Source organism: Sphingobacterium sp. NPDC055346, from assembly GCF_053645235.1.
In genome coordinates, this window is the sequence record NZ_JBSHMI010000010.1 from 1 (window position 1) to 57,671 (window position 57,671).

The window sequence follows — 57,671 nt, forward strand, 5'->3', positions numbered from 1 at the left end:
AGGATATAATTTGATTTTTTAACAAAAGCTTTCCTAATTAATAGAAGAAGGTAAATTTTATACGCTCAAAAATTTATTTAGGACAGATGTGATAATTTGTAGGTATGACCGCCACTTTTAAGAAAAGGTTTAATTGTATAATTATTTTGTCAAACTTTTTTGCTCTTACTGATGTTTCTGCTAATATTGGATAGACTTTCCGAATGGATATTAAGAAATTTTGTACATTTGCCACAAAATATTTCCGAATTAGCAATTGGAAAAACACGTTAATCACATAGTTAATGGCTAAAAAAATTGAGTCCTTATTACTAGAGTTTGCGAAGATTCACCGCTTCCTGATGCGTTTTTTTCGCGAAGTGGTAAGTCCACCTTACGAGTTTAAAGAGATCATTAGACAATGTTATGAAATTGGGTGGAAATCATTTCCATTAATAAGTTTAACGGGTTTTATTGTAGGATTTGTTTTTACAAAACAATCTCGACCTTCCCTGGAGGAATTTGGTGCCGCCTCATGGTTGCCAGCCTTAATTTCCATCGCTATCGTAAGGGCCTTGGCCCCATTGGTTACTGCGCTTATTGCATCCGGTAAGGTAGGGTCGCAGATAGGTGCAGAATTAAGCTCCATGAATGTTACCGAGCAGATCGATGCCATGGAGGTATCAGGTACCAATCCGTTCAAGTTCCTGATTGTGAGTCGAATATTGGCCACAACTTTTATGATTCCTGTCCTCTGTTTTTATGTTGCCGGAATTGGATTAGCAGGTGGTTATTTGAGTATTATTTCCAAAGATCAGTTGAGTATTCTAAGCTTTATTACCCAGGTATTTGAAGCTATCGCTCCTAAAGATATTTTCGCCATGGTATTCCGCGCCATTGTTTTCGGTTTTACCATTGGTTTTGTTAGTACCTATGTAGGTTATTATTCTTCAAAAGGTACCGAGGGTGTGGGTAAAGCAGCAAACAGTGCCGTTGTGGCATCCATGTTTATAGTGTTCATCGAGGAACTCTTGATCGTTCAAGTTCTAGCTTTAATGGGATAATGGATTATGGAACAGAAAAAGCCAGTAAATATTAATTACGACGATGTAGTGATCAATGTGCAAGGGGTAAGTAAGTCCTTTGGGGATTTACATGTCTTGAGAAACGTTGACCTGCAACTCTATAATGGCGAGAACTTGGTGGTGCTAGGGAGGTCTGGTACTGGTAAATCAGTTTTGATTAAACTGATTTCCGGTTTATTAAAGCCAGATAAAGGTGATATTACCGTGTTGGGCGAAGTGGTAAACCAATTGAACGAGAAGGAATTGAGAGATCTGCGTTTGAAAATTGGGTTCTCCTTCCAAAACAGTGCGCTCTATGATAGTATGACCGTGCGTGAAAATCTAGAGTTTCCCTTGGTTAGAAATAAAAGAAACCTAACTAGAGCAGAAATTGACCGTGAAGTCGAAGATGTATTAGATGGAGTAGGCCTTTTAAGGACGATCAATCAAATGCCATCAGAGCTTTCCGGAGGTCAGAGAAAACGTATCGGTATCGCTCGCACCCTGATCTTAAGACCTGATATCATGATGTATGATGAGCCAACAGCCGGATTGGACCCCTTGACCTGTTTGGATATCAATACCTTGATCAATGAGGTCCAAGAACGATATAAAACCTCTTCCATTATCATTACACACGATTTGGCTTGTGCAAAAATGGTAGGCGATAGGGTAGCCATGCTTTTGGATGGCAAATTTGAACGAGTAGGTAAATTCTCTGAAATCTTTGATACGGATGATGAGAGAGTGAAACCTTTTTATGATTATAATTTTATAGTATAGCAAGATATATGGCAACATCAGAGAGAAAACGATCAATAATAGTAGGATTGTTTACCTTCATCGGATTAATCATTTTGGTTGCAGGGATTTTGGTCATTGGAACACAACAGAACAAATTCTCTAAAAACCTGACCGTGACGACTTACTTTAAAGATGTTAAAGGCTTGAAAGTTGGAAATAACGTTTGGTTTTCAGGTGTTAAGGTAGGGATTATCAAAGAAATTAGCTTTGAAAGTGTGGAGAATGTTCGTGTGGTCATGAACGTTGAAGAGAAATCCAGCAAATTTATCCGTAAAGACGTCATCGCTACATTGAGTTCCGATGGTTTGATCGGTAATGCTATTATCAGTCTTGTGGGCGGTACAGAAACTTTTCCTCAGATTGAGAATGGTGATGAAATCAAGTCCGGTGTTTCTGGAGGTATGGATGCCATGTTGGCAACCCTGCAGGTCAACAATGAAAACCTGGTGGAGATCACTAAAAACTTTGCTGCGCTTTCCAAGAATATGCTCGAAGGAAAAGGTGCGGTGGGCGCCATGATGACCGATGAAACAATTGCCAATAATTTAAGGCAATCTGTTACTTCATTGAATGGTACCATGTCGCAGGCCAATCATGCTGTCAATAATTTGGTGGAATTGACCAAAAAGCTAAACAGCAACCAAGGCCTGATCCATGAGCTATCTACGGATACAGCAGTGTTTGCAAGTCTGAGAGAATCAGCAGCACAATTGCAAGGGGTGACCCAAACAGCGACTGCTTTGATGGCAAACTTAAATAAAACCTCAGAACGCTTAAATGACAAGGATAACGCCATTGGTGTGTTGACCAATGACCCTGAAGCAGCTAATGAAATCAAACAGATCCTTAGAAACCTTAATTTGAGCACAGAGAAATTGGATGAAAACATGGAAGCATTGCAGAGCAACTTCCTGTTAAGAGGTTTCTTTAAGAAAAAAGCGAAGGAAGAAGCAGAGGCAGCTCAGGATTCAATTAAATAATTAAAGAATTTGATCGTCAAAAAAGTATAGAAAAGCGTCTGCTAAAGACGCTTTTTATATTTGATAATGGATATGGGAATTACAGAGAAAGATGTTCTTTTCGAGGACAATCATTTTATCGCCATCAATAAACGTGGAGGTGATATCGTTCAGGTAGATGTATCTGGAGATACTTCCATGGAGGATATGGTCAAGCAGTTTTTGGCTAAGAAATACAATAAACCAAACGAAGCTTTTCTAGGGGTTATCCATCGTTTGGATAGGCCAGTGAGTGGAATGATCCTTTTTGCGAAAACCAGTAAAGGATTAGATCGCATGAACCGTCTTTTCCATGATCGCAAGGTGGAAAAAACCTACCTTGCTTTGGTTCGTGAAAAGCCGCCACATCCAAAAGGGACCCTGAAAAATTGGTTGCTGCGTGATCGAAAAAAGATGGTCACCAAAGCTTATGACCGCGAGGTTAAGAATGGAAGTTATGCCGAGCTTAATTATGAGGTCGTAGGTACCCTAGATGGTTATTATTTGCTAAAAGTCAACCCATTGACGGGCCGTACCCATCAGATCCGAAGCCAACTCGCATATATGGGCTGTCCCATCGTAGGAGACAATAAATATGGATATCAACGTGGTAGCCATAGAAGGACCATTTGTTTGCATTCCAGGTCCTTGAGTTTCGTACATCCCATCAAAGATGAGCAAATGATCATTAAGGCTCCTTTGCCGGAAGATGGCTTCTGGGAGAAATTTAATGTCCTGATTAAGGGAAACATATAAGAAAATTGGGATAATAACGTTAACTTTGCAATATGAGTTTCATGCAAAAGTTCAGAATAGGTCTAATTGCTAGTTTGCTAAGTATTACACTGTTGGCTGTTCCTACTGCAGGTTCAGCACAATGTGCTATGTGTACATTGAATGCTGAAAACAGCACACAGGAAGGTAATACCCAAGGTAAGGGCCTAAATGATGGGATTTTGTTTTTATTAGCAATGCCATTTATGATTGCTGCTGGTGTAGGGTTCCTTTGGTATAAGAAATTCAGGAATACCGGCTCAGCCAATTCATTGAATATGGTTAAACAGGTGGAAGAATAAGGAATGATCTCTAAATTTCAAGCTGTTTGCCAAAGTAAGTGCCCGAAGTGTAGAACGGGAAACATGTATAGTGGATCAGCCTATGGTCTATCTAAACAAAAAATGCACGAGTTTTGTCCGCACTGTGGATTTAAATTCGAGATAGAACCCGGCTATTTCTATGCTGCCATGTATGTTAGCTATGCTTTTTCCGTAGGCGAGGTGTTAATGTTAGCCTTAATTACGGCTTACTTAACGGGCAGTGAGTCTCCTTGGACCTATATCATTGTCCTTTTCAGTGCGATCGTTATTTTCGCACCTTTCAATTATCGTTATTCACGTTTGGTTTTATTGCACTATCTTTCGCCGAAGGTATCCTTCGACCCCAAATTATACGGGGACCCAAAAAATAGTGCAAACCTAAAGGGCTAATTATGGGGGATGTATTGCATGATACTATCAAACAGAAAAGCCTTTTCTACATGATGCGTGCTAATATATTCCTGAAGCCTCTGAATAACCTGCTCTCTAATTCTCTCAATATCTTCTTCATTGTTTAATACCACCTGAAGGCAATAGGTTTGCCCTTCGTGTGGAGAATGGAGCATTTTGAGTAGTTTAATGGCAAATCCAGGATGCTCATTCAATAGACCTTTGGTCCAAGTAATGACTTCCTGATGAATGGAATCTTCAATGATGATCGAAACGTTGTATAAAAACATAGATATCTATAGCTTGATTGAAGCTGTAAAATTAAGGTTGCAAAAGGAACTTTACGGTATTTTTTTATAATATTTGATTAGAGGCTAAAAAAATAGAATGAATTTAAATTACTTGTTCTCTGTTCTACTTATGATGATGGTTTTGGTTTCATGTAAGCAAGAGCAGGGCGGTCAGTTACATGTGCCAATAGAGGACTTTTTCGTTAAGCCAGAAAGGACCTCTTTTAAACTGTCTCCCGATGGAAGCAAGGTAGCTTATCTGGGGGTGCATGACCATTGCAAAAATATCTTCATTCTCGACCTCGAAGAACCCGATTCTTCCAAACAACTTACTTATCAGGTCAACCTGAATGTCCAAAGCTTTTTCTGGCTTGACAACAAACGCATTGTCTTTTCCAATACGCAATCTCCAACGGATAGTTTGAGGATGTTCCAGATTGATGTGAAGACCGAAAAAAGAAAAGCTCTATTTTCACCTGAAAAATCAAGATTGCGCTGGGTCTATCCCATTGTTGAGAAAGACAATAGCCTAATGGCTGGGATGAACTTACGTGATTCCTCGCTGTTTGACCTGTATAGGATTTACCTAGACGGTAGAAAGCCCCAATTGGTGCAGCATAACCCAGGAAATGTGGTGAGCTGGATCGGAGCTCCTGATGGAGTGGTAAGGATGGCATTGACCAGTGATAGTGTACAGGAGTCATTATTGTACCGAAAGCATGAAGGACAGCCTTTCAAAGAGGTCATGAAGAATGATTTCGAAACCATTTTTGTACCCCTTGGCTTTGTAAAGGATTCCGATAAAAATGTCTATGCGCTTTCTAATCAGAACCGAGATAAGATGGCTTTGGTGGAGTTTGATGCCGAAAATGGCAAAGAAATCCGAAATATCTATGAGAACAAACTTGGTGACCTTGGCGTAGAGGGCTATTCTGCCAACCTACAGGAAATGCTGTATGCGACTTCCTTCATCGATAAGTTCAAAAAGAACATCTTCAACGAAAAATATGAGCAGGTCTATAAAAAGCTGAAAAAGAAATTCAAAGGTTCCGAAATCGGTTTCTTGGATAGCGACAGCAGCTTAACTGGATTTGTCGTACGTGTGTATAGCGATATCCATCCTGGAGAAACCTATTATTACAATCAGAAAAAGGATGATATCCAACTGTTGAACGAAGAGAATCCTAAACTCAAGGATTTGGAGTTCAATCCGATGGAGGAAGTGGAATTCCTGTCTCGGGACAATAAGAATATACATGCCTATATTACGTATCCTAAAAATAAAAGAAAGAACAGCCCTGTTGTGGTATTGGTCCATGATGGTCCTAACAGAAGATCAGAATGGGGGTTTGATCCGGAAGTTCAGTTCCTTGCCAATCGTGGCTACACCGTGTTCCAGGTGAACTATCGTGGTTCAGTGGGCTATGGTAAGGACTTTTGGACCTCAGGTTTCAAGGAATGGGGCGGTAAGATCCAATCTGATATTACGGATGGTGTCGCTTGGTTGATCCATCAGGGGATAGCCGATAAGGATAAGATTGCCATTATGGGCACCGGTTTCGGCGGTTATTCTGCCCTGTATGCTGCTGCATTTAATCCTTCCCTTTATAAATGTGCCATATCCTCATCGGGATATAGCAACCTATTCACTTATTTCAGGGAAATTCCCCCTCACCTAAAACATTACGTACAGTTATTCTATAGAATCATTGGAAATCCAGAGACTGAACCAGAATTGTTTCAAGCGATTTCCCCAATTTTCCATGCTGATAAGGTTCGAATCCCTATCCTATTTTTCCAAGGTGGAAAAGATAAATACAGTTCGGTAACCGATGCTAATCAATTTGTTGGTAAATTGAAGGGCAATGAAGTTCCAGTGCGTTATATCTTTAAGAAAGAAGAAGGCAAAAGATTTAGGAACGAAGAGAATATCGTAGAATATTATCAGGAGATAGAGAAGTTTCTTGCAGTGTACCTGAAGTAATCACACATGGTGAAAAGAGCAAGTAAATACCGGAAAAACATTGGGTTGTTGATCGCCTTTTTGGCTTTTTTGACAGTCCTGTATATCATCTCAGTTTTCTTGGCCAGGACAATGATGTCCAACTTTGTAGAATCTGAGTTTTATAACAGAAAGGTCGATGTCTTTGATGCGACCCTAAAACCCTTTAATAGCTTTTTCAATAACGATATTTCCGAAGTATCCAATTATCAGGGGTACCTCGATTCCACACATGCCAGCAATTATTCTGAAAAGGTCTTGCGAAAGAATCCATTCGTTGACGAATTGGTGTTTTATGACGTACTGTTCACCAATCAGAACCCCACCGTTCGCGGTGTACGCTTTCAAAACCTCCTGATTTATCCCCGATCGATCTTTTCCTATAAATTGGACAAGGAAAATAAATTGATCAAGGCCAGCCTTTCTTCGGTAGATAACAGACCTAATGCCGATGACTTCAACAGCATGGCCATTAAAATGGTGAACTTCTTGGATGTCCTGGATGATTCTACTTCCTTGAGCGAAAATGATATCTATCGGATCTTCTATAATACGGTTCCGGGAAAAATAACCTATCTGAACATCCCACGGGTCAATACCCTTCGCGCCTATAAGTCCATGATGGATGATACGACGGCAATGACGGCGCCTGTAGCGTTTGACCAAGATTTATTCGTCTATAAGGTTAATCCTCAGAAGATAAAAATAGTCAATAACCAAAAGAGGTTGTATGAAACCATTCGGATCAAGGCCATAGCTGACCCTAATGTGATGGAAGAAAAAGCCTTTCTTTCCACAGATATGCCGTTGCCAGGTGCATTATCCGACTATAAACTGCAATTTGATTCCTCAGAACATTTTTTGAGAGGAGAGATCAATAGAAGATTTTTTCCTGTAGTGTTGGGCGTTTCCCTATTATATTTAATTTTGTTATTGATTATTTATTTGATTTATAGGAATATCTCCATTAATAGTAGGTTGTTCCAATTGCAGTATGATTTTATCAATAACCTGACCCATGAGTTTAAAACGCCGGTCAGTGTGATCAAGATAGCGGGTAACAATATCCGGAGTGCTGAGAAGATAAGTGATCAAGAGCGCGCGATGTACGGAAAGATCCTAGATCAGGAAGCTGATAAGTTAAATAATTTGATGAATAAGTTGCTGTCTTTCACGCAGATAGAAAATAAATCATTAAAATTTAAAGGAGAATACATTGATTTGAACAGTTTTTGCGAGGAAGTATTTGCGGGTACACGGATTAAATATCCTGATCTGAACCTGAGCTATCACATCGATGTGGACAGCAAAATGCATACAGATCCGGTTTTATTGAATTCCGTGTTCCAGAATTTAATTGATAATGCGTACAAATATTCAGAAGTTTCAAGAAAATTTATTGATATTAGTGTACAACAATCTAAAAAGCACTTTATCATGAAGTTTAGTGATAAAGGAATTGGGATAAACAGAAATGAACTTAAAAACATATTCAAGAAATTTTATAGAGTAAAGAATCAGTTCAATCAAGGTGGGAGTGTTGGGCTTGGATTGGCATTTTGTAAAGAGATTACCGAATTTATGGGTGGAGAGATCAAAGTCAGTAGTGTGGAAGGAGAGGGAACGACCTTTACTTTGACTTTTCCTAAATAATGTTTAGAATACTATGAATAAAGATATAACTATTGCCGTTGTAGAGGATGATGATAACTTAAGGTTCTTGGTTAGTCACCGTCTACAGACCGAAAATTTTCAAGTAATTCAATGCAGTGATGGCTTGGAAGCTGAGAAAATCATCTTAGACCAAAAGCCAGATATCGTTCTATTGGATTGGATGCTGCCAGGTAAAGAAGGGATAGATGTATGTGAGTCCGTAAGAAAGTCTGGATTTGAGAACATCATTATTATGATGACTGCCAAATCCCAAGATATCGATAAAATTGATGCATATAGCTACGGCGTGACCGATTATATCACCAAACCATTCAATATGGATGTTTTAGTGGCCATGATCGAGAATAAAGTACGCTTTTTTGTGCCTAAAACCCAGAACGAGGTTTACCATTTCGGTGATACCGAACATCACCCCAATGTACATTCACTGATCAGGGATGGCAAGAAAATCGAACTTACAATCCTTGAAAACCGAATCCTCTTGCACTTCTTACAGAACAAAGGTAGAGACATCACCCGCGAAGAATTGATGGAGGTGGTATGGGGCTATAGTTCCAACGTGAATACCCGTACTTTGGACATGCACGTTGTTCGCTTAAGAAAGAAAATCGAAACCAATCCTGACAAGCCTCATTACTTGCAAACCGTTCGAGGATTGGGCTATAGATTCATCAATGAAGAAACTGATGATGTAAGTTAGATATTTGTTTTATTAAATTTAATTATATAACTTCGTCAGAAGAGCAAGACCATGTTGTCCTATTAGCGGATAGTGTGGTCTTGTCTTTTTTTTGTTTATTAAAATATTAGAAAACTATAAAAAGAGGGTAAAAGGTACATATTATGGCAGAAGTAACTTATTACACAGAAGAAGGATTAACTAAGCTTAGAGAAGAGCTTCAATATCTAAAAACAGAAGGTCGTTCCAACATCGCTAAAGCGATTGCTGAAGCAAGAGATAAAGGAGACCTTTCCGAGAATGCAGAATACGATGCCGCGAAAGAAGCTCAAGGACTTCATGAAGCTAAGATTGCGAAACTAGAAGAAGTTTTGGCATCAGCAAGGATTATCGATGAGTCGAGTCTAGATACCTCAAAGGTATTGGCACTGTCTTACGTAAAGATAAAGAATAAGAAAAATGGAGCAGTCATGTCTTACCAATTGGTTTCTGAAACAGAAGCTGATCTGAAGGCAGGAAAGATATCCGTTAAATCACCGATTGCGCAGGGTCTATTAGGACTGCAGGTTGGCGATATCGCAACGGTAGAAGTTCCAGCAGGACAACTTGAACTAGAAGTTCTGGAGATTTCAAGATAATGAAATAGAGGTTATGTGCGGTGATGCCATAACCGCACTTTTCTTACAATTTACAGCCCCGATATTTCGGGGCTTTTTTTTGCTCCAAGGTTCCACGTAGCGTTTTTTCTAACCTTTAATTCAGATTATTATCCATTTGAGTTTTGGCAGTTGCTTCGAGAATGGCTTTACTCTTATTCGAGGCATATTCGGAATTTTCAATATATGTCTCGAATGAGGGTAAGCTGATGTAGCCATTAAACTTACTATGCAGAAAAATTGGCTGGGGATTTTGATAGAATAATGACTTCGACAAACAGGGGTAATTTAGGGTGATGAAACCGGTAATAAATCCTATTTGTCATTATTTTATTGTTAAGAAATCAATAAATGTCACATTGAAGTTAAATCTTATGCTTCTAGGGGGCTGAATGTCTGTTCATATGTGCACAAAATTATTATCTTTGTTACTCACGAAATTGAACTATAGTTTATGTCAACCATATTCGCTAAAATCGTTGCAGGAGAGATTCCTGCTTATAAAGTTGCTGAGAGCAATGATTACTTAGCTTTTTTAGATGTAAATCCACTAACTGAAGGACATGTTTTAGTCATCCCGAAGAAAGAAACAGACTATATCTTTGACATCAACGATGAGGAATATATGGGGATGTGGGTTTTTGCCAAGATTGTTGCCCAAGGCATCAAGCAGGCATTTCCATGTCAAAAAGTTGGTGTAGCGGTAGTTGGTCTAGAAGTAGCACATGCGCATATTCATTTGATTCCATTGAACCATGTGCATGATATGAACTTTGAAAAACCAAAGCTGAAGCTTTCGGAAGACACCATGAACACGATTGCTGACCAGATTCGGGATGCAATTTCAACGATAACAAACCCAGCTTAATCCGATAGCGGGAAATATAATTTACTATGCAAGAATACTTGTTGTCTTTTCAACAATTGCTAGATGCTGAATATCTTTTAAGTCACGGTGGTTTCTACATCGTTTGTCTTATAGTTTTTGCCGAAACCGGTCTCTTCTTTGGATTTTTTCTCCCAGGGGATTATTTGTTGTTTTTAGCGGGGCTGTTTTGTGCGCTGGATAAAATCGATGTGGACATTGTTACATTGTATTTCGGGATTTTATCGGCCGGGATACTCGGTAATTTTGCGGGCTATTGGTTTGGGCATCGAACGGGTCCCATGCTCTTTAAACGGAAAGATTCCATACTTTTCAAACGGAAATATGTGATCATGGCCGAGGAGTTTTTCCAGAAATATGGTGGAACAGCATTAATAATTGGACGATTTGTACCTATTATTCGTACATTTGCACCCATCTTTGCAGGTGTAGTACAGCTGAACTTCAGGAAGTTCGTGCTGTTCAATGTGCTGGGAGCGCTGTTGTGGGTGTCTTTATTGACCCTGACAGGCTATTATTTAGGTATAGAATTCCCATGGATCATCGACTATGTTGAATATATCATCGTAGCCTTGATCGTCATCGCATTCCTACCTATCGCGATTGCACTCCTGAAAAAGTGGCTTAAGAATAGAAAAACGAAAAACGAAATAAACAAACAGTAATTATTTAATGAGTACACAACATCCTTGGCATCAAGTGTCTCCTGGTGAGGACTTGCCTAACTCCGTAAATGCCATTATCGAAATTCCTAAAGGTTCTAAAGCGAAATATGAAATCGACAAAGACAGTGGTTTGATCAAATTAGACCGTGTATTGTTTTCTTCTGTGATGTATCCGGCTAACTACGGATTCATTCCGCAGACATATTGCGATGATAAGGATCCTTTGGATATTTTAGTTTTATGCTCAGTTGATGTTTACCCGATGTGTATGATCGAAGCGAAAGTTGTAGGTGTGATGCACATGATCGACAATGGTGAACAAGACGACAAAATCATTGCCGTTGCGAAACACGATATGTCGGTAAACTACATTAACGACCTATCTGAACTTCCTCCTCACACGATGAAGGAAATCGTTCGTTTCTTCCAAGATTATAAAACCCTTGAGGGCAAGAATGTGACCATCGAGAATCTTTATGGTCGTGCCTATGCACAGAACATCATCATGGAAAGTATCGAACTTTACAATAAAGAAATTAGGACTAAGTAACCATTTTCATGGACCTCTCAATTTTATTGTCGCTGTTCTTGTTGTTTTCAAGCCTTGTTGGGCTAGGACAGGAGCAGCACCCATGGCATCAGGTTTCCCCTGGGAAGGATGTCCCAAATACTGTTACAGCAGTAATTGAAATCCCCAAAGGCAGCCGTGGCAAATATGAAATTGATAAAGCTTCTGGAATGATCAAGTTGGATAGGGTATTGCATTCTTCAATGGTATACCCGAGCAACTATGGATTTATTCCACAAAGTTACTGTGGCGACAAAGATCCACTGGATATACTTGTGTTATGTTCAGTGGATCTTGTTCCTGCATCCCTCGTGGATGCAAAAGTAATCGGTGTGATGAGCATGACGGACTCTGGAGATCAGGATGATAAGGTTATCGCCGTAGCGAAAAACGATATGGCCTATAACTATATCAATGATATCTCGGAGCTTCCGCCGCACACTATGAAAGAAATCGTGCAGTTTTTTCTGGAGTATAAAAACCTAGAAGGAAAAAAAGTTATTATTAACAAAATAAGTGGAAGAGCTATCGCTCAAAATGTTATATTAGAGAGTTTAGAATTGTACAAGAAAGAATTCGCTAATAAAAACCTAAATCATGGCAATTGATATTTTTTGGACTATCTTTTTAGTGCTGGCAAATGGTTTTTTCGTTGCAGCTGAATTCGCTATTGTGAAGGTTCGAGCCTCTCAGATAGAGCTCCAGGCCAAATCGGGCAGTAAAGTTGCCAAGATGGCCAAGAGCATTACCGATCATTTGGACGGTTACCTTGCGGCTACCCAATTGGGTATTACCTTGGCTTCCCTAGCCTTAGGTTGGGTGGGTGAGGCCGTAATGACGCAAATCGTACACCAGATCTTCGGATTTTTCAACGTTGAACTTACCGGTAAATTAGCGACGAACCTAGGCCATGTCCTTGCGTTCAGTATCATTACTTTTTTACATATTGTTTTTGGAGAGTTGGCACCTAAGTCCATTGCGATCCAAAAACCTGTAGCAACGACCATGAAAGTGGCAGTGCCGCTTCAATTCTTTTATTACGTCTTCCGTCCTATCATTTGGTTGTTGAATGGTTTCGCCAATTTCTTGTTGAAATTGATCGGTATCCAGGTGAGTGCCCATGAAGCCAGCCATTCATCCGAAGAACTTCAATATCTATTGGAGAAAGGAAAGGAGAGTGGTGCCTTGAACAATGCAGAACATGAATTGATCAAGAATGTCTTCGATTTCAATGAGCGCATCGTCAAGAACATTATGGTGCCCCGAACCAAGATCGTAGCAGTAGACAAGGATGATACGGCAGAGGAGTTCATCAATACCGTAACGGAAGAGGGCTATTCCCGTATTCCGATCTATGATGACAATATTGACCAGATCATTGGTGTTGTCCATACCAAAGATATCTTACCACTTATTGTTAAGGGTAAGGATGTGGTATTGAAGAACATCATGCGTAAGCCATATTTTATTCCTGAAACCAAAAAGATCAACGACCTGATGACGGAGTTCCAATTGAAGCGGATCCAGATTGCTTTTGTCCTAGATGAATTTGGAGGAACGGCTGGTATGGTAACGCTGGAAGATATCGTGGAAGAATTGGTAGGGGAGATCCAGGATGAGTATGATGAGGAAACTCCAGTAGTTGAGCAGATTTCGGAAACGGAATTTATGGTGGATGCTGGTGCCAGTGTACATGATGCCAATGGATATTTGCCATTGGAACTGCCTGAAAGTTCAGATTATGATACGATAGCTGGTTTGGTTTCACATCTCTTTGAAAAGATCCCAGATGTTGGCGATAGTACGGAACAATTGGGTTACCGTTTTACCATCATCAAGAAGACGCAACAAAACATTGAATTTGTAAAATTGGACCTTGTCGAAACTCCAAACGATGAGGACGAAGAATAATCCATAATATTGTGCATTTATTCTATACAGCGGATTTAAAGCCCGATCAAAGCTTATTTCAACTTTCTGAGGAAGAAAGCAAGCATGCCGTGCGTGTATTGCGATTGAACGTGGGCGACCAGGTTCAGTTGATTGATGGGGTAGGTGGTTTCTATGTAGCTGAGATAGCGGATGCACATCCCAAAAGGACGCAGCTGCGCATCCAAAATTATACTCCTGAATTCCAAAAACCGGATTACCATTTACATATTGCAGTGGCACCGACCAAGAACATCGATCGTATCGAATGGTTCTTGGAAAAGGCGACCGAGATCGGAATCCAGGAAATTACGCCCATCATCAGCGAGCATTCCGAGCGTAAGGAGGTCAAAACCGAGCGTCTGAACAAAGTCATCGTCTCGGCGATGAAACAGTCCCTAAAGGCTTATATGCCCCTTCTAAATGAAGCTATAGGTTTTGATGCCTTCCTGAGCAAGATTGAATCAGAAAAAGACCTGAACAAGGCTATTGCCCATTGTGAGGAAGACGCTGAAAAGAAATACTTAAATCAGGAATTTGAAAAGGGTCAACGGTATTTGGTCTTGATCGGCCCTGAGGGGGATTTCTCACCCGCTGAAATAGAAAAAGCCATTTCTGCAGGATTTATTCCGGTATCTCTTGGGGAGGCCAGACTTCGCACAGAAACGGCTGCTTTGTATGCTTGTACAGAAATTGCTTTACTGAACCGTTAGTTCACGAGTTCAGCATCCACGATCTGAATTTCCGCATTACCTTTCAAGGGTTCAGGATTGAACTTCATCTTTCCTTTGATCTTGATCGGCTCATCCGTAAACTTCACCGTACCTTTTTTCATAAAGATCTCCACCATTGGGGGAATACCATTGGTACCACAGAACTGACACTGGGTGATCGGCAATACCGAAAGCATATAGGTGCTGTGGTTTCGGCCACTCACTAAGGGTACCATGTAACCTGGAAGATCAACCACGGTGTTCTCTAATTTCTTCAATGCAGGTGGGTAGGTCGGGGTATACACTTTTTTGTTACCCACGGTAGACACCTTGTACATCATCTTGTCAATGGCTTCCCAAGTACCGTTCATCATAGGAGTATGATCTGGAACTTGCGTTTCATTGCTATAGTTTCCGATTTGAGCTTTAGAAAAGCTCACTGTCATCATCAATACGAATACTGTAAATATTAACTTTCTCATCATTACTTATTACCTAAAATGGTAGAAATTGTTGTGTTGTATGCTTTTACTGCTGGGATAAGGGATGCGATCACCCCAATTAAACAAGCCGTAAGCAAAATTAACCATTCTTTACTATATATCTGGAATGCCTGGATAAAGTCTGCACTCTGACTGGTCTGGGTACTGATCAGGTACAGGCCGATATGACCAATGAACAATCCGACAATACCACCAATGAATGTTATTACCAATCCTTCGACAATCAACATGGTGAATAGTTTAATCTTACTTGCCCCTAAGGTTCTCATGATGGCAAGGTCATATTTTCTGTCTTTAAGCGCATTATAAAGACTGATAAATACGCTCAGTCCAGCGATGATCATGATGACATAGGCCAAGATTTCAAGGGAATCGATGCCTACACCCATTAGAGAAAACAATCTTGCTGTTTCCAATGCTGGGGATGCTGCCTGCATGCTTGTGGATTGGTTGACCAACTTAGGGACCACACCAATGGCAGCAGGTGAGCTGAATTTGACCAATAGGGCCGTTATCTCCAATCCTTTGTCCTGAACGATATCATCAGCGATGCTCTTTACGAATACATCCGACCTAGGGCGTTCTGTCACTAGGCTATCCGTAGTTGCTTGAGCAAGGGGGCTAGGTTTTTCCGCTACGACCTCTTCATGTTCGTGATCTGCATGGTCGTGTGCATGTTCATCATGTTGATGTGGCTCTGTAGCTGTATGTTCATGCCCGTGATCGTCATGGTCATGGTCTGCATGGTCATGATCGTGGGCTTCAGCAGCATGATCGTGCTCATGGTCATGGTCTTCGTGACCGATGCCATGGATATCCCAGACACTTTCTAAATTGGTCAATAGCAGGTTGTCTACGATAGAACCCGACGGTTTCAGGATTCCGACAACTGTAAAGGGGTGTTCTTCGTGTACATGGGCATTTTCGGCAAGACCATGTGCGCCGTGTACCTTATCCCCTAATTTCAATTTGTTTTTACGGGCGGTTTCGCTGCCTATGACTACCTCATAACTTTTGTTCCATAATTGACCATCGGCCAATTGAAGTTCGTATAAGCCCATGAAGCTGGTGTCAGTACCAACGATACGGTGGCCTTTGAAGTTATCTCCCAATGAAATGGGTACAGCTTTTTCAATGAATGGGTTATCCATCAGCTTTTCAGCTTCTGCCAGTTTAATATTCCCAGTAGGGTTGTCCACATGGTACAGGGCGCTCAGGATCAATTGTAACGGGCTCCCTTTGGCACCAACAACGAGGTCAACCTGTTTGCTATTGCTGTCCAGTTGTTTTTCAAAAGTGTCACTGGTAATATAGATACTCACCAAGATAGCTACTCCGAATGCGGTTAGGATGATACTTAACAGCGTGGAGCCCCATTGTTGTGATATGTTTTTCCAGACTAATTGTAATGTATTCATCTTATTGCGCAGCTAGTATATAGTTGTTAGTAAATTCATCTTTTAACCTTTTGTCATGGGTAGAGATCAAAAGGGTGCTTCCTTGTTCTTTGGCCAGTCCCTTGATGAGTTCCACCACCAGAAAGGTGTTCTTGTCATCTAGGGCTGCTGTAGGTTCGTCAGCGATCAGCAGCGAAGGCTTGTTGATCAAAGCCCTGGCGATCGCGACACGCTGTACCTGACCGCGGCTCAGCTCATTGGGTCTCCTGTTTCCAAAACCGCCAAGTTGCAGTTTTTCCAATAGCGATTTAATGGCCTGTTCATCCACGGCAAGTCCGGCAAGGCTTTGGGCCAGTTTGATATTTTCTGTTACAGAGAGATTTTTGAGCAGATGAGCTTCCTGAAAAATAAATCCCAGGTTCTGTGCCCTGAATTTATCCAGATCACTTCCTGAAAGCTGATAGAGATTTTGGCCATTGATGATGACCTCTCCCGTAGTTGGAGAAGAAAAACCTGCAATGAGGTTCAATAGCGTTGATTTTCCGGATCCTGAGTCCCCTAAGACCAAGGTGTGTTGCTGATCGGCCAGCAGCAGATCTTGGAAAGAAAGTGTGGGACCTTTAGGGTATTGATAAGATAAATTGGAGGTTTTTAATACAAAATCGCTCATAATAAAACTTTGTTGCAAAATAACACTAATTGTTGGCTAAACCCAATCTAAAGGGTAACAATTTGACCGATAGGTGTCTTAACAATTAATTAACTAGAGACTAATATTAACATAATAGAGTATTAATATTCACGTAACAATGCGATTATACTTTTGCAACATAATATTAACATTGTATGAATTGTATTAAACGAGTATTTTTATTGTTGGTTGTTTGCTTCGGCGTGATGATGAGCTATGCCCAGCAAGCACCATTTGGAGTAAAAGGGACGGTTGTGGACGTGGAGTCCTACCAACCTTTGGCAGGTGTTACAGTAACAATTGCGAACTCCCAGTTGGGCACAACAACGAATGACAAAGGTGAATTCTTTATCCCCTTACCTAGCGATAAATCCGCAGAATATCTGATTCGTGCGACTCTAATGGGGTACGACGCCCAAGAAATGAACTTTACGCTACAGTCTAGCGACACTGAGTTTGTGTCCTTTGCGCTGAAAAATGCAGATGCGGTGATCGAAGAAGTGGTGGTGACCAGACGCCGTGAAAAATTTACAGAATTAGCCTTATTGGAAGAAAGAAAGAAATCCAACCTGATGGTAGAATCCATCGGTGCACAGGAGCTATCTAGAAAAGGGGTTAGCGATGCAAGAGCAGCATTGACTAAAATGGCGGGTGTATCGAGACAAGAAGGTGTAAAGAACGTATTTGTACGCGGGTTGGGCGACCGTTACAACTCTTCTTCCCTAAACGGATTGCCATTACCTTCGGAAGATCCATTGAATAAAAATATCTCTTTAGATTTCTTCAGTTCAGATGTGATCCAAAGCATTAATGTAAACAAGACTTTCAACTCGAATATTGCTGGAGATGTGACTGGTGCAAACGTTGATATCTTTACAAAGGAAGCTACCGGAAACAGTTTTGAAATCAATGTTGGCGGAGGAGTTAACTCGCAAACGGTTGGTGCAGATAATTTCAGGAGAATTGACGGAACAAATTGGTTTGGAAGCCTTCCTGGCGGTTCAAAACCAAAAATGACCAGTTTTGATACCTATAATTTTGGTAATAGCTGGAATCCTAATACTCAAGGATCCCTTTTCAATTCAAACTTCAAATTGTTGGGAAATAAAAGGGTATTGATTGGAAACAATCCATTGAGCATTTTCTTCACAGCCAGTATGGATTCCAAATACCGTTATGCAAATGGAAAGATCCAGCAGTCTGATGACCAAGGTCGTTTGATCTTGAACCAAGATTTCGTGAGAAATGAATATACCGTTTCCCAAACCGGTATGTTGAACCTAAGGTACACTTGGGGAAATAGCAATGTGAGCTTTAACTCCCTGTATATCCATGACCAAAGACAGGACTTAAGTGATTTCCATGGATTTGAAGAGAATGTGGGAGATGCCAAGACTGACGTAGTTGACATGAGAAGACAACAGGTGAATGATAACCATGTTTTTGTCAATCAATTATTGTCCAAACTATTCTTGAATGAAAAATGGTCTGCAGACTTAGGTTTGGCCATGAATAATGTGATCGGCAATGAGCCAGATCGTAGAATTAACAGAGCGGTAACCAAGGAAGCCACAGGTACTAACCTTTCCAGAAACAGTGCTGGAGAGAATGAAAGATACTTTGGGGACATGGATGAAACCGGCTATATAGGAAAAGCGATCCTCAACTATAACCTAGATAACGAATCAGGTCTGGAAAGAAAGATCTCATTCGGTTATACCGGGAACTTTGTGAACAGAAATTTCAATTGGTGGGAATTCAACCATCAATTAAGAGCCGTTGCTGCGCCTCCATTAGATTTAAACAATATCGAGGCTATCATTGGTGCTGAAGGTTACAGAAAGTATTTTGATTTGGTAACCAATAGAGGTGGAGATGGAGATGTAAGCAACTTGAACCCTTTCTACTATAAAGGTAGCAGAAGGACCCAAAGTGGTATTGCTTCAGCAATCTACCAGTTTACCCCTGAATTTACGGCAGTATTGGGCTTGCGTTTGGACAATGTTTTCCAATCTGTAAGTTATCAAACCAACCTACCGGATTATTCAACCTCTAACTATAATAAAATCAACAAGAACTATTTCTTGCCAAGTTTGAATTTGAAATATTCCTTGACAGAAAATATGTTCTTGAGAGCTTCAGGTTCCAAAACCTATACCGTTCCCCAGTTTATTGAGTTAGCGCCGGTAAGATATAGAGGTAATAATAACTTCACCCAAGGTAACCCGGCATTGAATCCATCGGAGAGCATCAATGCAGATTTCAAATGGGAGTTTTATCCTAGCAATTCAGAATTGGTATCCCTTGGTCTATTCTACAAGAATATCAAAAACCCAATTGCGAAGGTTGAATCTGGTTCATCAGGAAGTACATTGAGTTTCTATAACATCGGTAAGGATGCGGTCGTATTCGGTGCGGAATTGGAATTGAAGAAAGATTTGATCAAATCTTCAGGTGCCAACGGAGAAAACGTATTGTCAGGAGGCTTGAATGTTTCTTATCTGCATTCGGACCAGAAGTTAAGTCTGGAAGGAAGATCCTTCAATAAAGAGTCTGACCAAATGGAAGGAGCATCTCCATTGCTAGTTAACGCAGACTTAACCTATAAATTAGCTTTTGCTAACGTGGATTTGACGCCTTCTGTTGTATTCAACTATTTCTCGGATCGTATTTTCTCCTATGGTACATCAGGGTACAAGAACATCATGGAGAAAGGTATTCCATCTTTAGATTTTGTTACTCAGGCGATGATTAAGAAGCGTATTGGCGTTAATTTAAAGATTGAGAACATCTTGAACCCGAACAGGGAATTGTCGCGTGAGATTGGTGGGGACTCGCCAAAAGTGCTGATTGAGCAGTACAAAAGAGGGGTAGATTTTAACCTAGGAATTTCTTATAAGTTTTAACAATAAATTAATTTTCACCTAACAGAAAGGTTAACTGTTAACGGTTCCTTTGTGTAGAAATAAAAAGATTATGAAGACAAAATTATTTTCGATTTTAGCAGCAAGTGCTTTAGCTTTTACAGCATGTACAGACACCAATGTGCCAACTCCAACGACTCCAAAAAGTGAGCAGGATCTAATTGGTAAGATTGACAAGAACACAAAATTAGATGCGAACGTTACTTACAATTTAACTGGTGCATTGTACGTTGAGTCTGGCGCTACTTTAGAGATCCCTGCTGGGACTACTATCAAAGCGAAGAGCGGTGGAACGAGTGTATTCTTGTTGGTAAAACCAGGAGGTAAAATCGTTGCAGAAGGAACAGCAGAAAAACCAGTTGTGTTTACATCAGCTTCAGCTACACCAAAAGAAGGTGACTGGGGTGGAGTAATCATCAATGGTAAAGCTCCTCTTTCAGGTCCTGCAGGTGTAGTGACACAAAACACTACAGAGATGGATGCAACTGTAAAATATGGTGGTGACAATCCAGCTGACAACTCAGGTGTACTTAACTACGTGAAGATCGAATATACCGGTGCTCGTATGGACTCAAACAAAGAGCACAATGGTTTAACATTGAACGGTGTTGGTAATGGTACAAAACTTTCTAACCTTCACTTAAGATATGGAGCTGATGATGCAATCGAATTCTTCGGAGGTACAGTAAATGCTACAAACATTTTGGTTGAGAACTGTTCAGATGATATGTTTGACTTTACTGAAGGTTATAGCGGTACAATCACAAACGCTTACGGTATCCGTATGAAAGGTTACTCTGATGCTACTGAGGATCCAAGAGGTATCGAAGCTGATGGAAACTTTGACGGTAAAAACCCAACTCACGTTAACCAATCAAATTTCAAGGTAAATGGAATGACTATCGTTGTCAATGCAGCTGATATCAAAGGACAAGATGGTAAAGTTTCATTGGTAATGAACAAAGAGGTTTTCAAAATCAGAAGAGGTGCTAAAGCGACTATCACTAACGCATTCGTTAAATTTGGTCCTGGAACTACTCCTTATGTATTGATCGATACAGATGGCGCTAACCCAGAAACTTCAATTAGCTACAACTTTGATCCAGCTAATGGTTTAGACAAAGCGAAAATCGTTAATCCTGTAAATGCATTGTTAACTAAAGATGCTTCCAAAGGTGCTGATGTAAATGCTTTTGCTTGGACTAAATTCCAATTCTAAGAACATAGTACTAAATAGTTTATCAAATACAAAGGACCGCCTTCATGGCGGTCTTTTTTTGTGGGTTTGAACCAGGATGGAAAGGATGGGAGGATAGACCAAGATTATGGCCAATATATCGCTATATAGGTATCAAGCTTAATTGGGGTAAGTTGATATCGGTTAGTGATTTATCCAATAAAAAAATCCTGGGGCGGGGAACCTCAGGATTTTTAACTAACCAATTATTAACCTAAATTATGAAATTTTTACTCTTTACTCTTTTTTACTCTGTTTGTACTATCTATAACGCAAAGCATATGCCGATTGTATATCGCATACCAGCTCTTAACATCTTTTAACAGATGGATTAGATTATCATGACAAAAATGAGATGATCAGAGATTTTTATGACATTTGACCCGTATTCGCCTACTTTATACCTATGCTATCCTTCCCAAAATATGTATACAAACAGAAAAGCCTGACAGCATCTGTCAGGCCTTATATCATCAAGTCTAAATACTAAATACTTTATACTAAATACTACTTCACCTCATGTTTGTGTCTGAACAAAATGGCAAAGAGTATGGCTATTACCAAGGTATATAGGGCAAAGGCGATCCATATATGGTGCCAGTCCTTTAAGTGAATGACCTGATCAAAGATTCCATTGCTGACATTCACCCCTCTGGAGCTGATGAATTTTTGCAGGGAACCATTGTCGGCTGTGGTGTCCAAGAAAGAGGCTAAAGAAGCGCTGTCGTTGAACGAAAGGGTGTAGAACCTATCAATGATCCATCCGGATACCCAAGAGCCAAATACGGCTCCAAATCCGTTGGTCATCATCATGAACAATCCTTGTGCTGATGAACGGATCTTGTTATTGGTATTGGTCTCCACGAATAGGGAACCTGAAATATTGAAAAAGTCAAAGGCCATTCCATAGACTACACAGGACATAATGATCATCCATAGGCCAGTGGAAGGGTTTCCATAGGCGAATAGTCCAAATCGAAGCACCCAAGCCACCATGGCGATCAACATAACCTGTTTGATACCAAACCTTTTCAGGAAAAATGGAATGGCAAGGATAAACAAGGTTTCAGAGATCTGCGATATCGACATGATAATGGTGGAATACTTCACCACAAAGGAATCTACATATTTTGGATAGAACTTGAATTCATCCAAGAACACATCGCCATATGCATTGGTCAGTTGTAAGGCTGCACCCAAGAACATGGAGAAGATAAAGAACATGGCCATCTTAAAGTTTCCGAAGAGCTTGAAAGCCTCGAGTCCCATGATCTGGGAAAAGCTTGCATTTTCTTGTATATGTCTTTGCGGTGGACACTTAGGAAGGTAGATCAAGGAATAGAGCCCTAATAGGATGGAACCTCCGGCAGCAATATAGAATTGCCCCTCTGTTGCTTTACTTCCACTCAAGTTTGTCATCCACATGGCCGCGATAAAACCAACCGTTCCCCATACGCGGATGGGAGGGAAGGCCTTGATCAGGTCGTAATTGCCTTGGTTGAGTGCTGTATAGGCAATGGAGGTGGACAGGGCTAAAGTAGGCATGTAGCAGCACATACTGAGCAACATGACCGTAAAGAATGATCCAGGGTCCTGCACTTGGGCAAGATAGATCAGACAGGCTGCGTAAAGCAAGTGTAAGGCTACATAAATTTTTTCGGCATTGACCCAGCGGTCGGCAATGATACCCATCAGAGTAGGCATAAATAAAGATGCAATGCCCATGGTTGAGAAAATGGCTCCGAATTCGGTACCACCCCAGTTTTTAGTCCCAAACCAATAGTTTGCTATAGTAATCAACCATGCTCCCCAGACGAAGAATTGCAGGAAGTTCATGATCGTTAACCTCAGTTTAATAGACATCGTATTTTGCTATTAGTTATTGTAGGTAGAAATTAAGATTTTCGTTTTTCTATTTCGTCCCTGATTTTGGCAGCCGTCTCATACTGTTCGTTTTCGATAGCTTTTTCCAGGGTTTTTTCAAGTTGTTCCAGCGTTAGGGAAGCGTAAGGTGATGGTTTGTTTTTTGCTGGTTCTTTTTCAACGCTTTCCTGTTCTTTTTCTTTTTCCTCGGTTGGAGTGTCCGATTGTTTGTAGTTTCCTACGTTTTCGATGTTTTCCAGAAAGGCAAAGTCATTTCCTTCGATCACGATTCCGGCTGTATTCATGATAAAATCATAGGTATAGATCGGACATTCGAAGCGTACAGCAAGTGCGACGGCATCCGAAGTACGGGCATCGATTTCAGAAGTCTGCTCTCCATCCGTACAGATCAATTTGGCAAAGAAGATTCCATCAACCAGGTTGTAGATCAGGACTTCTTCTAATTTTATCTTAAAGGTTTCCGCGAAAGATTTGAATAGATCATGGGTTAGGGGCCTGCTTGGGGTCATTTTTTCAATTTCAACGGCAATGGATTGCGCCTCAAAGCCGCCAATGATGACAGGTAGTCTTCGGTTACCTCCTACCTCTCCCAGAACCAGGGCATACGCTCCAGACTGGGTCTGGCTATAAGATAAGCCTACAATATCTAACTTGATTTTCTTCATCGATAACACGTTAACGTGATTACAAAGATGGGAATATTAACAGCAAAAAAAAAGTGACCTTGCGTTTTTTTAGGCAAGGCCACTCGTTCATTGTTTAGTTATTCCTAGTTGTTTTTTAAGTTTTTGATAGCTTCCGTCAGCTTTGGAACGATTTCGAAGGCGTCTCCTACGATTCCATAATCCGCCACTTTAAAGAACGGTGCTTCTGGGTCTTTGTTGATGACAACAATGTTTTTTGATGAGCTTACTCCCGCTAAATGCTGGATAGCTCCAGAAATACCGATAGCGATATAGAGATTCGGGCTGACCACAATACCTGTTTGTCCTACGTGTTCTGAATGGGGTCTCCAACCGGCATCGGAAACAGGTTTTGAACAGGCTGTTGCAGCACCAAGCACATCGGCTAATTCCTCGATCATTCCCCAGTTTTCTGGTCCTTTCATACCACGGCCTGCGGAAACCACGATTTCTGCTTCCGGAAGGGAGATTTTATCCGTTGCTCGGACAATCTCTTTGACCATAACATTAAAATCTTGGTCGTTCAGATCAGGTGTAAAGTCTACGATCTCTGCTGATCCTCCTGTTTCTTTCAAATCGAAAGCATTTGGGTTGACAGCAATCACCTTGACCGCTGAGCTGATCACTTCGGTTGCAAATGCTTTGTTGGAGAATGCAGTCTTTTTAACTTCCATTTGTTCACCATTGAAGGTAGGAAGGTTGATCGCACCATCAGCAAAACCTGCATCTAGTTTAGCGGCAACCCTTGGTCCCAATCCTTTTCCACTAAATGAATTGGAAAGGACAACAACCTTCGCATTTTCCTGCTTTGCAGCAGATGCTATAATGGATGCGTATGCTTTGTTCACAAAGTTCTTCAACTTGTCTTGGTTGGCATCCAAAACTTTGGATACGCCGTATTTGCCCAATTTTTCTAATTCTGACCTGTCCACATTCCCAATGGAAAGGGCGGTTACAGTATCGCCTAATTGGTCAGCAATAGCTTTGGCATAAGAAGCGACCTCAAATGCCGACTTCTTTAATGTACCTTCTGTATTTTCTATATATACTAAAATTGCCATGATTATTTCTTAATGGGGTCAATGAATTAAATAACTTTTGCTTCGGAACGAAGTAACTGAACCAATTGGTCCACATCTTCTACCAGTTTCACAGCGCCCCTTGGAGCAGGTGATTCGAATTTCGCGATATTGGACAATTCATTTACTGCTATTGGTTCCACAACTTGAAGAGGTTTGGTCCTTGCTCCCATAATGCCGCGCATATTCGGGATCTTTGGTTCTGCAACTCCTTCAGCAGTACCGACCACAACCGGTAGTGAAACGGTCAATACTTCTTTACCGCCTTCAATTTCACGGTCAATAGTCGCATTGTTATCTTGGATATCTAATTTCTTTGCAATGGAAACCGAAGGTAGGTTCAATAGCTCGCCTAATAGGGCAGCAACTTGGGCGCCGTTATAGTCTATGGACTCACGACCCGTTAAGATAAGGTCAAAGTTTTGTTCTTTTGCGTAGTTGGCAATCTGATTGGCTACAAACCAAGCGTCTCTAGGTTGAGAATTTACGCGAACTGCATCATCCGCACCAATTGCCAATGCCTTTCTGATGGTAGGTTCTGTGCTAGCATCACCAACATTGATTACAGTGACCGTACCTTTGCCACCTTCCGCCAATTCAACTGCTCTAGATAATGCAATCTCATCATATGGATTAATGATATACTGAATACCATTGCTGTTAAAAACCGTATTATCGTTGCTGAATGTTATTTTTGAAGTGGTGTCAGGGACATTACTTATACATACTAATATTCTCATAATTCAAACGTTTTACACAAACCTACATTAATTAAGGAGCATTTCAAAGCTGTGTTTCCTCGATTTTCAGGAACTGTTAGATAATTGTTAATTATCATAATAACACCAAAATGACGCAAAAATTATTATAATGGTAATTAAATATGTGTTTGTATTTTAATATATTAAAACATCATTGGTTTTGATGCGAGTATCTAATAGTCATTGATTTGTCATTTTGTATGCTAGCATAGTAATTCTATTCCGCGGGAGCAATGCTTTTGCATTTCTAAATATTGATTACTTTTGTTTATGGAAAGCAGATTAGCACAGTTACAGAATTTTTTAAGAGAAAGCCCAAACGATCCTTTTTTAAAGTATGCCCTGACCATGGAGTTTGTTAAGTTGGGAGATAAACAAAGTGCAAGAAATGGATTTGAAGACCTTGTACATTCCCACGCTGATTATGTAGGTACCTATTATCATTTTGGAAAGTTTTTGGAAGGCGAGGGGGAGAAGGACTCGGCACTTGAAATTTATGAAAAGGGAGTTCTGGTTGCTCAGCAAAAAAGAAATTTTCATGCGCTTAATGAACTGAAAAATGCCATGCTTATGGCTAATGGGCTGCTCGATGAAGACGATTAATGTTAAATTTTCTAAAAAATAGATTTGTGGTATCTTTTTTGCATTTTTTCTGGCAAGGAAGAAAATTATGCGAGTATTAACACTGTCATTAATCGGATTGATCATGCTGATCTTTGGATTTAGTTGTATTAACAACAAATCCAACGTCAATCAGCTTGTTGCTGCCGAAGATAATGCAGTGAAAGGTTTGGCAATCGTTGGGACCTATGAGGGTAAATTACCTTGTGCAGATTGTACTACAATTGCGACAGTACTTAGCTTAGACAAGAATAAAAATTATTCCATGCGGTATGAATATGTCGGCAAAAGTGCTGAGGTATTTGAAAGTACCGGAAAATGGAAGGTTGACCAGGATATTTTGAGTTTAGAGAATGTAGATTATAGCTTTAAGATATCTAAGGACCAACTCAATCAATTAGATCTCTCTGGCAAGGAAATAAAAGGCGATCTCGCCGAAAAATATGTCCTTCAAAAAATAAAATAAAAACCTGCAATTGCAGGTTTTTTTATGGAGCTACTTCCCACACTTTTATTAATATCTATTTTGAGGAATACCTAATGCTAGGTATTTTTTTCGCTTAGTGGGTTGATTATCTTTGGATAACACTAATTATTAAAAGATGAAAACCAAATTATCTTTTATGATGATGCCCGTTTTGCTCTTGCTATTGGTATCCATAGGCAGTATTTTTCAGGTAGTAGTGAATGAAGAGGAGAATACAGTCGATCCATTGGAAATAACAGGGCAATGGACAGCCTATGAATATTATGACAATAATATCAACCCCAAAGGCCTATCATCTGAACTGGATTATTCCAAGGTCAATCAAATTGCTAAACTGATAAAATTCCAATCTAAAGAAACCCCTTGCCCCGAAAAAGTAAGTAAGGTGGAACAGAAAATGGAATTCTTTAAGATCAATTTTAAGCCTAATGGCAAAGCGGAAATTTTTGAGAAACAATACTATAAGGCTAATTCCTTTGATTCACATTGTCGTAACACTGTTTATGATGAATCATATAACCAAAGAATGCAGGTGAATTGGAGGATTGATCAACCGGAAGCCGCGCTCATCCTGAATGATTCCACAAAAAGGCATCTTACTGTTTTTAAAGTTTTATATTTTGGTAATAATGAACTGCATCTATCCTTGAAACAGGATGAAGATTATATCCTTGTCAAATTACATAAGGATTAGTCAAAAAAAAGGCTGTTGCACTGCAACAGCCTTTTTAATATTATCGCACGAGACCTATTTATGGTTACAGATTTCTTTTACTGTTGCTACCACGAAGTCTATTTCTTCTTTTGTATTGTACTTGCTGAAAGAGAACCTCACAGATGGTCTGGTACCATCAGCTCCAATTCCCTGAAGGACGTGCGAGCCTATTTCGGAACCTGAACTACAAGCACTTCCGCCTGATGCAGAAACGCCCTTGATATCTAGGTTGAACAATAGCATGTCGCCCATGTTAGTGCATGGTAAGGATACGTTCAGTACAGTGTATAACGATTTATCTGAATCAACCTCGCCATTGAATCTTACATCTGGAACGGCTTTGATCAACTCAGCTTTCATATAATCCTTTAGGGACTGTATATAAGTTTGGTGTTCGTCCATTTCAGCATAAGCGATTTCCAATGCTTTTGCCAATCCCACGATTCCATAAACGTTTTCTGTGCCCCCGCGCATGTTTCTCTCTTGAGCACCTCCGTAGATAAGCGGTTTGATCTTATTGCGGGCATTGATATATAAGAATCCCACACCTTTAGGTCCATGGAATTTATGAGCTGCACCAGTAATAAAGTCGATTTTTAGGTCTGCTAAGTCATGTGCATAATGTCCCATCGTCTGAACGGTGTCTGAATGGAAGATGGCATCAAATTGCTCACATAGCTCACTAACCTTTTTAAGGTCAGTTAAGTTGCCTAATTCATTATTGGCATGCATCAAGGAAACAAAGGTCTTTGGGTTTTTAGACAAAAGCTCCTCTAGTTGACCAAGATCAACATTTCCTTTTTCATCAACGCGTAATAGATCTAAATGAATTTTTCCAGCTTTTTCCAGTTCTTCCAACGTGTGTAGAACAGCATGGTGCTCAATTGGTGAACTGATTGCGTAGGTAATATTATAAGCTTCAATAGCACGAACGATAGCCATGTTGTCTGCTTCAGTTCCTCCGGAGGTAAAGAATATCTCGGAAGGTGATGCATTCAATAATTTAGCGACTGTTCTTCTTGCTTTTTCAACAATGGTCTTCATTTCTCGGCCATGTGCATGGATGGACGATGGATTTCCAAAATTCTCGTTCAACATCTGAACCATTACCTCGATAACTTCTTTATCTAAGGCAGTGGTGGCGGCATTATCAAAATAAACTTGCATGGCGGCAAATATAATTATTCAATAGGATAATTCTGTTATATTTATTTTTTTCTGACAATCATTAAGCCTATTGATATTAAGTCTGTTACGAATGATAAATAGACTATTAAATCACTATATTTTGTATAGAAAGTAAGGTCTTCATTCAAATTGATTTCCTGAGACAGCGCAGTCGGCACCCACCAAGAACTTTTTTGAACAATATCCCCACGTTGGTTAATAAAGCCAGAAATACCTGTATTGGCTGATCGAACTACCCATCTGCGGTTCTCAATTGCCCTAAGTTTAGCGTATTGAAGGTGTTGGTCCTTTCCTGAGGTGTCTCCCCACCATCCATCATTGGTGATGACGGCAATAAATTGGGCTCCTTTTTTAATATATTCAGCTACATAATTCCCCCAAATGGATTCATAACAGATTACAGGTGCAGCGCCGATCCCACTGGCAGAATAAAAGACAGAGGGTTCTTCTTGGCTACCATACCCACCCGTAGTACCACCAAAATGCTTGAACAGTGGGGTTAAGAATGACAAGGTTTTTCCAAAAGGAGTTTTCTCCGCCCCCGGTACCAATTTAGATTTATGGTAAAATTGCAGCTTACTAGAACCATCCACCAATACTGCAGCATTGAAGCTGTCATAAAAAACATTACCGATCGGTCTTGCGGTCAAGGTCTTCTGATCTTCATAGATCTGGTAACTTTCTATCCCTGAAAGCACATTTCCATTGTGATAAGGCTCCAAGAATTCAAGGATCTTATTGTACTGGTCATATTCCCGAAACTCCTCCTCATTGATTCCATTAGATCCTGATATTGCGGTTTCAGGCCAAATAAAAAACTCGGTATTTAGTTTTGCTACCTTTTGCGAAAGATCGGTTAAGGTGTTTAATTGCTCCTCTGGGGTAATTGACCCAAATTTACCGTAAGGATCAATATTTGGTTGGACAGTTACAATTTCAGAAGGGTTGACATGTTCTTCGTAAGTGCTGTAGACAATTAAAGATCCAATAGCAGGAACGAGAATCCAGCCAGCCAATGAACCTAATAGCAGTTTCTGGCTATAGACCTCTACCTTTTCCTTCCTTTGCCAATACCACAGGAATACAATGATATTAGCTATCCAAATCCACAAAGTTCCACCATATACACCAGTAATGCTATACCATTGAACCAGTTGATGGAAATTGGCAAATCCATTCCCTAATGTCATCCAAGGAAACGCAAGTTCCCAAGTCTGGTGCAGGTATTCATATGCCATCCAAAAGGATACAAGCCCCATAAAGCTCAGCATGATGTTGTTCCTTTTGCGCATCTGGTAGTAAAGATTAAATGCCAGAGCCATTAAGAGAGGCGCCAGGGTAAATGGAATCAAAGAAACCATAAACGATGGAAATACATCTAATACAGCATTCATGGCATTAAATACCCAATAAATGGATGCGGTATTCCAGATGACACCTGTCAGAAACGCTAGACCAAATATCTTACGGCCTTTCTTTTTATAGTCCCCGCGGATCACGTTTTCCACAGCGACCAATAGGGGTACAAAAGCAATAAAAAGTAGAAAGCTAGAATATGGGATAGGGGGCCAAGCCAGCCACAGTAATATAGCACTTAGACCGGCTAGTAGGTAATTGTTTTTCATGCTATTATAATTGGCTTAAAACTTCGGCCTTCTTTGTTTCATATTCGGCTTGGGTAATAAGCTGCTTGTCATACAAGCTCTTTAATTTCTTTAATTTTAAAGTGATTTCATCATCCTCTTCAGCTTTATGCACTTCCGGACTAGGCGTAAGTGGCGCTGGGGCAGGGGAGTTGAAAGAAGTTGGCTGTTGATAGCTTTGAGGTTCTTGTTTTGCAGCTTGAGCTTGTTGGTTTTGTTGGGCAAACATAGAATTCAAGCTAGGTCTTTCCTCAAACCTTGGAAGTTCAACAGGTTTTTCAGCTTCAACAGGTTTTGTAGGTTCAGCTGGTTTAACAGGTTCAACCTTCTCTTCCGGACTAACCACAGGATTACTGTAGGCTGGTTTATTGCCATAAACAGGAGTACTTTCTTTAGCTTCATTTTTCTGGTTCTGCAGATTAGCTAAAGCATCTTTTATCAGTTGGTACAACTTCCTGGCCTGTATCTTTGGGATATAATCAATCGTTAAGTTCTCGCCGGTAAAGGGGATAACAGTAACCTTGGAGCCAAAGATCTCCTCTTTAAATGCAATATCCTTAATATCCTTCCAAGGGAAGATCTCGAAGTTGGTAGCAAGACCCAATTTTGTGAACTCACACAGAAAGATTCTCCTGTTAGAAAGGGTAATGCTATCCGGCAATAAGTTCACGGCCGGTTTCTTTTGCAGGGCTATATAATTAATGGATTCTCCAGGGGTCAACATATCCAAAATCTTTCCATGGATCTTTTCTACTACTTTTGGATCCTGTCCATCCTGAACAAATTTGTCGATTTGATAATTTTCCATTGATTTGATATTTACGTCAATAATTCTTTTTTATAATTACTCATGTCCCGCGACACAGCACACAAATTCCCCTTTGATAGGATTGGATTCAAAATGCTGTTTAATCTCTTCCAATGTGCCTCTCACGGTCTCCTCATACATCTTACTGATTTCTCGGGATATTGAAGCTTGCCTTTCAGGTCCAAATATTTGAATGAATTCATCTATGGTTTTCAAGATCCGATGTGGAGATTCATAGAAGATCATCGTTCTTTTTTCTTCTGCCAATGATTTCAAGCGGGTCTGTCTGCCTTTTTTTACAGGAAGGAAACCTTCAAAGCAAAAGCGGTCATTTGGCAGTCCAGAATTAACCAGGGCAGGAACAAAAGCCGTTGCACCAGGCAAACATTGCAAATCCAAACCTTCCTTGATCGTTTCCCGAACCAATAAAAAGCCAGGATCAGAGATGGCTGGCGTCCCGGCATCCGAGATTAGCGCGATCTGGTTCCCTTCCTTTAACAATCGGATAATTTCTTGGACAGCTTTATGCTCATTATGCTGATGATGGGCAAAGACTTTTTTGTCAATCCCAAAATGCTTTAACAAAGGTGCACTGGTCCTTGTATCCTCAGCTAAAATAATATCAACCTGTTTCAGGACATTGATGGCCCGAAAGGTCATATCCTCCAAATTACCAATTGGTGTGGGAACAATATATAACATAATCCAAAGATAGCGATTAACTAAGAATCTATTTCAGTATAATCTTCGGACTTAGGTATTTTGCTGATAATTTCCATCCATTCTTCTGGGATGTTGGTCAATTTCCTTTCTCTAATGTTCATCCAGGCACCATCCACTAACACTACAGCCGCTTTCACACCATTTTCCTTAAAGATCTCATGCCTGAAGGAAAACCTAGAATTGAGCTTGTTGAATTTAGTGATCACAACGCTTACTTTTACCCGCTCATCCAAACCTATTTCCCGCAAATAATTCAACTCTTCACGAAACAAAATAGGTCCAATCTTTCGCTTATTGAATTCCTCTAGCGACAGCCCCATCTTGTTCAGCATATTACTCCTTGCCTGGGCGCAAAAATCCGCATATGCAGAATGTCGTAAATGCACATTTGCATCAATCTGCGACCATAAAACCTGTCCTTCGTAAAATATATTTTCTTCCATCGACCTTAATCTTTAGTGTTTTTCTAAAAATATGAAAAATAAATAATCGGCTTTCCATGAAATACGAAGCTTAACAATCTGATGAGAATTCAATGTTAACTTTTTGCGAACTGCATTTCTTGCATTTAGGCTATTTTGCTGATAAAAAGAAATAAATACTCATTATAGGAAAATCGCCAGGTTGGTATGTTAACAAATTAATAACATCCAGTTAATAATCTAGTAAATCCCTATAAATATTTTTGGGCCATTAAATTATTAACTTTATGAGATTATTCCTATTATTCCTATTCAATTTCATTTGTTGTATTTCCTTTGCTCAAAGGACCACCCCTTTGGCTACAACGACCATCCTAAAAGGTAAGGTCATGGACAACAATGATCATTTTTCTTTACCAGGTGCAACTTTAAGAATTGCAGAAGGCAATAAATTCACGGTTTCCGATGCAAACGGAAATTTTGAATTCCTAAACCTTCCTGCTGGAACTTATACCGTATCGGTTGACTATTTAGGTTACCAACATTTTGAACAAAAGATCCAGACTACCGATAAGGCTGTTGAAATCTTTTTGGAGCCAGCTAGCAAAACAATCGATGAGATCCAAGTCATTGGAGATATTGCAAAAGGTCAAGCAAAAGCCTTGAACCAGCAAAAAAATAACAGCAACATCACGAATATTATTTCTTCTGACCAAGTGGGCCGTTTTCCGGATCAGAATATCGGAGATGCCTTGAAAAGGGTTCCGGGTATTACGATGCAAAATGACCAAGGTGAGGCAAGAAATATTATTGTCCGTGGTCTTTCCCCAGAATTGAACTCTGTGACCTTGAATGGTGACCGAATTCCTTCAGCAGAAGGTGATAACCGTAATGTTCAGATGGACTTGATTCCTTCCGACATGATTTCATCGATCGAAGTTAACAAAACATTGACCCCTGATATGGATGCAGATGCGATCGGTGGTAGTGTGAACCTGATCACTCGTGCCGTTCCGAATAAGCAACGTATTTCTGCTACCCTAAGTGGTGGATATTCCCCAGTTCGTGAAAAAGCAATCTACAATGGATCTTTGATCTATGGTAACCGATTCCTGGATAACAAGATGGGCTTGGTATTGAGTGGAACGATGCAGACCAATGATTTTGGTTCAAACAACATTGAAGCCGAATGGGATCAAAAAGATGGAAATGTATTCCTAAAAGAAATGCAGATCCGTAAATATGATGTGGTCCGTGTCCGTAGAAGTGTATCAGCTGCCTGGGACTACAACTTTAATTCTAGAAACAGGATTGCCTTAAATGCCATGTACAACTGGCGTGATGACCGCGAAAACCGTTTTGCAACCAAGTTCTCAAAGCTAAAGTACGATAATGCAACCAAGTCTTACACAGGACTGATTGAACGTGAAACTAAAGGCGGTATTGATAATAGCAGAAACAAAGGCCGTCGTTTAGAGCGTCAGACTGTATTGAACTTTTCATTGCAAGGGGAGCACCTTATTTCACCTTTGTTGGATATGGACTGGGCTGCTTCTTATTCAAGAGCCTCTGAATGGAGACCTAACGAAAGGTATATCTCTTATGAAAAACCATCGGGACCTCTTTCTGTCGATATTTCTGATCCTTACCTGCCATTTATTGCGAATGCAAACGCAGATTTGGACAAATTTGAACTTAATGAAATCACAGAAAATGAAAACAACACCCATGAAGATGAATTCGGTGCCAAATTAAACTTCCGTATTCCTTTGTCGGTGATTGCAGATCAAAAAGGAAGGATCCGTTTTGGTGGACGTGTAAGGTTGAAAACCAAAGAAAGAGTTAACAATTTCTTTGAATACAAGCCCGTTACAGGCTTTGAGACCTTAACTTCTGGAATGCCATTGGTGACATGGGACGCGAAAACTTGGGACCAAGGTGAGCGTTATGCTCCAGGGACCTTTGTAGATAAAAACTATTTAGGAGGTTTAAACCTAAGCGATAAATCTAAATTTGAAGAAGAGGCAAACCCAAAAGAGTTCCTTTCCCAAAACTATAAAGCAAAAGAGCAGATCTTTGCAGGTTATGTGCGTTGGGATCAAAATATAACGGAAAGAACAGCCTTGATCTTGGGAGCTCGTTTGGAGCATACTCGCATTGACTATACCGGTAATAATGTCGTTGATGAAGAAGAATTAAAAGGTCAGATCCGTAATGAAAACAGTTATACCAACATTCTTCCAGGTATTACCTTAAAGCATAATTTCTCGGACAACTTTATCCTTCGTGCTGCTGTGACAACCAGTTTGGCAAGACCAAACTACTACGCCTTGGCGCCATATGTTAACTCCAACATAGATGATAAAGAATTGTTCGCAGGCAATCCAAACTTGAAAGCAACCTATTCGACCAACTACGACATCATGTTGGAACGCTATTTCCAAAATGTGGGTATTATTTCCGGAGGTGCATTTTATAAAAACCTAAAGAACTTTATCTACATGTACAATGATAGGAGTTTTACAAATGCTCGTTTCTCGGAAGTGTTCCCAAATCTAGCAAACCCTATCGCTGCAGGTGAAACATGGGACTTTGCACAGTTTAGAAACGGCGAAAAGGTAGATGTTTATGGTTTTGAAGTTGCTTTCCAGAGACAGTTGGATTTCCTTCCTGGAAAATTCCTACAAGGATTCGCCATCTATGCAAACTATACCTTTACCGAATCAAAAGCTAAGGGTATCTCAGGTGAAGACGGTGTGTTGCGTGAAGGCCTAGGTCTGCCTAGAACTGCTCCGCACATGTTGAACGGGTCCTTGTCTTGGGAAAACAACAAATTCTCAGCTCGTGTATCTGCAAACTATACGGCAGCTTACTTGGATGAAATCGGAGATGATGCATTTACCGATGCTTATTATGACAAACAGTTTTTCCTAGATGCAAATGCTGCATATAAAGTAACTAAGTCACTTCGCATTTTTGCTGAAGCCAACAACCTAACCAATCAACCTTTGCGTTACTACCAAGGTGATGTACAGCGCATGCGCCAATTAGAATATTACAAGCCGCGCTATACCCTTGGAATTAAATATGACTTATAAAAACCAACAAATGAAGAAACAACTTACAATATTTAGTTTTTCGGCCCTCGTGCTTGTCTCCTGTGGAGATAAGTTGGCCCCTGTTGCCGAAAATGCGCTGAAACCAGCCGTAATTACTGAAGTGGTGCCTAATGATACCGATGATCCCGCTATTTGGGTCAACCCTCAGGATAGCTCCCAGGTAATCGTTATCGGGACAGATAAACATGAAAAAACCGGTGGGCTTTATACCTATGATATGGACGGAAAGATCATTAACAAGGTCGTTCCTTTGGATCGTCCAAACAATGTCGACATCGCTTATGGCTTTAATTTGGCCGGTAAGAAAGTAGATATAGCGGTAGTTACAGAACGCGGTACGGATAAGATCAGGGTGTTCAGCTTACCGGATCTAAAGCCGATAGATAATGGCGGAATTCCCGTGTTTGAAGGTGAAACAGAAAGGTCACCTATGGGTATCGCGCTATATACGCAAATGGATACTACAGGAAATAAGATCTATGCCATCGTAGGTAGAAAGATCGGACCGACCGGTAAATATCTGTACCAGTATGAACTACAGGATAAGGATGGCGTGGTCGTAGGTAATAAAGTGCGCGAGTTCGGAGCCTTCCAGGGAGGAAAGGAAATCGAGGCAATAGCCGTGGATAACGAACTAGGTTATGTCTATTATTCTGATGAAGGTTTCGGAATCCATAAATACTATGCTGATCCGGCTAAGGGCAATGAGGTCCTTGCGGTTTTCGGACAAAAGGATTTCAAAGAGGACCATGAAGGTATTGCCATCTACAAGAGCAGCGACAGTACAGGTTATATTGTAGCCTCCAATCAACAGAACAATTCCTTTAACATCTACCCTCGAGAAGGGGATGCAGGAAATCCTCATCAATATACAAGAATTGCTGAGGTTCCGGTATCAGCTGTGGAGTGTGATGGTGCCGATGCGATATCTATGCCGATCGGAGCTAAATTCCCGAAAGGAATGTTGGTTGCTATGAGTAATGGAATGGTGTTCCATTATTATGACTGGCAGCAGTTCCAAGATCAGATTGATGCAAAAAAATAACATACAACAATTGGATTGATAATAGATAGGCCGCGAAATTTTCGCGGCCTTTTCTCAACACTAACTATTGACCTATACTTAAAACTACCTATAACTTTCTTTATTATTTACGGACACATCTTACATTGGCGCCTCTTCCGTCCCTGATCTGTTCTAAATCTAGTACCATTGTCGTAAACACGGCACTCTGCCTGTAATACATGGTCATGTACGTTAAAGTGTCCGAAGTCCTATAATATCCTATATCCCCATATTTTGGAAAGAAAGGTACTATATTTCCAGCCTCATAATTGAAGTCTTTCAATGTTCTGTTCATTGCCCTGTATCCAGCCGCAACAAAGGGTAGGTGCTTGTCTGGATATCTCGGTGGACCCAATGATGAAACATTTGTCCAGGCCATATACCAGCCTTTGTCTCCAGGTTGGTTGTAGCGGACCCTGTTGGTCGTGTAATTTATTATGGTATGGTACTCAGAGGTTTTAGGAAGGCGCCAAGTTCCTTTCGGGTACACTTGGTCACATGGATCCCAGATCGTCGGACCAGTTTGTGGAAGTGGTCTTGGGGGTCTGGTATCAAAGTAATCCCTTTCTATGAAATTCATCATACCTCCAGATTTGTTGTTTACAAAACCGTTGTCATACCAAAACCTGTATTGATTCTTCAAGGAGTTTGCAACAAAGGTGAGGTTTCCACGTGCCCAACTTGCGCCACCATAATTTATTCCCGATTCGATCAGCCGTATTTTTAGCACATAGCGTTTGCCCATTTCAGGTGTAAAAGAAGGTACGCTAAATGGGACATTGTCAAACGTTCGATCAACAAAATAATCTACATTGGGCGCTTCTGAATTTACAGATTGACTTGTGATTATGGTATTCTTTATATTACCCGCTAAACTCATGTTTCCACCACTGGGAACAGTTAGGAAATCCATGTATTTCACCCAGCCTAAAGGAATGCTGTCGGCTATGGCGTCGGTCCACTGGCTTGCATTAAAAGCTACAGGCGTGGTGCTCGTGAAATTTCCGTTAATAATTGAAAATACGCCATTATTAAGACCAGTATTTCCCCCACTTTGAGGGAATTCAATACTGGTACTCTTAATTTTGGAAAAGGTACCCCTAGCGTCCAGCTCAATTCTGAGTAAGCTCATTTTCCGCTGGAAGGTTATCTGAATTCTATTTTCGGCTTCAGGGTCATCAGAAGTTCGGATCAGCCCTGTCGCGTATAAAAATTCCGACCCCTGGCCCAATGCTGTAGAATTAATGGTCAGATTTGGATTTGCAGGGTCAAATGTCGCTAGATCATTGCCATTATTGTAGGAATAGGCAAACCAACGGTAGTTTTTGTTCCTATAGGCGTCGATCACGATTTCAGAAGTTGCCGAAGCCTGTGCTTGGCCAAAATACGTAGTTGCCTCACCGGCATCATTGGCATCATACAGCACGATCAGGTATTTTGTGCTGCTGGGTAGCGGGTTTGCTATGGCTACCGAACGGGATTTCGGTTCAAAGGCTTTCGATTCGGCTAGCATATAGTCATAATCTACACCATTTGCAGAAGTCAGCTCTTTTTTAAAGATCAAGGGTTCAGCACTGTTCTGTTTTGAACTGTGCTTTGCAAGGATTTCCTTTGTGTCTATGGTTTCTCCAATGCCTTGTACACTGAATGTTAATCCTTCCTTGCCCCCAATTGTAGGCTCAGGTCTCTTGCATTGGCAAAAGAGGATTAGAAAAGAAAATGAGATGAAGACAATTGGGTCAATTCTGTGCTTCATTGTTTTTTTAATTTGGGTCTATTTGCTTTTAGAAGTCTACATTAAAGGTTTTGCCGTCGGAATCTTCCCATTCGTCAACTTTTGGCGTGTTTTCGTTTTCCCCTCCAATCCTTATCCTGGTTGATGTAATAGCAACATCAAAATCTAATTTAACAACATAGATTTCAATTGTTGGAAGGCTATATTCTTGTTTGAGATGTTCATTGTTTTTAAAAAAAGTTTTCCTTCTTGTTTTTTTTATTAGGCATAAAATCATGCTTTTTAGTTTATGAATATTTCAATCCGATCAATCTTAAACTGGTTGGTCTATAATTATTTAATATTATCAATGGTTTATAATCGTTTGTTTCAAAATTATATAATTCAAAACAATATTTCGTAAAAAATTTATTAAAAGTATAAAAATGTTACTAAAGGCATGTTTTTTGAAATTTTCTTTCGTAATATGTTTTATTAAGTCTGTAGTCGAAAAATATTCAAAACAAAAAAGGCGCAATGAAAATCATTACGCCTACAAGAAAAATTATTATATGTAGTTATATTTTTGCCTAATTATTTATTTTCTGACCCATCGCACATTTGTCCCTCTTCGGTCCAAAAATTGAGTAACAGCCAGGTTAATATTGCTGTTTTTTTTGCTAATCAAATGGGGGTTATCTCCTCACGCAGCGAACATTTGCTCCAATGCCTTCATGTGTAGTAAACACCCTCATGCCAAAGTCTATGCCTGCAAATCCGCCATAGTCAAAATTGAAAAACTGGGTCGTGTCCGAGGTCTTAAAGAATCCTTCATCAGCTGAAAGCGTTCCAAAACCCCGATAATTAAATCTCCTTAATTCTCTTGTCTTTCTGTCCCTGAAGCCAGCGGCAACTAAATTAAAATTATTGTTTTTGTACCTTGGAGTGCCCACGCCTGGTCGGTTTCTCCAAGACGCATACCATCCGCCATTATTTTCTTGGTCAACCCGATTTCTATTAATCGACTCTGCCAATTCGCCTAGTCTAGTGAATTCTGCTGCTGTTGGAAGCCGCCAAGTGTTTTCTGGATATACTAAAGCACATGGGTCCCAATTTCTGGGTTCGGCTTGTGGTTCTCCTATGGGTGGTCTGGTGTCAAAATAATCGCGTTCTATAAAGTTTATCATTCCGCCATTGACATTTTTTATAAAGTTGTTGTCGTACCAAAATCTATATTTGTTTTTCGGTGAATTGGCTACATAGGTCAAATTTCCCCTAGCCCAATTGCTTCCGCCAACTAAAAGCGTACTTTCCTTTAATCTTAATTTTATGGTATATCGCTTGCCTGCAACGGGTGTGAAAGCTGGGAAATTTAATGGAATGCCCGCTGTAGGTATTCCGTAATCTCTGTCTGCAAAGGTGAGTGCGGTAGGGTTATTTGGTGTGATGGTTTGACTCGTCAGGGTCAAACTTTTTAGGAGAGCCTGAAAATTCATAGGTTCACCGTTTGGAACAGTTAGCAACTGTTGGTATTTGACCCATCCGGTTGGGATGGTATCGGCTATATGATCAAGCCATGTTGATCTACTAAATGGCCCCTCTGCATTTATTTCTGTAAATACCCCATTTCTCAGTGAAAATTTTCCGTTTTTAAAGCCATTCGAAGATGCGGGGAAATCCACCGTCAGATTTTTGATGGAAGAGAATGCGCCTCTAGCATCGATTTCAAAACGTATCGCACTGACCATTCTTTTAAAAGTAATGGGGGCTACATTTGGAGCGTTCGGATCGTTGCTCGTTGTGATTACGCCTGTGGCGTAAAGAAAGTCGCTTCCGTCTTCAGCTGCTGCGGAGTTGACATTTAATATAGGAGATTCAACTGTTGGTTGGCGGAGGTAAGTAGAGGAGTTATAGGAATAGGCAAACCATCTGTATTGCCTATTGCGATATGCGGGAAATGGGATTGTTGGTCCATTGCCAGTGCTGGCGGAGAGAAGGTGAAATGACACAGCGTTGCCATTGCCATCGGCTTCAAAGAGCATGATGATGTACCAGTTAAATTCACCAAATGGTTTGCTGCTTACAGCTTTTGTCAATGCTATATTCTTTTCAGCGCTTTCTTCGATCATTAGATCGATGTCCATGCCTTCTATGTTGTGTAGCTCTCGATGGATTGGAAATTTATTGAGGTTTTCGGTATTCCTTTCTCTATTGGAGCCCATTAATTCTGTGCTACTATCTTCTTCGATCCCCGCTACGCGAAAGACAATCCCTTTTTCGGATGGTAAATCTATATCACGTGGCTTGCAACAATTTAACATGACAATGCAAAATAAACTGCTTAGAATAAATAGGGGGGCTGTAATTTTCATCATTTTAGGGTTTAGTTGGTTTTTCTAAAAGTCAAAATCTTTAATAGTTTCTCCTTCGTCCTCCCAGTCTTCAACTTCTGGGACATTGCCTGGGCCTCCCATTCTTACATGGGTAGAAGTGGCCATAAGACTGAAGTCTAATTGTAGGGGCTGAATGGAAATTTTCGGGCGTAAGTAAGGTTTTTTGTCTTTTTTCCTTACAGAGGCATTCAAATCTTCGGCGCCCAAGCAGTGTGGTTCCTGTGGGGTCTTCATGATTTTTTGGTTCTTAATAACAGGTTGGCTGTTTATCTATAATCGTTATTTTTTAATTAATTGGTTCTTAATTAATTAATATTAGCAAAATTAAATAAAAATATTAATACAAAGGTAAAAATTAATGTTTTAGGTATAAACTTTAAGTTAAGTAATTAGCCGATGCAGGAGGATTTGGAAAATGTGTGTCGGCAAGCAAAAAAAAAACAGCGCTATTTGACTTGGCGCTGTTTCTCGAAATGATAGGTTTTTTTTATACGCCTGAAGCGATTTTCATCAGCAATGCCGTTAACCATCCTGCATAGGTTCCGATTGCATAACTGAATACTGATAAGATTACTCCAACAGAAATTAAAGAGGGATGAAAGGCAGCAGACATCACGGATGCGGAGGCAACACCACCTACATTCGCCATACTTCCCACAGAAAAGTAAAAGAATGGCACCTTAAAGATCTTTCCAACAATGATCAACAATATAGCATGGAAACTGATCCAGATAAAGCCGACTACAAATAAACCAGGGTTGCCCAAAATGGCCATGATGTTCATCTGCATTCCGATCGTGGTAATCAGTACGTATAACAGAACGGTTCCGATCTTGGATGCTCCGGCAAATTCCAGTTTTTTTGCTGGAGTGAAAGATAGGGATATCCCAATGGCAGTAGCAAAGAAGATCAACCAGAAGAAAGTATTGGTCAGGGAGAACTTCTCCGTCTCCGGATAATGGGTTGCCATAAAGTTAGCAACAGGTTCTGCCAATAAGGTTGCCAGTCCCGTTCCTCCGAAGGCTAGCGCAATCATGATCATAAAATCTTTCGTCTCCGGAATGCGGCTGTTAACTTTTACGCGTTCATCCATTTTTGCCTTTAGGTGCTCCACGTCCTGGGAATCGGCCTTGAAGAATTTGTCCACGGCCTTGTATTTGCTTGCACCATATAATAGAATGGCCATCCAGATATAGGCTACAAAAACATCCACGGCGATGATGGAAGAGAAGAGGTTAGGAGAAGGTTGAAGGATCTCCTTTAAGGCCACTTGGTTTGCAGATCCACCAATCCATGAACCTGCCAATGCACCTAATCCACGCCAGACCTCATCGGGCCCTGTGCCCCCAACGACTTCTGGTGCGACCAAGGAAGTCAGGTAAACAGCCAATGGGCCGCCCAATAGGATACCTATTGTACCTGTTATGAACATCAATCCTGCTCTCTTGCGCAATGCCCACATCTCCTTGAGGTCTAGATTGATCACAAATAAGATCAAACAGGCCGGAAGAAAATAACGGCTCCCGATCGTCGTCAATGGCGAATTTTCACCATCGATGATATTAAACGAATTCAATAGCCCCGGTAAGAAATAACAGAGCAACAATGGCGGGATGACATTATAAAATCCCTTGATGTATCTGTTGGATAGACTGGAGGTGTAAAAAACCAAACCTAAGATCGTCATCAATAATCCAAAGACCACCGTAGTGTTCTCTATCAATGGTCCGGCTTCTGTATCGGTTATTTGCATAAAATTGTAATAATTGTTATTTTGCTGTGAAAATAGATAATTTTTCAATTATTTATTGAAATAATCAACATATCAAAAACATTAGATCAATCTGAATCATTCAAAAAAAGACCGAATGGACCGAAGAAATTTTATTAAAAACGGTGGTATTATCCTTGGTGCCACTTCATTAGACTTTTCAAATACCAACCTTGATTTCAAGAAAAAAATAAAAGTAGGATTAGTCGGCTGTGGAGGTCGTGGAACAGGTGCCGCCTTTCAGGCCTTAACTGCTGATCCAGATGTCGAAATTGTGGCATTGGCCGATATTTTTCCGGAACAATTGGAAACTGCGCTCGCTTCCCTGCAAGAAGCGCACAAAGATCGCGTCAATGTTCCTGAAAAAAGGAAATATGTAGGTTTTGATGCCTATAAAAACTTAATAGCCTCCGACGTTGACGTCGTGTTGTTGGCTACCCCTCCAAGCTTTAGACCGGATCATTTGACCGAAGCGGTTAAACATGGGAAACATATCTTCTGTGAAAAGCCAATGGCGGTAGATGTGCCCGGTGTACATAAAGTACGTGAAGCGGTAAAAGTAGCCAAAGAGAAAAAGTTGAACCTTGTTTCTGGCTATTGCTTTAGGTATTCAACTCCTAACCGTGAACTGGCAAAATTAGTCCACGATGGCAGTATCGGTGATATCTATGCCATCAGTACTTTCAGGTTAGGCGGTGAATTGACCGAAAAACCTAGGCAGCCAGATTGGACCGACCTAAAATATCAATTGTACAATTGGTTTTACTACCAACGCTATTCGGGTGATATCATCGTTGAACAGACCGTGCACAGCATAGATTTCATGAACTGGATCCTAAACCGCGGATTGCCTAAAACTGTTTCAGGAACAGGAGGTAGACAGAGCCGTCCTTGGGACAAGTATGGCAATGTCTTCGACCATTTTGCCATTGAGTTTGATTATGGAGATGGCTTGAAAGGGTTCCATTTCGGCAGACAGCAAAATGGTACCCAACCACGAAACTCCGTAGAAGCAATCGGGACCAAAGGCAATTTTAATGTAAGCCTTTTGAGTTCCTATGCAATCAATGGTTCAAATCCGTGGAAATTTAACGGTAAGATGAACAATATGTACCAGACGCAACATGATGAGCTTTTTGCGGCCATCAAGAATAAGCAAGTGATCAATGATGGTGATTTTATGGCGGATTCTACCTTAATGGCTATCTGGGCGCGCGAAGCTGCTTATACTGGTAGCATTATTTCGTTGGATGAAATCTTGAATTCAACCAAAACCTATGGTCCGAGTTCAGATGGATATAATTGGGAAATGGAAATAGATACTGCAAGAATCCCTAGACCGGGATTGGCAACATAATTATTGGTGAAAGGGAAATGTTGGAAAAGATAAAGATTTTAGTGGTTGGCTGTGGTAATATGGGAGCATCCCATTCGCAGGCCTATCATGAGATGGAAGAATTTGAAATTGTAGGACTGGTCTCGCGTGGAGACAGTAAAAAGAAATTGAATGAGAAATTAGCTGCGCAATATCCCTTGTATGACAGCTATGAGCAGGCCCTGGAAGAGTCGAAACCGGATGCGGTCTGCATCTCTACCTATCCGGATACCCATGAAGACTATGCCATCAAGGCATTTCAGGCAGGAGCACATGTCTTCATTGAAAAACCCCTTGCGGATACGGTTTTAGGGGCCCAGAAAGTAATCGATGCGGCCAATGCTGCCGATAAAAAACTGGTGGTGGGTTATATTTTAAGGCACCATCCTTCCTGGATTAAATTTATTGAGGTTGCCAAGACTATGGGGTATCCTTTGGTCATGCGCATGAACCTGAACCAGCAAAGCCAAGGCTATATGTGGGATGTGCACCGTAATTTGATGAAAAGCCTGAGCCCAATTGTTGACTGTGGCGTGCATTATATCGATGTGATGTGCCAAATGACCAATGCCAATCCGGTCACTGTATCAGCCATCGGTGCAAGGTTAACGGATGATATACCGGAAGATAATTACAATTATGGCCAGCTGCAGATCCGTTTTGATGATGGCAGTGTAGGCTGGTATGAGGCAGGTTGGGGCCCTATGATCAGTGATACGGCGTTCTTTGTAAAAGACGTGATCGGGCCGAAGGGCTGCGTATCCATCGTGGCCAAAGAAGCTGGAAAAGCTGGAAATTCAGACTCTGTCGAGTCACATACCAAAGCAGAATCCTTAAAGGTCCATTATGCTGATATCAATGCGCAGAATGAATTTTTGAAAAAAGATGAATGGCTAGACCTAACCGATGAGCCTGACCATCAGGAACTCTGCAACAGGGAACAACGCTTCTTCCTGAAAGCCATCAAGGAAAACTTAAATTTGGAAAAATCAATGCAGGATGCCATCAATAGCCTTCAAATTGCTATTGCATGTGATGAATCTGTAAAGACTGGTGAAATCGTAAAACTCTAAAATGCGCAAATACTCTCTTTTGTTCGGGTTGCTGTTTCTCAACCTGATGCTGTTAGCTCAATCCAAGAAACCTAATATTGTATTGATTCTCGCTGATGACCTCGGCTATGGAGACTTAAGTATCTATGGACAAGAAAAATTCAGCACCCCAAATATCGATGCCTTAGCTAAAAAAGGCATGCTCTTCACGGACTTCTACGCCGGGGCTCCTGTCTGTGCCCCTTCACGTTCTGCCTTGATGACCGGGCAGCATACGGGTCATACACATATCCGTGGGAATAAAGAAATAGTTCCTGAAGGTCAGGAACCTTTAGCTCAGCAAGTTGAAACCTTCGCCATGGCCTTGAAAGATGCTGGGTATAGAACCGGTGCATTCGGAAAATGGGGCTTGGGAATGGTTGGAACGACAGGTGATCCCCTGGAAAAAGGTTTTGATGAATTCTATGGTTATAACTGCCAAAGACAATCCCACCGTTATTATCCAACTCATCTGTGGGATAATGAGGAACGTATTGACCTGAAGGGCAATGAGAACTTAATGAAAACCACGACCTACGCTCCAGACCTGATCCATCAGAAATCATTGACTTTTATCCATAATTACAAGGATGGACCTATATTCCTGTTTATCCCAACAGTATTGCCTCATGCTGAATTGATCGTTCCGGAAGATGAAATCTTTCAGGAATTTGACGGTAAGTTTGAGGAAAAACCATTTAAAGGTAGCCCTTATGGACCTAATGCGAGTTCGGGTTATACTAGTCAAGCTAAGCCTAGAGCGACCTTTGCAGCTATGGTTACCCGTATGGACAGGCAGGTAGCAGATGTAGTCTCTGCCTTGGAAGAAGAAGGAATGCTTGAAAATACCATTATCATCATTACGAGCGACAATGGCTCGCATAGAGAAGGTGGAGCAGATCCTGATTTCTTTAAGAGCTCGGGTCCGTTCCGTGGAAATAAACGTGATGTCTATGAAGGAGGGGTGAGAACGCCTTTTATTGTGCATTGGCCGGCGAAGGTAAAAGCGAATAGCAAATCTAACCATATAGGCGCTTTCTGGGATGTAGCACCAACATTATTGGAAATTGCCCAAGCTAAACCGATGAAACAAACCGATGGTATCAGTTTCTTGCCAACCCTGTTGGATAAAAAAGGGCAAAAGGAACATGAATATCTATATTGGGAGTTCCATGAACAAGGCGGGAAGCAAGGCCTAAGGTTAGGTGACTATAAGGCTATCCGCTTGAATGCTAAAGGTAATCCGGATGCTGAAATAGCAATTTACCATTTACCGACCGATGTTGCCGAGCAAAACAATATCGCTGCCAAGCATCCTGAACTGGTGAAAAAAGCCAAGAAGATCATGGCTGAAGCTAGAACGGAAAGTGATATTTTCCCCTTTCAATAAAAAAGATTGGATATAAAAAGCGAAGGGCTGCAAATTTTGATTTGCAGCCCTTCGCTTTTTATATCTTATGGGCAAAATGTATTTGCCATTAAGGGATGTTCAGATATTTGTGGGTCTGTAAGGAGATTTCCCACCTAGGATTGTCCTTAACATAATCAATGATCAAAGGAGTCATCTCTGCAGCCTTGGACCATTCCGGTTGTAAGTAGAGTTTGCAGGTCGAGCTAACAAACTTCGCGTGTTCTTCGGCCCATTGGAAATCACTTTTATTGAAGACGATGACTTTCAGTTCACCTGCTGCACTCAACACATCTTCTCTCGGTCCCTTGAATTTTTTTGGAGATAGGCAGATCCAGTCCCAATATCCCGTCAAAGGATAAGCTCCGGAGGTTTCCAAGAAAATCTTGATGCCTGCTTCCTTAAGCTTTTGGGTCAGGTAGGTCAAGTTGTACAATAAAGGTTCGCCACCGGTAATCACCACGGTTTTTGCCGGATGTTGCAAAGCATGCTCCACGATGACGTCTGCAGAAGTCAAGGGGTGCATTTCAGCATCCCAGCTCTCCTTGACGTCACACCAATGACAGCCTACATCACAACCTCCCAAACGAATAAAATATGCTGCTTTTCCGGTATGGTATCCTTCCCCCTGTATCGTGTAGAATTCTTCCATCAAGGGAAGAAATGTGCCGTCCTCTGGAACTTGATTTGACATGTTACTGAATTTGAGCTGCAAAAGTAGGAAAAAAATCAAGATAAATGGAATTTCAATCCCTTGTAAGTCCTTCAAGCCTGTCGGCTGAAGGTCAAAATATAGACCTTCAAATTTTTAAAATCGAAAATTTCATTCGGGATTCCTTTTAGTCTTGTTCGAGGCATATTCGCAATTTTCGAAATATGTCCCGAATAAGAGTAAGGTGAGTCCCAGCTGTATTGCTTCCTTTTATTTTTGCTGAAGTTTTTTCTTCAAGCTGGGATTTGTAACGAGGCCAGAAATAGAAGTCCATGTTTCTTGAAATATAAGCAAAAACTTTTCTGAAATGACTGAAAATAAACTTTTTTCCCCTAGAGTTCATTTCGAAAAGACTAAAAATTTTCGTATTTTTGCATTGCATTAATTAAGGCAGCCTTTATAAACCAATGTAATTGTACATATTGGAAAGGTTGCAATTTTAGACAAACAATAAATCATAGTTGTAAATGATTAACATTACACTACCTGATGGATCTGTCCGTCAGTATGAACAGGGTACAACTGCTATGCAGGTTGCCCAATCGATTTCCGAAGGATTAGCTAGAAATGTATTAGCTGCAGAGGTAAATGGTGAGGTTTGGGATTCTTCAAGACCTATTGAAGGAGACGCTTCGGTGAAATTATTGACCTGGAATGATGATAAAGGTAAATCTACCTTTTGGCATTCATCCGCTCACTTATTGGCAGAAGCACTAGAAGCCCTTTACCCAGGGATTAAATTTGGTATCGGTCCAAACATCGAAACCGGTTTCTATTACGATGTTGACTTCGGTGACCGTGAATTCTCCTCGGATGACTTCAAGCAGATTGAGGACAAGATGTTGGAATTGGCTAAGCAAAAAGAGGTTTTTGAGCGTAAAGCTGTATCAAAAGCGGATGCATTGGCTTATTTCGAGGAAAAAGGTGATGAGTACAAGTTGGACTTGATCAAGGACTTGGAAGATGGAAAGATCACTTTTTATACACAAGGAAATTTCACAGACCTGTGTCGTGGACCACATATCCCGAATACAGGTTTTATCAAAGCGATAAAATTGACCAATGTGGCAGGTGCTTATTGGCGAGGTGATGAATCTCGTAAGCAGTTGACCCGTATTTATGGGGTTACTTTCCCTAAGGCTTCGGAATTGACCGAATATTTGAAGTTTATCGAAGAAGCCAAGAAACGTGATCACCGTAAGTTAGGTAAGGAATTGGAACTGTTTGCCTTCTCGGAGAAAGTGGGGATGGGATTGCCATTGTGGTTGCCGAAAGGAACTGCATTGAGACAAAAACTTCAGGACTTTTTACAGAAAGCGCAGATCAAGGCTGGTTATGAGCCTGTGATTACTCCGCATATCGGTCATAAACAATTGTATATCACTTCTGGTCACTACGAGAAGTATGGTGCGGATTCATTCCAACCGATCAATACACCGGTAGATGGCGAAGAGTTCTTGCTAAAACCGATGAACTGTCCGCATCACTGTGAGATCTACAAAACAAAACCTCGCTCTTACAAAGAGCTTCCGGTTCGTTTTGCAGAATTTGGAACGGTTTATCGTTATGAGCAGTCGGGTGAGTTGCATGGTTTGACCCGTGTTAGAGGGTTTACTCAGGATGATGCGCACTTGTTCTGTCGTCCAGATCAGGTGAAAGAGGAGTTCAAGAAAGTGATTGACTTGGTGCTGTATGTATTTGGGGCATTAGGTTTCAATGAGTTTACTGCTCAGATTTCATTGCGCGATCCAGAGAACAAGACCAAATATATCGGTTCGGACGAGAACTGGGCATTGGCTGAGGCAGCGATCATCGAATCGGCTACCGAAAAAGGCTTGCCTACCGTAGTGGAGTATGGTGAAGCAGCTTTCTATGGTCCTAAGTTGGACTTTATGGTGAAAGATGCCTTGGGCAGGAAGTGGCAATTGGGTACCATTCAGGTTGACTACAACCTTCCGGAGCGTTTTGAGCTGGAATATACGGGTAGTGATAACATGAAACATCGTCCGGTTATGATCCACCGCGCACCATTCGGATCCTTGGAACGTTTTGTTGCAGTTCTGATCGAGCACTGCGGGGGTCAATTCCCGTTATGGCTTGCTCCTGAGCAGTTTATCATCCTGCCAGTGTCAGAAAAATATGAAGAATATGCGCAAAAACTTTTGGAATCCCTAAATAATTCCGATATTCGCGGTCTGATTGACTTGCGTGACGAGAAAGTTGGACGCAAGATCCGTGATGCCGAAGTGAAAAAGATGCCTTACATGTTGATTGTAGGGGAGAAGGAGATGGAAAGCGGAACAATCTCAGTTCGTAAACATGGTGGGGTGGACTTAGGGTCGATCACAGCAGAGGAATTTAAAGATTTATTAATAAAAGAAATAACTGTTTAATTAAAGGAACATTTGGCAAAAAGTAACAATTTCGGCCCGAGAGGCCCGATAAGAAAAAAAGAACCAGAACATCGTATCAATGAGCACATCCGTGTTCCAGAAGTACGTTTGGTTGGTGACAATGTAGAGCAAGGGGTATTTCCGACACGTCAGGCATTAGCATTAGCTGATGAGTTAGAATTGGATTTAGTTGAAATCTCTCCAAACGCTACGCCTCCTGTTTGCAAAATTATTGATTACAGTAAATTCGTTTACGAACAGAAAAAAAAGCAAAAGGAAATCAAAGCGAATGCGAAGCAGACGGTGATTAAGGAAATCCGTTTTGGACCTAACACCAGCGAGCATGACTTCGAGTTTAAGTTGAAGCACGCAATGCGATTCCTGGAAAGTGGCGAGAAAGTTCGTGCTTACGTACATTTCAAAGGCCGTGCAATTGTGTTCAAGGAACAAGGTGAAATCTTGTTGTTGCGCTTTGCCCAAGCCCTAGAAGATTATGGTAAAGTGGAACTGTTGCCTAAGTTGGAAGGTAAGCGCATGTTCTTGACATTGGCGCCCAAAACCAGCCCAAAGAAATAAGACGTATCTAACAGATTGATAAAAATTATATAAGTATTATGCCAAAAGTTAAAACCAATTCCAGCGCGAAGAAACGTTTCAAATTGACTGGAACAGGTAAAATAGCAAGAAAAAACGCTTTCAAAAGCCACATCTTGACTAAGAAAACTACTAAACAAAAACGTAACTTAACTACTACTAGTTATGTGAGTGATGCTGATACAGGCAACGTAAAACGTATGCTAGCTATCGGTAAATAAGTTTAGAAAACATTTTATAACAATATTTTTTTAACCGGGTATAGGGTCGTAAGATTGCTGAAAAACGCAACGCCTTTTACCAAATTAAATTTTAAAAATTATGCCACGTTCGGTTAACGCAGTTGCTTCTAGAAGAAGAAGAAAAAGAATCCTTAAATTAGCTAAAGGCTATTATGGATCCCGTAGCAAAGTATATACTATTGCTAAAAATACAGTAGAAAAAGGTTTACAGTACGCTTACCGCGACCGTAAAACCAAAAAACGCGAGTTTAGAGCTTTATGGATTCAACGTATCAACGCTGGAGCACGTCAACACGGAATTTCTTATTCTCAGTTGATCGGTAAATTAAACGCTAAAAACATCGGCTTGAACCGTAAGGTATTAGCTGACTTAGCTTTAAACAATCCAGATGCTTTCAAAGCAGTTGTAGACGCAGTAAAATAAGTTTAAACCGCATCTTTTTGTTAGATATAAATAAAGCCATTCCGAAAGGGATGGCTTTTTTTGCTGGAGGAAATTAGGGGTTTTTGTACGGGTGTATCGCATCCGGCTGACGGATGCAGGTACAGATTATGGGGTTCTTTGTACTTCCTGTTTGACGTCAAAATTCCTTCCTCCAACTATACTTTCTCAAACTTACGATGACTGGCATCCCTAAAAAAACAAAAAAATAGATTCTTCGCTTTGCTCTGAATCCATTTTTAGCTCATTTTTGGTACCGTACGCTAATTATATTTTAGATCCTGTCATCCATTATCGAGGATAATTGAACTGCTCGCCATATAAACCTATTATATGTTCAAAATATGCAGCAGGCTTATGCAATATAAGCCCCTACGGAAATGGGGTCAATTATGAACAGGAAACAATCTTCAAATCATAATCTTGGTCCAGCCGTTGGGTGAGCCTGTCGAGAACCACATCCTTGCCTAAAATCTAATGTCTGATGTCTAGTGTCTGATGTCTGTTTTCCCCCAATACAATTTCAAACTCATCATAATCTGCTTTTCTCCAGGCCATATCTTGGGTGCTGCTTGACAATGCAAACCATGGGGAAAAGGTTTTTACTTTTATGGTTTTACCATCTGGCATAAACTCCAAAATCCTTATCCAACCGTCCCCACCACTTCCATAGGTTCCACCACCCAAGGCTTGGGCGTTAAAGGTCATTTGATTTACATCTTTACCTGCAGCGTTCTTGTCGATACGGAAGCCTACATGTTTCCTGGGGTCGTTTGGAGAGCCTATATGGCCGGAAAAAACCATTTCGATATTCTTGGATGGTTTTACCAGTTTTTCAAATACAGCAGTCCCGTAATTGGCGTCCTGCAGATCATACTTGGCGGTCTTGATGTGCTCGTTTTGGTAGTTTAGGTAGGCATGGGTCAACAAGACTACGCTATGGTCTCGGTATTTGTCTTGGTTGACGACCTTGTTTGCCCATTTCAATACAGTATCTCGAGGAGCGAACTCGATGGAAAGGAATAGAAACGGCTTGCCATGAGGTGATTTCCATTGATAGGCCGCATTTTCTAAGCTTGGGTTCCCATAAATGTTCTCCGTAACTTCCCTTAGGATCTTTTGGTTTTCGCTGTTTTTGTCCGGATAGAAATAATTTGGGAAATGCGTAGTCTTGGGTTTATGGGTATAGCTGAAGATGTTGTAGTCATGGTTCCCGGTTGCGGTAATGTAGGGGATTTTGCCATCCAGTTTTTCGAATGCTTTTGCGGCTGCTTCCCATTGCTGTTTACCGGTCTGGTCCATTTTCTTGGGATCTGGATTGATGATGTCATCGTGCTCCACCAGGTCTCCCGTGCACATGACCATCTGAATGTTGAGGTTGTCCTCGTTTTCCACGATCCAATTCATCATGACATCCAAAATAGGTTGGTTCCGCTGGAACTTCACGTAGTTCTGGATGTCAGGTAAGAGGACCATGGTCCAGGAACTGGAATCGGATAGATGAGGCTTTTCAAAGGCTTTTTTTTCTTGTGCTATGGCGTAAGAAGTGACTGTGACCAATAGGACACAGAAGCATATGATTTTCTTGATTGCGTTCATTTTTTTAGGATTGCTGAGAAAAACAAACGTGACCTGGGCCGGTCACGTTTGAAAATAAAAGTATTTGTATGAATTGTAAACGTATTAATAACCTGGGTTCTGGGTCAGGTTTTTATTGGCATCCATCTCTTGCGCAGAGATTGGCCAATACTCATCTTTGTTTTCCTTGAAGACTACAGCCTGAGTGCCGAAGACTTTACTTGCTACACTGTGGTTGTACACTGGGTTTGCATTCTCATCGATACGGGTCAATACGTTTTTATCCCAAGCATTAGCCAATCGGTTTAGATAGATATGGCCGTTCATGACTTGGTTTGCAATTCCCCAGCGACGAAGGTCGTGCCAGCGCAAACCATCATTGGCCAGTTCCACCTTTCTTTCATAGCGTAGGGCTTGGCGCAATTGCGCCTGAGAAAGTCCTGTAGGAAGGTTTGGCATATGCGCGCGTTTACGGATCTGGTTGATGGCATCATACACCGTACCGTCGATGCTGTTATCTTCAATCTTCGCTTCTGCATAGATCAACAGGAGTTCAGCATATCTCAACACACCAACATTTAAGTCCGAGAATCCGGAAACCGAAGTCGTCGGGAAGTCCACTAGATCGGTATGTTTACGCCATAGGTACCCGCTAAAGGAACGGTATGCGTTGGTGGCGTCAGCATTGGTCTGCGAACTAGGTTTGGTAGAGGTACCGTTGATTACAGGCCAATAGTTGTTCACTTTGGAGAATGAGGCATTGGGTTCGAATTGGAATCCCATAAACCTGGAATTCGGACGAACAGTGTAAAGGTCCAAACGAGGGTCTCTGTTTTCAAATGGTTTCTCCGGGTTGTAACTGGTCGATTCCGTGATGTACTTGCCATCTAGATCCTGGAAAGAGTCGATGAAGTTTTGGGTCGGTCCCCAATAACATACGCCTTTCCCAAGTCTGGAAGCTAGATAATAACCTTGATTATGTACGTTGTCGCTGATATTGCGGTTGTATTCAACCACCCAAATCCATTCTTTGCTGCTTTCGTATCCTTTGTGGCCAAATATATTGGCAACTTCTGGTTCGCCTTCCTTGTGTGACTTGTTGGCAAAGTCGATGGAATTGTCGAACTCCGTCAAGGCATGGATCCCATTGGATAGGGTGATAGCTTTTTGTGATGCTTCGCTAGCGAGCTTGTATTGTTTTGCATAGAGGGCAACTCTGGCTTTTAGGGTATAGGCAGCAATGCTGGAGGCCCTAGAAAACTTTGTTCCGGCCTGTGATTGGGGTAGGTTGTCTGCAATGGCAGTCAGTTCATCCAAGATGAATTTTTCTACCTCAGCTTTTTTGGTTCTACCCGGTAGTTCATCGCCCAGTTTCAATGCGTTTTTCAATAAGGGAACATCGCCATACAATTCGATCAGTTGGGAATAGGAATAGGCACGGATAAATCTCAACTCGGCATCGATCTTTTTGTAATCAGCTTCAGACATGCTGGTTTTGATGTCTGCCAATTTATCCAGGACATCATGTACCCTTCCGATGGTTTTGTAATGGGCAGCCCAAGGTTTGGTTGCCAAGGCATTGTCAGTCGTGATAGAACTGGTAATCGGTGATGTATAGTTGTTTCCCGGTCTAGCATAGCCAATATCGGTGATGTTGTCCATAACGTGCCAGATTGGGGTGCTGGAAGCATCTAGGAGGGTTAAACCTTTGTATGCTCCTAAGAGTCCCATTTCAGCTTCTTTTTGGCTGGCTGGGAAGGTTTCAGACGATGGGCCGTCCAATGGTAATCGGTCTAGGTCGCAAGAGCTCATGAGCGCTGCACATAATAAACTGATTCCTATGATAGATTTTGTCTTCTTGATCATTGTTCTTAAAATTTAAAGTCTAAACCAAATGTGTACACCTTAACCTGAGGGTAGAAGTTACCTGAACCTAAGGTTACTCCATCCTGTGCTCCTGAGTTATAATTGATTTCAGGGTCATAGCCTTCGTAGAAGTTTGTTTTTGTAAAGAGGTTCTGTCCGTTGGCATAGATGAATATTCCGCCGATCTTGCTGTTCGCCAGCCAGCTTTTAGGGATCTCATAGCCTAACTGAACATTTTTCAATCGGAGATAAGAAGCGCTTCTCATCCAGAAATCAGAGTTCTGCGTATTGTTTGTTGAGGTTACCGATACGCGTGGTAATGAGGCTCCTCTGTTGTCTTCGGACCAGTAGTCCAATTGCCAAGGTTTAATCGCCGAAGAGTTCACCGCTGGGATCACGTAATGTGAATCCAGGTAGCCATTTGCTTTGGCTACACCTTGCAAAAAGGCACTGAACCTAAGACCCTTGTAGCCTAAGTCTAGGTTGAATCCGTAGGTATATCGAGGCATGGTGCTGCCGATAATGGTTTTATCTGCATCCGTGATCTTGCCATCTGGGATGGCATTGCCATTCGCATCTAGATCACCCGCGATGTCCCTGTATCTGATATCGCCCGGTTTTAAGGTGCCGAACTGCTTAGGTCCATTGTCTATTTCTTCCTGGGATTGATAAAGACCGTCGGATTGGTAGCCGTAAATGGAGTTGATGGAATATCCTTCCTGTTGTCTCAATAACGTTCCTGAAACTTGTCCTTTCATGTCAAGGATCTTGTTCTTTACATCGGAAATATTGGCGCCGATACCTAATTTAAAATCGCCGAATTGGTTGTCGTAACGCACCGATGCTTCCCATCCTTGGTTCTGTACCTTGGCCGCATTTTGGAATGGTGCATTCTTGCCATATAGCTCAGAAACGTAAAGTTTCATCAGGATACCATCGGTCTGTTTTGTGTACCAATCGAATGTAACGCTGAAGTTGTTGAAAAGGGATGCATCCAATCCTAAACCGGCCATGGTGGTTTCTTCCCACAATAGGCCAGAGTTTGCCATGGTGTTCAAGGCAATCATTTGGTCAACCGCACCACCAACGGAAATACTTCCTAGATTCAAGGTTTCGATGTATGGTTGGTAGGTTGTTCCGATGTTTTGGTTACCTAAGATACCCCATGAACCGCGGAGTTTCAACTGGTTGATGGAATTTTTTAGGTCAGCCATAAATGGCTCTTCCGAGATTCTCCATCCAGCAGAGAAAGATGGGAATGCTGCCCAGCGGTTTGATTTTGCAAACCTGGAACTTCCGTCATAACGAAGGTTGGCTTCCAAAAGGTAACGGCCTTTGTAATCGTAGTTAAATCTTCCGAAAGTGGAAACCAACAGCCATTGGAATTGGTTTCCAGCATTGTTCTTGGTTTCTGTGTCTGCACCAGCGTTCAATACTTCATAGGTGTCGTAGGTAAAATCACGACGGTATCCCATCAGGTATTTTTCGTCATAAGTTTCTCTTGAGGCACCGAGCATCAAGCTGAAGTTGTGGTCATTGAATGATTTTTGTGCAGTGGTTTGGAAAGAGTAGCTTCCGTTGAAATAGCGGTAAGCAGATTCAGTCAGTTCCGTAGAAGGTAAGGCTGTGCCCGCTTCGCTTCCGTCTTCGTAATAGGTCATGACTGCCTTTGCGAATTCATGGATATTACGGGTGCGGTATCTTGGTGCTGCCATACCTGAGATGCTCAACCAATCGAATGGTTTATAGTTAATGGAAAGGTTTCCCAATAACTCCAGGTTGTTTACTTTTTTATTGCCACCATCTTCAATGAAAGCTACGGGGTTGTTTTTTACCCAGCCTTCTGACCAAAGGCCATCGCCTACGCGGATTGGGATGTTGGTTGGCATACGGCCAATATAATTCCAGATAGTTCCTTCATTAGCGATCTGTAAGCGGTTGCTGTTTACGGCTGAAAGGTCAAAACGGATGTTTAATTTATCATTTGGATTGATGTCCATATTGTTTCGGAAGGTGTATCTTTTGAAACCGGTGTTGTCAATCAGTCCATCTTGGGATACATAACCCAGTGAAGGAGCCACGCGGATCTTCCCAGCGCCGGCATTGAGGGAAACAAAATGGTTGTGGGTGAATCCTGAACCATTTAGGATGCCTTTTTGCCAGTCGAAATTATCTGGGTTCTCTGCATATAATTTATTGAATTCTTCAAAATCTTTTTCGCTGTAGATTACGGAGCCGTTATCGTTCATGTTGGCATCGTTAAATACTTTCATGAAAGTTGCACCATCCGTTACCTTCGGGATAAAGGTTGGGTCCTGCCAACCTGTATAGCCTTTGTAGTTTAGGGCAAATTGGTCCTTACCACGCTTGGTTGTGATCAAGATTACCCCGTTAGCGGCACGGGAACCGTAGATTGCCGCAGATGCTGCGTCCTTAAGGATGGAGATGTTCTCGATCAGGTTCGCATCTACATTGTCCAAGGATCCTGCTACACCGTCGATGATCACAAGAGGTTCAGAATCTGATCCGCCGAATGAATTGACACCGCGGATACGGATCTGACCCTGGTCGCCGCCTGGTGCGCCGGATTGGGAGGTTACTGTTACGCCCGGTGCGAGACCTTGCAGGGCAGAGGAGGTGGATACGATTGGTCGTCTTTCCAGCTGTTCGCTATTGATCGTAGAAACAGCTCCGGTTAGGTTTACCTTTTTTTGAGTCCCATAACCAACCACAACGACTTCGTCCAGGTTGGTCAGGTCGGCTGTAAGGATAACATTGATTGTCCCTTGGTCCGCAATGGTTCTTTCCGCATTGGCATAACCCATGCTTGCGAAAACCAAAACATCTCCAGTGTTGGCTTCGATAGCATACTCGCCAGTTGCTGAAGTTTGGGACAAGGCATTAAGATGACCCTTAATGCTGATGGTCACGCCTTCCAAAGGGTTTCCATCTTCATTGGTCACTTTCCCCGAGATATTCTTTTGCTGTGCCCATAGCATGCCTATAGGTAGAAAGCACAGCAAAAAAATGAGTTGCAGTTGTTTTTTCATTTAGATGCTTATTAATAATAAATAGGTTCTTTTTACAGATGTTTTAGAGTAGAGTTTTAATGTCCTTACAATATGTTTAAAATTGTTTCGAAAATAGCTTAATAATGTAAAATCAATATTAAGGCTTTGTTTTCGTTATGTTAAAACAAGGCATAAATGCCGATATCATATTAGATTTTATTCAAAAATAACAATAGGTTATTCGCTTATAAAGCGTTTCGAAAATAAAAAAAAGATTTTTAAACCAAAAATTTAAAAATCTTTTTTCTGAAAATGACTTAGAAAGGTAGCTTAAGCTAGAATGATTTTGATACCCAAGTCTTCGATAGACTTGACGATGTTTGGGGACACCTTGTTGTCGGTAATGATGTAGTCTACGTCGATCAGTTCGCAGATCTTGCCTAGGCCTCTTTTTCCAAATTTGCTGCTATCTGCCAGGATTGCAATCTTTTGGGAGGTTTCGATCATTTTTTGGTTTAATGTTGCTTCAGGTAGGTTACTGATGGAGATTCCGAATTCCAGGTCGATTCCGTCGGCGCCAAGGAACAGGATCCCGCAGCTGATCTCGTCCAAGATGCGGATCGCATACTGCCCGGCAACGGAAGATGAGTTGGTCCTGATTAGTCCTCCGAGCTGTAAAACCTCGATGTTGGGCTTGCCACTGAGCTCTAAACCAACTTTTAATGCCGGCGTGATG

General features: G+C 41.1%; 53 protein-coding genes (1 of these 53 running past the window's edge). 30 read left to right on the top strand and 23 right to left on the bottom strand.

All coding sequences use genetic code 11. The features are described 5' to 3' along the window. Positions 1-284 precede the first annotated feature (284 nt). The 6 genes from ACWICE_RS17960 to ACWICE_RS17985 all read left to right on the top strand — a co-directional run bounded on the left by ACWICE_RS17960 (position 285) and on the right by ACWICE_RS17985 (position 4,332). Positions 285-1,043: an MlaE family ABC transporter permease gene (locus ACWICE_RS17960; protein ID WP_093098864.1), complete on the top strand. Its 759-nt coding sequence runs from the start codon at positions 285-287 to the stop codon at positions 1,041-1,043. Between the two features lie 6 nt (positions 1,044-1,049). Beyond that, entirely contained in the window at positions 1,050-1,826 is a 777-nt protein-coding gene (locus tag ACWICE_RS17965; protein ID WP_185210529.1) for an ABC transporter ATP-binding protein, read from the top strand. Positions 1,827-1,834: 8 nt separating this feature from the next. After that, positions 1,835-2,827: an MlaD family protein gene (locus ACWICE_RS17970; protein ID WP_454298928.1), complete on the top strand. Its 993-nt coding sequence runs from the start codon at positions 1,835-1,837 to the stop codon at positions 2,825-2,827. 72 nt (positions 2,828-2,899) lie between these two features. After that, positions 2,900-3,601, top strand: a complete 702-nt coding sequence (locus ACWICE_RS17975) for an RluA family pseudouridine synthase (protein WP_185218231.1) — start codon at positions 2,900-2,902, stop codon at positions 3,599-3,601. A gap of 41 nt (positions 3,602-3,642) precedes the next feature. Beyond that, positions 3,643-3,921 carry a hypothetical protein gene (locus tag ACWICE_RS17980; RefSeq protein ID WP_185210516.1) on the top strand — a complete coding sequence of 93 codons (279 nt, stop codon included), beginning with the start codon at positions 3,643-3,645 and terminating at the stop codon, positions 3,919-3,921. 63 nt (positions 3,922-3,984) lie between these two features. Further along, on the top strand, positions 3,985-4,332 hold the full coding sequence (locus ACWICE_RS17985; RefSeq protein WP_254529781.1) for a DUF983 domain-containing protein: 348 nt from the start codon (positions 3,985-3,987) through the stop codon (positions 4,330-4,332). Here the strand turns inward: ACWICE_RS17985 and ACWICE_RS17990 are convergent. Then, complete coding sequence (locus tag ACWICE_RS17990) at positions 4,329-4,622, bottom strand: DUF4286 family protein (RefSeq protein ID WP_313259983.1); 294 nt, start codon at positions 4,620-4,622, stop codon at positions 4,329-4,331. The genes ACWICE_RS17985 and ACWICE_RS17990 overlap by 4 nt on opposite strands. Positions 4,623-4,719: 97 nt before the next feature. Here ACWICE_RS17990 and ACWICE_RS17995 point away from each other — a divergent pair, with 97 nt between their 5' ends. The 10 genes from ACWICE_RS17995 (at position 4,720) to ACWICE_RS18040 (ending at position 14,394) form a co-directional block, all read left to right on the top strand. Beyond that, positions 4,720-6,606, top strand: a complete 1,887-nt coding sequence (locus ACWICE_RS17995) for a prolyl oligopeptidase family serine peptidase (RefSeq protein WP_454298929.1) — start codon at positions 4,720-4,722, stop codon at positions 6,604-6,606. Positions 6,607-6,612: 6 nt separating this feature from the next. Further along, a complete protein-coding gene (locus ACWICE_RS18000; protein WP_214648497.1) occupies positions 6,613-8,277 on the top strand; it encodes a sensor histidine kinase in 1,665 nt (554 codons plus the stop codon). A 13-nt stretch (positions 8,278-8,290) separates the two neighbouring features. After that, positions 8,291-8,998 carry a response regulator transcription factor gene (locus ACWICE_RS18005; RefSeq protein WP_093098875.1) on the top strand — a complete coding sequence of 236 codons (708 nt, stop codon included), beginning with the start codon at positions 8,291-8,293 and terminating at the stop codon, positions 8,996-8,998. A 143-nt stretch (positions 8,999-9,141) separates the two neighbouring features. Then, the gene (gene greA / locus ACWICE_RS18010; RefSeq protein ID WP_093098877.1) at positions 9,142-9,615 is read left to right on the top strand and encodes a transcription elongation factor GreA; all 474 of its coding nucleotides are present in this window, start codon (positions 9,142-9,144) and stop codon (positions 9,613-9,615) included. A 472-nt stretch (positions 9,616-10,087) separates the two neighbouring features. Continuing rightward, positions 10,088-10,501, top strand: a complete 414-nt coding sequence (locus ACWICE_RS18015) for an HIT family protein (RefSeq protein ID WP_185210509.1) — start codon at positions 10,088-10,090, stop codon at positions 10,499-10,501. A 26-nt stretch (positions 10,502-10,527) separates the two neighbouring features. Next, complete coding sequence (locus tag ACWICE_RS18020; RefSeq protein WP_185210508.1) at positions 10,528-11,184, top strand: DedA family protein; 657 nt, start codon at positions 10,528-10,530, stop codon at positions 11,182-11,184. Between the two features lie 7 nt (positions 11,185-11,191). Further along, positions 11,192-11,734 carry an inorganic diphosphatase gene (locus ACWICE_RS18025; RefSeq protein ID WP_093098881.1) on the top strand — a complete coding sequence of 181 codons (543 nt, stop codon included), beginning with the start codon at positions 11,192-11,194 and terminating at the stop codon, positions 11,732-11,734. Between the two features lie 8 nt (positions 11,735-11,742). Next, positions 11,743-12,360: an inorganic diphosphatase gene (locus ACWICE_RS18030; protein ID WP_185210507.1), complete on the top strand. Its 618-nt coding sequence runs from the start codon at positions 11,743-11,745 to the stop codon at positions 12,358-12,360. After that, positions 12,350-13,663, top strand: coding sequence for a hemolysin family protein (locus ACWICE_RS18035; RefSeq protein ID WP_185210506.1), 1,314 nt, complete (start codon positions 12,350-12,352; stop codon positions 13,661-13,663). The genes ACWICE_RS18030 and ACWICE_RS18035 overlap by 11 nt, the downstream gene beginning before the upstream one ends. An 11-nt stretch (positions 13,664-13,674) precedes the next feature. Further along, on the top strand, positions 13,675-14,394 hold the full coding sequence (locus ACWICE_RS18040) for a 16S rRNA (uracil(1498)-N(3))-methyltransferase (protein ID WP_454298930.1): 720 nt from the start codon (positions 13,675-13,677) through the stop codon (positions 14,392-14,394). Here ACWICE_RS18040 and ACWICE_RS18045 read toward each other — a convergent pair. From ACWICE_RS18045 to ACWICE_RS18055, 3 genes are read right to left on the bottom strand one after another with little or no spacing between them, the layout of a single operon-like run. Further along, positions 14,391-14,879 carry a hypothetical protein gene (locus tag ACWICE_RS18045; RefSeq protein ID WP_237219546.1) on the bottom strand — a complete coding sequence of 163 codons (489 nt, stop codon included), beginning with the start codon at positions 14,877-14,879 and terminating at the stop codon, positions 14,391-14,393. The two genes, ACWICE_RS18040 and ACWICE_RS18045, sit on opposite strands and share 4 nt — an antisense overlap. After that, complete coding sequence (locus ACWICE_RS18050; RefSeq protein WP_454298931.1) at positions 14,879-16,315, bottom strand: ABC transporter permease; 1,437 nt, start codon at positions 16,313-16,315, stop codon at positions 14,879-14,881. Before ACWICE_RS18050 ends, ACWICE_RS18045 begins: the two co-directional genes overlap by 1 nt. A gap of 1 nt (position 16,316) precedes the next feature. Then, positions 16,317-16,964, bottom strand: a complete 648-nt coding sequence (locus tag ACWICE_RS18055) for an ABC transporter ATP-binding protein (RefSeq protein WP_185210503.1) — start codon at positions 16,962-16,964, stop codon at positions 16,317-16,319. Between the two features lie 176 nt (positions 16,965-17,140). Between ACWICE_RS18055 and ACWICE_RS18060 the strand changes: the two genes are divergently transcribed. Both ACWICE_RS18060 and ACWICE_RS18065 read left to right on the top strand, forming a co-directional pair. Next, entirely contained in the window at positions 17,141-19,891 is a 2,751-nt protein-coding gene (locus ACWICE_RS18060; protein WP_454298932.1) for a TonB-dependent receptor domain-containing protein, read from the top strand. Positions 19,892-19,961: 70 nt separating this feature from the next. Further along, positions 19,962-21,128, top strand: a complete 1,167-nt coding sequence (locus tag ACWICE_RS18065; RefSeq protein WP_185210501.1) for a hypothetical protein — start codon at positions 19,962-19,964, stop codon at positions 21,126-21,128. A gap of 525 nt (positions 21,129-21,653) precedes the next feature. On the opposite strand, the gene ACWICE_RS18070 is transcribed toward ACWICE_RS18065, so the two are convergent. The 4 genes from ACWICE_RS18070 to ACWICE_RS18085 all read right to left on the bottom strand — a co-directional run bounded on the left by ACWICE_RS18070 (position 21,654) and on the right by ACWICE_RS18085 (position 25,532). Next, positions 21,654-23,009, bottom strand: coding sequence for a nucleoside permease (locus ACWICE_RS18070; protein WP_454298933.1), 1,356 nt, complete (start codon positions 23,007-23,009; stop codon positions 21,654-21,656). 32 nt (positions 23,010-23,041) lie between these two features. Further along, positions 23,042-23,695, bottom strand: a complete 654-nt coding sequence (locus ACWICE_RS18075) for a bifunctional nuclease family protein (protein WP_093098894.1) — start codon at positions 23,693-23,695, stop codon at positions 23,042-23,044. A gap of 104 nt (positions 23,696-23,799) precedes the next feature. Then, positions 23,800-24,774, bottom strand: coding sequence for an electron transfer flavoprotein subunit alpha/FixB family protein (locus tag ACWICE_RS18080; RefSeq protein WP_454298934.1), 975 nt, complete (start codon positions 24,772-24,774; stop codon positions 23,800-23,802). A gap of 26 nt (positions 24,775-24,800) precedes the next feature. Next, on the bottom strand, positions 24,801-25,532 hold the full coding sequence (locus tag ACWICE_RS18085) for an electron transfer flavoprotein subunit beta/FixA family protein (protein ID WP_185218220.1): 732 nt from the start codon (positions 25,530-25,532) through the stop codon (positions 24,801-24,803). 291 nt (positions 25,533-25,823) lie between these two features. Here ACWICE_RS18085 and ACWICE_RS18090 point away from each other — a divergent pair, with 291 nt between their 5' ends. The 3 genes from ACWICE_RS18090 to ACWICE_RS18100 all read left to right on the top strand — a co-directional run bounded on the left by ACWICE_RS18090 (position 25,824) and on the right by ACWICE_RS18100 (position 27,355). Beyond that, positions 25,824-26,156: a tetratricopeptide repeat protein gene (locus ACWICE_RS18090; protein ID WP_185210498.1), complete on the top strand. Its 333-nt coding sequence runs from the start codon at positions 25,824-25,826 to the stop codon at positions 26,154-26,156. Between the two features lie 67 nt (positions 26,157-26,223). Next, positions 26,224-26,640 (top strand): copper resistance protein NlpE, encoded by a 417-nt coding sequence (locus ACWICE_RS18095; RefSeq protein ID WP_185218218.1) that lies wholly within the window; start codon positions 26,224-26,226, stop codon positions 26,638-26,640. Positions 26,641-26,776: 136 nt separating this feature from the next. Next, positions 26,777-27,355, top strand: a complete 579-nt coding sequence (locus tag ACWICE_RS18100; protein WP_313259968.1) for a hypothetical protein — start codon at positions 26,777-26,779, stop codon at positions 27,353-27,355. Positions 27,356-27,409: 54 nt separating this feature from the next. Here the strand turns inward: ACWICE_RS18100 and ACWICE_RS18105 are convergent, their stop codons facing one another. Genes ACWICE_RS18105 through ACWICE_RS18125 form a run of 5 tightly spaced genes read right to left on the bottom strand, consistent with a single transcriptional unit; the run spans position 27,410 to position 32,181 of the window. Next, positions 27,410-28,543 (bottom strand): cysteine desulfurase family protein, encoded by a 1,134-nt coding sequence (locus tag ACWICE_RS18105; RefSeq protein ID WP_454298935.1) that lies wholly within the window; start codon positions 28,541-28,543, stop codon positions 27,410-27,412. 41 nt (positions 28,544-28,584) lie between these two features. Beyond that, positions 28,585-30,189, bottom strand: a complete 1,605-nt coding sequence (lnt, locus tag ACWICE_RS18110) for an apolipoprotein N-acyltransferase (protein ID WP_454298936.1) — start codon at positions 30,187-30,189, stop codon at positions 28,585-28,587. Between the two features lie 4 nt (positions 30,190-30,193). Then, positions 30,194-31,015: a PH domain-containing protein gene (locus tag ACWICE_RS18115; protein ID WP_454298937.1), complete on the bottom strand. Its 822-nt coding sequence runs from the start codon at positions 31,013-31,015 to the stop codon at positions 30,194-30,196. Between the two features lie 36 nt (positions 31,016-31,051). Next, positions 31,052-31,717 carry a 16S rRNA (cytidine(1402)-2'-O)-methyltransferase gene (gene rsmI / locus ACWICE_RS18120; protein WP_454298938.1) on the bottom strand — a complete coding sequence of 222 codons (666 nt, stop codon included), beginning with the start codon at positions 31,715-31,717 and terminating at the stop codon, positions 31,052-31,054. 20 nt (positions 31,718-31,737) lie between these two features. Further along, complete coding sequence (locus ACWICE_RS18125; protein ID WP_185210490.1) at positions 31,738-32,181, bottom strand: acyl-CoA thioesterase; 444 nt, start codon at positions 32,179-32,181, stop codon at positions 31,738-31,740. Between the two features lie 266 nt (positions 32,182-32,447). Here ACWICE_RS18125 and ACWICE_RS18130 point away from each other — a divergent pair, with 266 nt between their 5' ends. Both ACWICE_RS18130 and ACWICE_RS18135 read left to right on the top strand, forming a co-directional pair. Continuing rightward, entirely contained in the window at positions 32,448-35,258 is a 2,811-nt protein-coding gene (locus ACWICE_RS18130; RefSeq protein ID WP_454298939.1) for a TonB-dependent receptor, read from the top strand. A gap of 10 nt (positions 35,259-35,268) precedes the next feature. Further along, the gene (locus ACWICE_RS18135; protein WP_454298940.1) at positions 35,269-36,324 is read left to right on the top strand and encodes a phytase; all 1,056 of its coding nucleotides are present in this window, start codon (positions 35,269-35,271) and stop codon (positions 36,322-36,324) included. 103 nt (positions 36,325-36,427) lie between these two features. On the opposite strand, the gene ACWICE_RS18140 is transcribed toward ACWICE_RS18135, so the two are convergent. The 5 genes from ACWICE_RS18140 to ACWICE_RS18160 form a co-directional block, all read right to left on the bottom strand. Continuing rightward, positions 36,428-38,101 carry a fimbrillin family protein gene (locus tag ACWICE_RS18140; protein WP_454298941.1) on the bottom strand — a complete coding sequence of 558 codons (1,674 nt, stop codon included), beginning with the start codon at positions 38,099-38,101 and terminating at the stop codon, positions 36,428-36,430. 28 nt (positions 38,102-38,129) lie between these two features. Then, positions 38,130-38,357 carry a hypothetical protein gene (locus tag ACWICE_RS18145; protein ID WP_454298942.1) on the bottom strand — a complete coding sequence of 76 codons (228 nt, stop codon included), beginning with the start codon at positions 38,355-38,357 and terminating at the stop codon, positions 38,130-38,132. Positions 38,358-38,754: 397 nt separating this feature from the next. Then, positions 38,755-40,380, bottom strand: coding sequence for a fimbrillin family protein (locus ACWICE_RS18150; RefSeq protein WP_313259952.1), 1,626 nt, complete (start codon positions 40,378-40,380; stop codon positions 38,755-38,757). A 75-nt stretch (positions 40,381-40,455) separates the two neighbouring features. Next, entirely contained in the window at positions 40,456-40,686 is a 231-nt protein-coding gene (locus tag ACWICE_RS18155) for a hypothetical protein (protein ID WP_185218211.1), read from the bottom strand. Between the two features lie 253 nt (positions 40,687-40,939). After that, positions 40,940-42,205: a DUF819 family protein gene (locus ACWICE_RS18160; RefSeq protein ID WP_185210483.1), complete on the bottom strand. Its 1,266-nt coding sequence runs from the start codon at positions 42,203-42,205 to the stop codon at positions 40,940-40,942. A gap of 115 nt (positions 42,206-42,320) precedes the next feature. Here ACWICE_RS18160 and ACWICE_RS18165 point away from each other — a divergent pair, with 115 nt between their 5' ends. From ACWICE_RS18165 to ACWICE_RS18175, 3 genes are read left to right on the top strand one after another with little or no spacing between them, the layout of a single operon-like run. Further along, the gene (locus ACWICE_RS18165) at positions 42,321-43,580 is read left to right on the top strand and encodes a Gfo/Idh/MocA family protein (protein ID WP_313259949.1); all 1,260 of its coding nucleotides are present in this window, start codon (positions 42,321-42,323) and stop codon (positions 43,578-43,580) included. Positions 43,581-43,597: 17 nt separating this feature from the next. Then, positions 43,598-44,671: a Gfo/Idh/MocA family protein gene (locus ACWICE_RS18170; protein ID WP_454298943.1), complete on the top strand. Its 1,074-nt coding sequence runs from the start codon at positions 43,598-43,600 to the stop codon at positions 44,669-44,671. Position 44,672: 1 nt separating this feature from the next. Next, the gene (locus tag ACWICE_RS18175; protein WP_454298944.1) at positions 44,673-46,079 is read left to right on the top strand and encodes an arylsulfatase; all 1,407 of its coding nucleotides are present in this window, start codon (positions 44,673-44,675) and stop codon (positions 46,077-46,079) included. A gap of 88 nt (positions 46,080-46,167) precedes the next feature. Here ACWICE_RS18175 and ACWICE_RS18180 read toward each other — a convergent pair whose 3' ends face one another. Beyond that, positions 46,168-46,791 carry a 7-carboxy-7-deazaguanine synthase QueE gene (locus ACWICE_RS18180; RefSeq protein WP_185210479.1) on the bottom strand — a complete coding sequence of 208 codons (624 nt, stop codon included), beginning with the start codon at positions 46,789-46,791 and terminating at the stop codon, positions 46,168-46,170. A 485-nt stretch (positions 46,792-47,276) separates the two neighbouring features. On the opposite strand from ACWICE_RS18180, the gene thrS reads away from it, so the two are divergent. From thrS to rplT, 4 genes are all read left to right on the top strand, one after another. Next, entirely contained in the window at positions 47,277-49,202 is a 1,926-nt protein-coding gene (gene thrS, locus ACWICE_RS18185; protein ID WP_185218208.1) for a threonine--tRNA ligase, read from the top strand. A gap of 12 nt (positions 49,203-49,214) precedes the next feature. Next, a complete protein-coding gene (gene infC / locus ACWICE_RS18190; RefSeq protein WP_214648496.1) occupies positions 49,215-49,778 on the top strand; it encodes a translation initiation factor IF-3 in 564 nt (187 codons plus the stop codon). Between the two features lie 38 nt (positions 49,779-49,816). After that, the gene (gene rpmI, locus ACWICE_RS18195) at positions 49,817-50,017 is read left to right on the top strand and encodes a 50S ribosomal protein L35 (protein ID WP_185210477.1); all 201 of its coding nucleotides are present in this window, start codon (positions 49,817-49,819) and stop codon (positions 50,015-50,017) included. A gap of 100 nt (positions 50,018-50,117) precedes the next feature. Beyond that, on the top strand, positions 50,118-50,462 hold the full coding sequence (gene rplT, locus ACWICE_RS18200; protein ID WP_093098929.1) for a 50S ribosomal protein L20: 345 nt from the start codon (positions 50,118-50,120) through the stop codon (positions 50,460-50,462). 492 nt (positions 50,463-50,954) lie between these two features. Here the strand turns inward: rplT and ACWICE_RS18205 are convergent, their stop codons facing one another. The 4 genes from ACWICE_RS18205 to ACWICE_RS18220 all read right to left on the bottom strand — a co-directional run. Next, positions 50,955-52,079: a metallophosphoesterase gene (locus ACWICE_RS18205; RefSeq protein ID WP_454298945.1), complete on the bottom strand. Its 1,125-nt coding sequence runs from the start codon at positions 52,077-52,079 to the stop codon at positions 50,955-50,957. Positions 52,080-52,163: 84 nt separating this feature from the next. Beyond that, a complete protein-coding gene (locus ACWICE_RS18210; RefSeq protein WP_454298946.1) occupies positions 52,164-53,924 on the bottom strand; it encodes a RagB/SusD family nutrient uptake outer membrane protein in 1,761 nt (586 codons plus the stop codon). A gap of 5 nt (positions 53,925-53,929) precedes the next feature. Further along, positions 53,930-56,974, bottom strand: coding sequence for a SusC/RagA family TonB-linked outer membrane protein (locus ACWICE_RS18215; protein WP_454298947.1), 3,045 nt, complete (start codon positions 56,972-56,974; stop codon positions 53,930-53,932). 291 nt (positions 56,975-57,265) lie between these two features. Next, positions 57,266-57,671, bottom strand: the 3' portion of a protein-coding gene (locus tag ACWICE_RS18220; RefSeq protein WP_175486313.1) for a DeoR/GlpR family DNA-binding transcription regulator. 359 nt of this gene lie beyond the right edge of the window; only the last 406 of its 765 coding nucleotides appear in the window; the start codon falls outside the window, past its right edge — the gene reads right to left on this strand; its stop codon occupies positions 57,266-57,268.

Bases quoted from the DNA above. Each gene is read 5' to 3' on its own strand.
- ACWICE_RS18135 (WP_454298940.1), top strand. From the start codon at position 35,269: ATGAAGAAACAACTTACAATATTTAGTTTTTCGGCCCTCGTGCTTGTC.
- ACWICE_RS18025 (WP_093098881.1), top strand. From the start codon at position 11,192: ATGAGTACACAACATCCTTGGCATCAAGTGTCTCCTGGTGAGGACTTG.
- ACWICE_RS18085 (WP_185218220.1), bottom strand. From the start codon at position 25,532: ATGAGAATATTAGTATGTATAAGTAATGTCCCTGACACCACTTCAAAA.
- ACWICE_RS17995 (WP_454298929.1), top strand. From the start codon at position 4,720: ATGAATTTAAATTACTTGTTCTCTGTTCTACTTATGATGATGGTTTTG.
- greA (WP_093098877.1), top strand. From the start codon at position 9,142: ATGGCAGAAGTAACTTATTACACAGAAGAAGGATTAACTAAGCTTAGA.
- ACWICE_RS17985 (WP_254529781.1), top strand. From the start codon at position 3,985: ATGTATAGTGGATCAGCCTATGGTCTATCTAAACAAAAAATGCACGAG.
- ACWICE_RS18180 (WP_185210479.1), bottom strand. From the start codon at position 46,791: ATGTCAAATCAAGTTCCAGAGGACGGCACATTTCTTCCCTTGATGGAA.
- ACWICE_RS17975 (WP_185218231.1), top strand. From the start codon at position 2,900: ATGGGAATTACAGAGAAAGATGTTCTTTTCGAGGACAATCATTTTATC.
- ACWICE_RS18130 (WP_454298939.1), top strand. From the start codon at position 32,448: ATGAGATTATTCCTATTATTCCTATTCAATTTCATTTGTTGTATTTCC.
- ACWICE_RS18070 (WP_454298933.1), bottom strand. From the start codon at position 23,009: ATGTCTATTAAACTGAGGTTAACGATCATGAACTTCCTGCAATTCTTC.
- ACWICE_RS18080 (WP_454298934.1), bottom strand. From the start codon at position 24,774: ATGGCAATTTTAGTATATATAGAAAATACAGAAGGTACATTAAAGAAG.
- ACWICE_RS18145 (WP_454298942.1), bottom strand. From the start codon at position 38,357: ATGATTTTATGCCTAATAAAAAAAACAAGAAGGAAAACTTTTTTTAAA.
- ACWICE_RS18060 (WP_454298932.1), top strand. From the start codon at position 17,141: ATGAATTGTATTAAACGAGTATTTTTATTGTTGGTTGTTTGCTTCGGC.
- ACWICE_RS18075 (WP_093098894.1), bottom strand. From the start codon at position 23,695: ATGAAGAAAATCAAGTTAGATATTGTAGGCTTATCTTATAGCCAGACC.
- ACWICE_RS18020 (WP_185210508.1), top strand. From the start codon at position 10,528: ATGCAAGAATACTTGTTGTCTTTTCAACAATTGCTAGATGCTGAATAT.
- ACWICE_RS18030 (WP_185210507.1), top strand. From the start codon at position 11,743: ATGGACCTCTCAATTTTATTGTCGCTGTTCTTGTTGTTTTCAAGCCTT.
- ACWICE_RS18170 (WP_454298943.1), top strand. From the start codon at position 43,598: ATGTTGGAAAAGATAAAGATTTTAGTGGTTGGCTGTGGTAATATGGGA.
- ACWICE_RS18095 (WP_185218218.1), top strand. From the start codon at position 26,224: ATGCGAGTATTAACACTGTCATTAATCGGATTGATCATGCTGATCTTT.
- ACWICE_RS18160 (WP_185210483.1), bottom strand. From the start codon at position 42,205: ATGCAAATAACCGATACAGAAGCCGGACCATTGATAGAGAACACTACG.
- ACWICE_RS18100 (WP_313259968.1), top strand. From the start codon at position 26,777: ATGAAAACCAAATTATCTTTTATGATGATGCCCGTTTTGCTCTTGCTA.
- ACWICE_RS18215 (WP_454298947.1), bottom strand. From the start codon at position 56,974: ATGAAAAAACAACTGCAACTCATTTTTTTGCTGTGCTTTCTACCTATA.
- ACWICE_RS18150 (WP_313259952.1), bottom strand. From the start codon at position 40,380: ATGTTAAATTGTTGCAAGCCACGTGATATAGATTTACCATCCGAAAAA.
- lnt (WP_454298936.1), bottom strand. From the start codon at position 30,189: ATGAAAAACAATTACCTACTAGCCGGTCTAAGTGCTATATTACTGTGG.
- ACWICE_RS18005 (WP_093098875.1), top strand. From the start codon at position 8,291: ATGAATAAAGATATAACTATTGCCGTTGTAGAGGATGATGATAACTTA.
- ACWICE_RS17970 (WP_454298928.1), top strand. From the start codon at position 1,835: ATGGCAACATCAGAGAGAAAACGATCAATAATAGTAGGATTGTTTACC.
- ACWICE_RS18055 (WP_185210503.1), bottom strand. From the start codon at position 16,964: ATGAGCGATTTTGTATTAAAAACCTCCAATTTATCTTATCAATACCCT.
- thrS (WP_185218208.1), top strand. From the start codon at position 47,277: ATGATTAACATTACACTACCTGATGGATCTGTCCGTCAGTATGAACAG.
- ACWICE_RS18015 (WP_185210509.1), top strand. From the start codon at position 10,088: ATGTCAACCATATTCGCTAAAATCGTTGCAGGAGAGATTCCTGCTTAT.
- ACWICE_RS18050 (WP_454298931.1), bottom strand. From the start codon at position 16,315: ATGAATACATTACAATTAGTCTGGAAAAACATATCACAACAATGGGGC.
- rsmI (WP_454298938.1), bottom strand. From the start codon at position 31,717: ATGTTATATATTGTTCCCACACCAATTGGTAATTTGGAGGATATGACC.
- ACWICE_RS18125 (WP_185210490.1), bottom strand. From the start codon at position 32,181: ATGGAAGAAAATATATTTTACGAAGGACAGGTTTTATGGTCGCAGATT.
- ACWICE_RS17965 (WP_185210529.1), top strand. From the start codon at position 1,050: ATGGAACAGAAAAAGCCAGTAAATATTAATTACGACGATGTAGTGATC.
- ACWICE_RS18045 (WP_237219546.1), bottom strand. From the start codon at position 14,879: ATGATGAGAAAGTTAATATTTACAGTATTCGTATTGATGATGACAGTG.
- ACWICE_RS18175 (WP_454298944.1), top strand. From the start codon at position 44,673: ATGCGCAAATACTCTCTTTTGTTCGGGTTGCTGTTTCTCAACCTGATG.
- ACWICE_RS18155 (WP_185218211.1), bottom strand. From the start codon at position 40,686: ATGAAGACCCCACAGGAACCACACTGCTTGGGCGCCGAAGATTTGAAT.
- ACWICE_RS18090 (WP_185210498.1), top strand. From the start codon at position 25,824: ATGGAAAGCAGATTAGCACAGTTACAGAATTTTTTAAGAGAAAGCCCA.
- ACWICE_RS18000 (WP_214648497.1), top strand. From the start codon at position 6,613: ATGGTGAAAAGAGCAAGTAAATACCGGAAAAACATTGGGTTGTTGATC.
- ACWICE_RS18115 (WP_454298937.1), bottom strand. From the start codon at position 31,015: ATGGAAAATTATCAAATCGACAAATTTGTTCAGGATGGACAGGATCCA.
- ACWICE_RS18165 (WP_313259949.1), top strand. From the start codon at position 42,321: ATGGACCGAAGAAATTTTATTAAAAACGGTGGTATTATCCTTGGTGCC.
- ACWICE_RS18065 (WP_185210501.1), top strand. From the start codon at position 19,962: ATGAAGACAAAATTATTTTCGATTTTAGCAGCAAGTGCTTTAGCTTTT.
- ACWICE_RS18210 (WP_454298946.1), bottom strand. From the start codon at position 53,924: ATGATCAAGAAGACAAAATCTATCATAGGAATCAGTTTATTATGTGCA.
- ACWICE_RS18140 (WP_454298941.1), bottom strand. From the start codon at position 38,101: ATGAAGCACAGAATTGACCCAATTGTCTTCATCTCATTTTCTTTTCTA.
- ACWICE_RS17960 (WP_093098864.1), top strand. From the start codon at position 285: ATGGCTAAAAAAATTGAGTCCTTATTACTAGAGTTTGCGAAGATTCAC.
- ACWICE_RS18105 (WP_454298935.1), bottom strand. From the start codon at position 28,543: ATGCAAGTTTATTTTGATAATGCCGCCACCACTGCCTTAGATAAAGAA.
- ACWICE_RS17990 (WP_313259983.1), bottom strand. From the start codon at position 4,622: ATGTTTTTATACAACGTTTCGATCATCATTGAAGATTCCATTCATCAG.
- rplT (WP_093098929.1), top strand. From the start codon at position 50,118: ATGCCACGTTCGGTTAACGCAGTTGCTTCTAGAAGAAGAAGAAAAAGA.
- rpmI (WP_185210477.1), top strand. From the start codon at position 49,817: ATGCCAAAAGTTAAAACCAATTCCAGCGCGAAGAAACGTTTCAAATTG.
- ACWICE_RS18205 (WP_454298945.1), bottom strand. From the start codon at position 52,079: ATGAACGCAATCAAGAAAATCATATGCTTCTGTGTCCTATTGGTCACA.
- ACWICE_RS17980 (WP_185210516.1), top strand. From the start codon at position 3,643: ATGCAAAAGTTCAGAATAGGTCTAATTGCTAGTTTGCTAAGTATTACA.
- ACWICE_RS18035 (WP_185210506.1), top strand. From the start codon at position 12,350: ATGGCAATTGATATTTTTTGGACTATCTTTTTAGTGCTGGCAAATGGT.